Below are 56,198 nucleotides of genomic sequence, written 5' to 3' on the forward strand. Positions count from 1 at the left end.
TGGAAAGTGTTCTGTCCACGACCATCTTCTAACGAAACTCCTTTTTGAGACTTCTTAACCCAAACGAGCACCTGACATTTACTACGTATATTCAATTGCTTCGCTACTTCTCGAGAACTTACCCCTGACTCATAAAGTCGAATGGCTTCGTTTTTTAATTGTTCCGTGTATTGGATGAATACTTGTCCCTTTTTTGCCATGAAAAATCCCCTCCGGTTGCAGCTTTCAAGTCCATTGTACCAGTGGACTTTTCTTCACTGTCAACCATAAGGGGATAATATCAATGATTCGGCTTTTTTTGTGTTGGGTGATTAATATACATTTTTATTGGGGGGAATGCATGATTAATGTTAAAATGGGATTATATGGATTCGACTGAAACGGGGAGGTTTCATGATGACGATTGTATCCGATACGGTGAAAATAACTAAACATAACAAAAAAGTTATGATCCGATCCGCGATTCAAGAAGATGCAAAAAGTCAAAAGATGGGTTTTATAGAGGAAGGTAGACGTGTGAAACAAATAAAAATGCAAGAAAACGACTATTGCGATTTAGTGCCTATGAGTAAATTTGTGAAGAGTAACTAGATATAACACAATAGAAAGTGCGAATAAGGGGGATTACGATCATGACCTATCTATTTCAACCGATGATGAGAAAACATGCGGAAAGTATGATGAATTGGCGATATCAGGAGCCTTATGATTTTTATAATTTTGACAATAGCGAAGAAATGATGAGTGAACTCATGAATGGCGATTATTATAGCGTATTTAACGATAAGGATATTGAATCGCCAATAGGTTTCTTCTGTATCGGCAACTCAGCCAGGGTTCCAGCAGGGTACACCGCTGGGATCTATAACAGATCTGAACTCATGGACGTTGGGTTAGGACTTGAACCATCCCAGACAGGAAAGGGATTGGGAAGGATATTTGTTAAGGAAGGAATGGATTACCTTAGACAGCTCTTGAATCAAGAGATGTTTCGACTGGTTGTGGCAAGTTTTAATGAAAGAGCGATACATGTCTATCGGGAAAATGGTTTCGTAGAACATAGCAAAATCACGAGTAAAGTTCATGATCGAGAAGTAGAGTTTATATGCATGATCAGAGAAAATTAAAAACACAATTCTTACTAAAGGTCTATTGATTCGGAACTTGAACGATGAGGTGAATAATGCCGAGAATCATTACTTTAGCAGATGGGAGATCAATCGAAGTCGATTGTCTAAGCTGCGCTTTGACAAGTAGTCTCATACAACCAACAGGTGGAGTTATATACGAATCAAGCCGTTTTCATATCCACCAAGATGTTGCTTATCCAATAAGAGGGTTAGTGATATTAGCATCGAAGAGACATTTTTATGGCATGGATGAACTATCAGATGAGGAGCAAGTTGAGTACATATCATTAATTCATCGGATTCGAAGTGCACAACGAACGAAGTTGGGTATCGAGAAAGTCTATTATTTTTATAATGAGGATACAACTCATCATTTTTATTTATGGATGGTTCCTAGGTATGAGTGGATGAGCCAATTTGGAAAATCGGTTGAATCTCTAAGGCCCGTATTGTTGCACGCACGGAATAACCTGAATGATGAGGAGAATATGAGAAGCGTTATTGAAGGGATCAACATATTAAAGGATTTTTTCAAGAATGAACCATAAGGAAGTTAATCACGAGAACACTTGTGCGCATTGTGATAAAAAGGTAAAATATAGATATTGAGAGGGCGTTAGGATTCGATGGAAATGATATGGCATCGTCATCTTGGCATCTATGGTATTTGTATTGAGCATGAACAATTGCTAGTCATCCACAAGAATGGTGGACCTTATACTGGAAGATTTGATTTGCCAGGCGGGAGTATTGAACCGAATGAATCGATACTTAAGACAATTGTTCGAGAATTTTTAGAAGAAACGGGTATATCAATTCATGTATTAAGGAACATTGGAACGAAAGATTTTATTGTACCTTGGAGAAGAAGTAATTTCGATCATACACATTGTCATCATATCGCTGTATTTTATGAAGTGACGAGAATGAGTGGGAGCATTGAAGAGTCTCCTAACATAGGTGATTCATTAGGAGCAGCCTGGGTCTCTATCAATGATTTGAATGAACATAATTCTTCACCCTTAGTGATCGAAGCGATGCAATGGATTCAATATAAGCAGTTTAATATCGAGACGAAAGAGTACTTAGCAGAGCTATAACCATACATGAGGAGACAGCTATAATGAGAAGGATTAATGTTGTGTACTCACTAATTACGGATCCGTCAAAATCCAAAATACTTATGGTCAAGAATAGCGATAATGGGAGCTGGACACTTCCAGGTGGACTTGTAGAAGAGGAAGAGTATCTTGAAGCAGCTGCAATTCGAGAAGCGAAAGAAGAAACAGGATTGGACATTAAAGTCTTAGGAATCGTAGCTGTCAATGAAGCAATCCTCGAGAAACAGGGAGAACATGCTGTATTTATTACTTTTAAAGCTGAAATTATTGGAGGAAAACAAGAAATTGTAAGACCCGACGAGATTAATGATATTCAGTGGATTGCTGTAGAACAAGCTGATCAATTGATGCCTTACTATCTAGAAGGGCTTTGCGAGATTGTTCGTAAGGATGTTGAAGTCACATATTTTAATGAAGGAAGAGTATAGACACTTTCAAGGATGGTGGAATACGCGTGAAGCGAAATATTGAAGCTGTATTTATCGATCGAGACGGCACAATTGGTGGGACCGGTCATTTCATTCATCCGAATCATTTTGAGTTATTTCCCAATGCACAGTTAGCCATTGATTTACTGAAGTTGCATCGAATCAAGGTATTTGCTTTTACGAATCAATATCGGATTTCACGCGGAGAGGCAACATTAGAAGAATTTAAAGCACAATTTAAGGAATATGGATTTGATGATTCTTACATTTGTCCACATGAGGTGCATGATCATTGCGATTGTCGAAAACCCCAAGCGGGTATGTTAATTCAGGCTGCTCAGGACCATGAATTGAATTTATCTCGATGCGTGGTTATTGGTGATGTAGGTGATACGGATATGCTGGCTGCTCATTATGTTGGCGCGATGAAGATCCTGGTTAGAACAGGCTGGGGCGAAGGATCTCTAGGTTCATTTCGAGACAAATGGAATGAAACCGAACCAGACTATATAGCGAAGGATCTCTTAGAAGCAGTGGAATGGATATTGAGTACCGGATAAATTGAAGTTTTGGATACAGGAAAATAAGAACGTTATCTATATTGCTCCTATAAAAGTAAAGAGAGGGATCATATGAAACCATTCATTGGGGCCAAATTAATCGGAGTGATGCTGTATGCTAAAGATTTGAGAAGAGCAAGTGAATGGTATTGCGACAACCTAATGTTTCAACTAGCAGATTTTGATTTTGATGATTTTGTAGAACTAACGATTGACGGACAATATGTTATGCATCTATTCAAAGATCAAGATCATATTCCAGTATCACGAGCGGTATTCTCATTCCAAACAGATCGGATTGAAGAAGTGTATCAATCCTTGGTGGACAAAAAAACAGAGATATATCCTATAGAAACATATGGGGATCATCGAAGTTTTCGGGTTAAGGATAGTGAAGGAAATATGTTAATGATTACGCAATATCATATGGACTGATTCGCCCGAGATGAGGAGATTAGGCATAAAATCTGGATTTAGAGAGGGTCCCGTCTTTTATTGGATTATAATTCGAATTAAAGGATCTATAAATCTTACCGCGGAGGCTCAAAATGATTAGACGATGTACGAATTTCGATATCGATGCGATGTTTCAAATTATCAATGATGCAGCATTGGCCTACAAAGGTGTGATTCCTAATGATCGATATCATGAGCCTTATATGGCGTCTGAAGAGTTGAACAATGAAATATCTGATGGGGTCGTATTCTGGGGGTATGAAGAGGAAGATCAATTAATAGGTGTTATGGGCATCCAAGATAAAGGTGATGTTTCTTTAATTCGCCATGCTTATGTACGAACCAATCAGCGAAAAGGTGGTATTGGTACGAAGCTTCTGGCTCATCTGATATCATTAACAAATAAACCCATATTAATAGGAACGTGGGATTCAGCCACATGGGCGATAAGTTTTTATGAGAAGAACGGGTTCGATCTTGTATCTCCCTGTGAGAAGGAAGTACTTCTTAAGAAGTATTGGAATGTTCCGGAAAGACAGATAGAGACATCAGTTGTGTTACGCAATAGAATTTAATAAATCGAACAATGGAGGAGATAAGATGCAATTAGCGGGCAGTTATTTGTATATACCGGTAAGCCATTTGAATAATGCTGCAGCGTGGTATACGAAGCATTTTAGCTTTAGAGTTTATAAAGAAGACGCGCTGTTCATCGAACTTCGTTCAGAATCGGGTGTAAGAATCATGCTCATCCCTAACGAAGAGGGTATTTATTCGCACATGCATTATTCTACAGGCACACAGGCCGTCTATGGGTTCGTTGTTATGAATATCCATGAAGTCTATCAAGAATTAAAGGACGCAGGGATTCAAGTGACAGCCATAACGGACTATGAGGGTCTATCTTTTAAATTCTATGATCCTGACCAGAATATGATTGAACTCTGGGGCGACTATCCCCAGGTGGGATGGACTGTATTCGAATCTCTAAATAAAAATAACTCAAACAGGAGAAGTATCCAATGAACAATTTAGATAATATTTACCTGATTACCGACATTCCAGGGTTTACACCTCAAATTAGCCGCTTGATCTCAATGATGAATTATGCAAGATATACAACGATCGAGGCAACCCGAGGCTTAACCGTCGAACAATTGGATTTCCTACTAGATTCAGAGAGCAATTCAATTGGGGCGTTATTATTGCATTTTGCAGCGGTGGAGTATGCCTATCAAGTTCAGACATTCGAGGGCAGAGAATTATCGGAAGAAGAATGGCTTGAATGGGGGCCAGCATTACGATTAGGTGAAGAAGGCCGTGATTCAATAAAGGGGCAGGAGTTGAGTTTCTACATAGATCGTATGAATCAAGTCAGAATGAGAACATTAGACTTACTCGGAACGGTAGATGATGATTGGTTAAATACTGAAGAGTCGTTCTGGTATAACAAGCCGGCGAATTATTACTTTATGTGGTTTCACGTCTTTGAAGATGAGATCAACCATCGAGGCCAAATTCGAGTGATTCGTAAGAGACAGGGCGTCTAAATACGAGTTGATTATTGGGAGGAACAAATGAATAACGAGAGAATCATCACAAGTACGAGCGAAGAATCGAATGATGTTCGCAATAGACTGATAGAATTTAACTCATCCCACGTACCGAATGGGCGATATGAAGTAGTGAATTTATGCGTTAAAAATGATCAGGGAGAAATCATAGCTGGTCTTAATAGTGCAATAAAATGGAACTGGATGGAGATCGATATTTTATGGGTTCATCATGATTACCGCGGACAAGGGCTGGGAAAAAGCTTATTAGAGGAAGCGGAGCGTATTGCTAGAGATCATCAATGTACTTTTATGAAATTACACACCTTTAGTTTCCAAGCACCTGATTTTTACCCGAAATATGGGTTCCAGGTTATGGCAACAATCGAGAATGCGCCAACAGGTCATAGCCATTATTACTTCATGAAGGAGCTTTCTTAGTGTCGAACAACAGAGTGGAGAGTATCAGAGCGACAGAGGTGAATACCATGATGATGCCAACCCATATTGTAGCTGTAGGTGGTATTGTAGAGAGTGAACAAGGCGAGATTCTTCTGGTGAAGACGCGAGATGGAGGCTGGGTATTTCCTGGGGGCCAAGTGGAAGCTGGCGAAAATCTCATGGACGGTCTGACTCGAGAGGTCAAAGAAGAGAGCGGCATCGATATTGCCATATCACATATGATCGGCGTGTATTCGAATACTAGCACGTATAAGTGGCATGATGGGATAACTGATGTTCCAACGAAAGTTATGCTAGATTTTTACTGCACTCCAGTCGGCGGAGAGTTGACTACTTCAGAAGAAACGTCTGAGAGCAAGTGGGTAAGGAAGAGCGAAGTTCTGGACCTGATAACGGCTCCTGCGATTCGTACGCGTTACCAAGCCTATTTGGATTTCGATGGAAAAGTGAACTATATGGCGTATGTGACGAAGCCTGAATTCGAATTGAAGCTCACAAAGGAACTATAAAATAGAAAAGAAAGGGACGTATCATGTCCATCGCAATAGATCATTTCTTATTCCGAGTTGCTGGCGTATTCATCAAGGAGCGAAAGGTCCTCTTACATATGACGAAGAATGGGAGAGGCTGGGTATTGCCTGGTGGTAAAGCCGAAGTGAACGAACTAACAACGGATACCATCATTAGAGAATTTGAGGAAGAACTCGGATATACGGTGAAAGTTGATCGATTATTATGAATTATTGAGAATTTTAACGCTTATGGTGTGCCGGAATTGCATGAACATGGGATGTATTATGCCGTTGAAGCTCCAGGTGTTATTGTTCAAGATGATGCATTTACCGGTAAAGAAGAATTGGGAATCCGTTACCAATGGGTAAATATCGATGAATTAGATCATGTGAATATCTATCCCAAAGCGTTAGGAACCCTGATCCGTGAATTAGCACAGACGGACGGCATTAAACATGTGATGAACAATGACCTTGAATAGTTGGGTACTACAGCTAAGGGGGGAGCATCGTTGCAAGAAGAGCAGCTATTAGTAGAAGGATTAGAGATCGTAGCGACGTGTAAGGGAACGACCGGTGATCTATGGCATGCACATTACGGTGTTGCGGCCATTGCGTGTTATTTCTTTCTCCAAGACAATCTGCTGCCTGGCGACATTCGCAGTACGATACTGAATCAAGCGACAGCGATGCTGAATATGCATTCCTTAGGAGAAATGAAGGAAAGTGAATCTCGTAGTGCAACCTACCCATACGCTGAAGAGAGAATATCAGATGCATTGGAAGGGACGATCGATGAGCTGCACTGGGTGGGACATCATGTGATCTACTCTGCTTTGTCTCTTTTGGCTATAAAAGAACTCGGTTCTTGGGGGACAGAGAAACACATCGATGGCATTGTACAATTGATTCGTTCCTTCGAGAAGACGATTCCTGGCCGATCTTGGCTGGGCATATCTACGCCTGAAGTGAAACGTCTAGCTATCCCGGCAGATGATCCATTACTCCGAATTCAACACCCAAGTGACTTGTCAGTGCTAATCTTATCAGAGTTGTCTGCGTTCAATGCAATCTATAGGGCCGAAGCACATCACGATTTGATCGGTCATTTGCTTACCTTTTCACATGCACTGAATATTTTGTATGATTTAGGACATGAATCGTTGTTCCACAGAGGACTGCGACCTCTACTCAAAATGGTCAAAGTACTTCGATTGAGTCATGATCTGCAACTAGAATCCGAAATCCCATTGTATTCTCCCGTTGATCAACTGCCGTTAGAGAAGAAGCAACCGGTGGTAGACTTGCCGCTCGAGAAGGCATTTTGGTTACACGATCATCATGGCTCGGATTGGGATTTTGGTCATGTATTTAAGTTTACATACAGCTATTACAACCATATAAAGCGAGTGCCTCAACATATCGGAGAAACTTCACTGCATAATTTTCGGTATGTGTTAAGTTTATAGGAATTGATTGGTGAATTTGCGTTTTGAGAGGAGTGGTGTGGTATGAAAAATATGAATCGTCAACAGGTTATCGAACAAAGCAGGTATCTATCAACGTAGAGAACCCCATCGGATTCGGATTTCTCTACAACATTTAGGAGGATTTCAGAATGATCACATTTCAAGCCATTGATAAGACGAATTGGCAAGAATGCATTAATCTTAAGTTAAAGAAAGAACAAGAGCAATTTATTGCTTCGAATTTGTATTCTATTGCGCAGGTTCAATTTCTAGAGCGCTTCGAGGCGAAGGCCATATATGATGAGCAGCAAATGGTTGGATTCACATTATTTGGTCTAGATTCAGATGACGGCAACTATTGGATCTACCGTTTTATGATCGATGAACGATTCCAAGGGCGTGGATATGGAACGGCAGCTTTCAATTCGATCATCGATCATATAAGACAGCGAGAAGATCGGACCGATGTTCTTATGATTAGCTATGCGCCTACGAACGAGCAGGCGAGAAGACTCTATGCCAAAGCAGGCTTTACCGAATTGGGCATCATGCCGTGGTCCAATGGTGAAGTCGTTGCGAAGTATACATTTTGAGTGAAATGATGAATTGGTTAAGACCCTGCAGCTGCACGGTCTTTCAACACGATAGTTGAAAGTAATAACAACTTTGATCACAGAAATGAGGCTATACGTATGAGACGTGTTGATGTTGCATCAGTGTTAATCCACGATGAGCATGGATGTATTTTAGTCGTGAAGAATGGCGGTCCCTCTGCCTATTGGGGTCTGCCTGGGGGTGCCGTGGAACAGGGAGAGACGTTGGAACAAGGTGCCATTCGCGAGGCAAAAGAAGAAACGGGATACGATATTGCCATTACGGGACTGAGTTCGCTGCGGGAGATGTACTTTACGGAGCGGGAGTCTCATGCTCTAATCATCACATTTACCGCGAAAATTATAGGTGGATCGATCCAAGTACAGGACCCGGATAACGATATTGTAGACGTACGCTGGATCGATAAGGATACAGCGATGGAGCTCATGCCAGAATTGACCGAAATGCTTCGATTGAATTCCGATCACGATAAATCTTTAGCATTTTATGCATTTGAAGGGGTCAAACCTTAGACAGGCAGGAGGAACAGCAATGGAGAATGTTATCCGATTTTATGAAACGGTTGATGAAGAACAGCGGTTTAAACGAAATTCGAGACGTGTTGAATTTATTACAAGTATTCATGCGTTAGAGCCTCTCATTCACAAGTCATCTAAACTACTGGAGCTTGGGGCGGGTACGGGAAGCTATTCCTTTCATTATGCCGAGAAAGGGTTAGAGGTTACGGCGATCGATGTTACACCAGGTAATATTGAGAAGATCAATGCGAAGAAAGCAGACTTTCCACACATTCAACTGGACGCGGTTCTTGGTGATGCTACGGATTTGAGTGCTTACACCTCGGAATCATTCGATGTTGTACTCTGCCTCGGCCCATACTATCATATCGTGGATGAGGAAGCTCGTAAGTCCTTAATCCAAGAGTCGCTACGCGTGCTGCATCCCGGCGGTATCCTTGCTATTGCCTATATCAACAAATATTCAGTTGTCCCTATGCTCGTCAAGAAGATGCCTCAATTCATTCAAGAGGGCACAATCCGTAAAGTTATGCATGACGGTAGTATCAGTGGCGGTGATCCAGAAGCCTTCTGGACGGATTCTTATTATACAACGCCGGATGAGCTTGAAGCTTATATGTGTCAATTCCATATCAATACCTTAGATCATTTAGGGACAGATGGATTAAGCCATACCATTAGTGATGAAGTGGATGAACTGTCAGATGACCAGTTTCAGACATATATGAAATATCACTTAGAAACCTGTCGGGAGCCAAGTATCCTCGGGATAAGCACACATGGGCTTTATATTTGTCGGAAGAGCGCTGGAGGAACCCATGAAATAAATGATGAACATCAACCCTGATATGCCTGTGTCAAGGAGCGACGACTTGTGAAAATTAGAATCATAGGTGCCTGTGGAAGCGGGAAATCGACAGCTGCAAGAATGCTATCGAAGCATTTCACCATTCCTTATTTCGAAATTGATAACATCGTCTGGGATCGAAGTGAAGAGAGCTTAAGATTCCCCGTGGAAGTACGAGACCGGACATTTCGCGAGATACTAGCCAGAGAGGACTGGGTGCTTGAAGGCGTACAGCACCATTGGACGGGAGAGAGTTTCGAGCGAGCAGACGTTATCTTTATTCTTAATCCGCATGTGTTCGTGAGAGACTACCGTATCGTAAAGCGATTCATTCGCTCCCGAAGCGGCATCGAGCCATGGAATTACGAGCAATCAGTCAGCAACCTGTGGAAGATGATCACGAAATGGAATCACGGATATGATATGGACGAGGTTCTAACGGTGACGAATCAATTCATACATAAGAGATTTATCGTTAAAAACGTATCCGAGATGATTCAGCATCTCGAAGCATATGAGATCGAAGGTACAACGTACAAAGCAATAATGTAGCTATTCGGATAGCTATAGGGCTGTGTGCCCATATTAACTTACATGCAATTTCCAATCTGTGAAAGTATCCCTATGACAAATTATTCAAATTTGTCGAAATGATTGACCGTCACCATCCTGTCTACTAGACTTAGTTATGTTTTCCAGCAGTTGTAACTACAGGAGGTAAGACAGAAATGAACAAAAAATGGATGCTAACCGCAGGACTTACATTGACACTGGTAACGGGATTTTCACTGGGCGCTTATGCCGATGGACTCGTGAAGAAAATCTCCGCTTATCAGAATGGCAACATCAAAATTAAAGTAGACGGAAGTAGCGTGAACCTTGTTGATGGCGGCGACAGACTGATCCCAATCGTATATGATGGGCATACCTATGTACCTGCGAAGCCAGTAGCAGAAGCGCTAGGCGCGAAGATCAAATGGAATGGATCTACATCAACGATAGATGTCTTAACGGGTGCGAATGGAACAGATACAGGCACGACTCCGAATAAGGATAACGCAGCAACGGCAGTCAAAGGAGCGACGAATACATATTCATCGACAACGAAGTCTGCGGATCTATTCGAGAGCTTCAAGCCAACAGCCAAAGATGCGCTCAAACTCTATATGGATGCGATCAAGTCTGGCGATAAAACCAAGATGAATGCGTTTATTGAGAAGAGCGATCTATCGGTCGATGGATATGAGAACGAAGCAGCGAATGATGTGAAGAAGGCGGGCAAGAACGTTGACGGAATTCGTCTTAGCGATCAAGAGGTCATCGATGGGCTATATACTGGCATTATGGATCAGTTGAACAATGATCGTTGGTACAAGTACTCGCAGCACTCGCAAACCAATGGTAGAATGTATCTCGAATATGTTGTCAAAGCGGATGATTATTCCAAGCTTATCTCTGCGACATTTACGTTCGTCGTTGACAGCAAGAGCAATAAATACCACTTAAAATCAATTTATTTCTATTAAAAATAACGTTTAGAACGATATGAAAACCCCTGCACGTCAGTGTTCTTGAGAACAGCTGTGGTACAGGGGTTTTTTATGCCTAATTAGGCTTTAACGGGTTCAGCATCGACCGTGAACAGAACCGTATGTATCGAGATTTTGTTGCCAAGAATGATGGGCCCCTCTTCGGATCCATCCGCCGTATTTCCGCTCCGCTCTGCTTGCGCTTTCTTCCGGTCACCATGGGATTGCTTGAAGGAATCACTTTTCACCCAGCCATCAAAAGCTTCGCGACTTTCCCACGTGGTGTTTACTTTGATCTCATCACATTCTTCTAAGTTTTGTGTGAGCCACAGCTCCATGGAGATGAATCCTGGCATGTGATGAACACCTTTCGGGTTCTGAAAACGCTCCGCGATGGATTCGCCATGGCCTTTTCTAATTTGAATCGTATTCGTAACGACGATCATGGATGAACGCTCCTTTATATTCTCTTTTATTTTTGTTCCAGAAAAGCAACCACATCTCGCGCTGCTTCCCCGCCCATATAGGCGTGCCGCAGGAGTGGAATGCCATGTGGACCTTTGGCATGCTTCGCTTGAGGGTTGACCTGTACGATACTCTTCACGACATCCACGTATCCGAGCATGGCTGCAGCGAATAGATCAAGATGTGCGCCTTGCTCGAGCAGATAGCGCGCGATGTCTTGTCTGCCCACATGTGCGGCTGCACCTAAGGCTGTCTCCCAATCGCCGCCGCCCCAGTTCATAGCTGCATGGAGCAAACCTGGCTCTACATCGAGCATCGATTGAACCGTATCGAGCTCATGATGCGCACTTGCTACAAATTGCCGAACGAGCTCGCTCGGTAGAGTAGAGGGAATAGATTGTGGATCTAATTTTTGTTCCATGGACAACGCCTTCTTTCACTAGAAAATGGGTCGATCATAGACAAGATGGCTTATCGCATCGCAAGCATTGCATTAATCTCACATAAGGATAAGGGTCATCATAGTGAATGCGAACGGTAATCTCAAATACTTGCTCGAACATTTCGTGCGTAAGCACTTCAGAAGGCGTGCCTTGCGCGACCATGCGACCTTCTTTCATGACGATTAACCGGTCACTGTATTGGGCGGCTTGATTAATATCATGGAGGACGGATACGATCGTCATATTCATTTCTTTGTTTAATTGCGAGATGAGCTCCAGAATTTCGAACTGATGTGAGATATCTAGAAAAGTAGTTGGCTCATCTAATAGGAGAACCTTCGGCAGTTGAGCCAGTGACATGGCGATCCATGCACGCTGACGCTCGCCGCCAGATAAGGACTGAAGCTGTTGGTCCGCGAGGTGATCCATTCGTGTTGCATGAATCGCCCACTCCACGATTTCGCGATCTTCCTTGCTCATACCCGAGAACCAACGCTGATAGGGGTGTCGTCCATAGCGGACTAAATCTCTAACCGTTAGATCATGTTGACCCGATTGCATTTGTGGCAGCATCGCTAAGATTTTGGCAATCTCGTTTCCTTTCATCGCTCGAATATCATGTCCGTCGAGAACAACGGTACCTGTATTCGGTTGCAGCAATCTTGTGATTAGGCGCAGCATGGTCGACTTGCCCGATCCATTAGGACCAATGATTGCAATCCGTTCGCCTTGTTCTGCAGAAATATTCACATCATGGATGGAGAATCGTGGGGTAGGAGCATAGGATATTCGCTCCGCATTAAGAATTGCCAATACGACCACCTCCACGTCTTAATAGATACAGGAAGAACGGCCCGCCAAGTGCAGCTAACAATATCCCGACAGGTAACTCGATCGGATCGAACCAGCTGCGCGCTGCCGTATCTGCGAACACGACCAGTGCAGCACCGCAGATGGCTGACATCGGCAGCAAAAATTTATAATCGCTACCCACGAACATTCGTACAATATGCGGAACGACGAGTCCGACAAAGCCGATTAAACCGGATACACTGACTGCAATACCCGCGAGCAGTGTGCTTACGATGATGAGGAAGAAGCGACTTTTCTCTGTCGGATGACCTAATAATTTGGCAGCCTCATCCCCAAGTAATAGAATGTTCGCATGTCGGATCGCGAAGATCGAGAGTATGAGAGCGACGGCTACATAAGGTAAAATCATATCGAGATGATACCAGCTTACACCCGATAATCCTCCGGCCAGCCAAGGGAGAACCGCTTGCACCCGATCACTATAGAGCTGCATGATCCCCGAAGTAATCGCACCGACAAGTGAATTGACAGCCACACCCGCGAGAATAATCCGTACAGGCACAGCCCCTTGCTTCCAAGAAAGCGCATAAGTGATCATCACAGCAATCCATGCCCCGACAAAAGCAGCGACAGGAATAAGATAGTAGTACTCTGGGAAAATGATCATGATGAGCACAGCCATCAACCCAGCACCTGCAGAAACCCCGATGATGCCGGGATCTGCAAGCGGATTGCGCATCACTCCTTGCATGAATGCTCCGGACATTGCGAGTACCATGCCGACACATGCCCCAATGAGAACACGTGGAAGCCGGAAATTCCAGATGATTTGCTCTTCTGTGGATGGTTCATGATGTACGAGTACGTTCCATATTGTCTGTAGCGGGACATGAACGGATCCGATGATTAGACCGTATAGCATCGCAGCGATCAAAATAAACAAGGATACGACAAGGGCAATTTGCCTGGTCATCAATCGACGATCGACAGGAACTTCTGGCTTTGTGATCGCCGATTTCGCCAATGAAGACTGGGATGGGCGAGCCAAGCTCATTATTTATCCTCATCCTGAAGCTTTTTCGTTAAATATTGCAAAGAATCCGTTACTTTTGAACCTGGATTAACACCGAAGAGGTTGGAAGGCAGGACAATCACTTTTTTGTTCTTCACAGCTTTTAAGTTTTTCCATGCGGCATTTTTCTGGATTTCAGCCATGAAGGTTTTCTCAACCTCAGCAGGATCGCCATGTGTTATGAGCATCACATAATCAGGATCAGAAGTAATAATGCGCTCCGTGCTTAATTGGGCATAGCCGCTGTATTCTTTCATGGTAGGATAATCTTCGGCTACGTTTTTACCGCCAGCTTTCGAGAGTAGATCACCTGATAGAGAAGTGGGAAGTGCAGCGAGCAGAGCACCAGGAGCACCGTAGACGAGCAATACTTTTTTAGGGTTTTCTTTGTCGACTTTAACGCCTTTGAGAAGTTTGTTCATGGTTGTATTGATTTCTGCCGCGCGTTTGTCTTTGCCGGTTATTTGACCATATAACGTGATACTTTTTTGAATGTCGCTGATCGAACTCGCGTTGCCTAAGAACACTTTGGCACCCGTAGCTTCTAGTGATTTGACATCTTTGAGATTTGCGACATTGGCAATGATGAGATCAGGCTTCAAGGCTGTAACTTTTTCATAATCAACTTTGTGCGTCGAGCCTACTTCAACCGCTTTCATCACGGCTTGTGGGAAGGATGGGTCTTGGATCGCTGGTCTACCAACAACGGTAGCACCCAAATCAGACATGATTCGAGCATCTCCGGAACTCAGAACGACGACGCGGCTGACAGGTTTTGTGAATTTGATTTCTCGATTCGCAAAGTCTTTCAAGGTAAAAGCTTTAGTCACCGCTGCCTTCGCAGTCGGTGCAGATTTCGTTGGTGCTGCGTAGGCGGTAGAGCCAGCAGCGAGTGGGGTTGCGACTATGAGTGCAAGGGATAGAATGGCAATATTGAGTTTTGACATAGACCGTTTCATGCGAAAGTTCCTCCTAGAATCTTGTTCATTATGATGGAGTATCATCAACACACCGGGCCCTTGGTTATGAGAATGATATTCATTATCAGTAATACTAATTGAAAATCATTCTCAGTGTCAATATGTATTTTGAAAAAGGTGGAAATATTCTTAAGAAGCGAATGATAGGGAGAGGGAAGCAGGGGAAATAGAAAAACCTTATCATCTGTGGTAAAGTGTAAGGGTTGTTAATAATTACCACCATCGGTTCATGAACGCCTGGAGGATCAGATGAATGCGTTTGGGATGGAATAATGAGGTGAGAGAATGATAGATTCTATTGAGAGGTTGCTTCGCGAGACATTAACTAGGGAAGTATCTCCCACAATGATCCTTCATAATTTTGAAGAGCGGATGATTAGACCGGGGATGTCTGGCGCAGCACTTCGTAAATTTGAGTTGTTTGTATCGGATGCTTCAATATCTGAACGATTAAATTTGTCTTTAGTAGTAAAGGAAAGTTCATGGATTGAACGACGTGTACTCGATACTCTCTATAAACAGAAGATGAATGTTCCGTTTAATTTTACATTTAACTTGACCTCAGACGTTTCTGATTTCATATGCCTTCAGGATCTAAGTAGCAATCATATTCCGGATTCCTTGTCTATTTCGGATGACTGGTTGAGAAAAGAAGCCTATGAGCTCGCACGCATTCATGCAACTAATTTACATCAAGATACACAGTATGCTTGGCTACCTAGAATTGACCGTCGTTTTATTGAAACTTGGTTACAGGTCGGCTGGAAGGGCCCTTGGCAGGAAGTGTTACTAAACGAAGAGTTTGTAGATGTATTTCGCTCATACATTAGACAAATCGAGCAATCAGCACAACATATTGTCGAGGATATGAACTTGGTTATTCGGGATTCGGATTTTTTCAGTCTCATTCATACAGATCTTCATGGTGGTAACGTACTCGTTGATAACGACGAAGTTTATTTTATCGATTGGGCCGAAGCACACTATGGTTCGATCATACTTGATTTACCGCATAATTTTTGCACGAGGAGGCATGTTCAACATTATGTTGAGGCATTGAATGATTTAGGAGTGAGATTTCCAGAGACGACATTCTATGAACATTATCAGATATGCAGGCGTTACATCGGGCTACGCTACATGGGATGGTTGCTGCATATTTGGAAACATGACAAGGGTGCGACGAACTGGATCATTCATCAAATGAACATGGCTATCGAATAACAGACTATGATTATAGCTGTCGTGTGAAGTGGATCCCACTATAGGATTGATCAATTCATCGAATAGGAGACTTATATAAACATGACTCATCGTATCACACTTATACCTATCACACCCGATAATGAACTCGATTGCATCAAGCTCAGTCCTAAGGAAGATCAAATGAACCTGGTAGCGAGCAACGCAGACTCATTAATTCATGCAACCAGAGAGCTTACTTCTAAGCCTTATGGTATCTACTTTGACCAATCGATGGTTGGATTTATACTATTCGACCAGGAAATCTATCACGACGGGTACTATTGGATCCTTCGCTTCATGATCGATGCACGATATCAAGGGAAAGGCTACGGACAATTAGCGATTCTGGAAGTTATTAACCAGTTAAGAAATAGAGAAGATTGCCGACAGATTCGTGTGTCTCACATTCCTTGTAACACCGCAGCGAATCGATTGTATAAAAAGTGTGGTTTCGTAGAAACCGGCGAATTCGAAGACAATGGCGATATTATTCTTCGATACGACGCTCCAATTCCTTCATCAATGCGATAAAATGCTCAGCTGGCTTGGTCAAATAGCGATCCTTCAACCAGACCAAGCCTGTCGCGAAGGCGTTCTCGCTGTCTGTAATAGAGACTGCTTGTATATCATAACCTCGATATAATTGCAGGATCGATGCAGGAACGATGGTCGTTCCATTGCCCGTGGATACCCATTCGAGCAGCGTGACAATATCGGAGCATTCCCCAATAACATTCGCACGCAGGCCCCTCATTGTAAATTGTTCGAGTATATTCTGATAGAGTCCAAGCCCTTCTGTACTTGGCAGGATGAGCGGGTACTGTTCAATGTCCTCATATGTTATAGGCGCTCCGGCAAAAGGATGAGAGAGCGATCTGACAAAATAAAATGGCTCTGATCGTAAAGCCATCACCTCGAATTCACTGACATCCAGCGGAAGCCGCACAATGCCTAGCTCAATCGCGCGTTCATGAATTAATCGCAAGATCTGTGCCGATTCATTCTGCTGAATCCGGTACGTAATCTGCGGGTAACGCTCCTGGAAGATACGCAGCAGCTTCGGCAATGCAGCCGATGATAGTGTATTGACGCCTATCGTTAATTTGCCCCGTGTGCCATGTCCGATTTCTTGTACTTCGATTTGCGACTCTTCCAACATCTTCGTGAGTTGAAGCGCATGTCGATATAAGGCTTGTCCCGCGTCTGTCAGCTCCATGGATTTCCCCGTTCGCTTCACCAGTTGAACGCCGAGTTCTTGTTCCATTCCTTTTAATTGCTGCCCGAGCGGAGGTTGGGCCATATGCAGTCGATGAGCTGCAGCCGTAATTTGCTTTTCTTCTGCAATGGCAATGAAATACCGAAGTTGCCGAATATCCATGCTCTATGTCCTCCTCATGCGAACGATAAAAGTATGCAAATTGAACTTATTAAATATTTTTCGTTCGTTATAGGCTATGGTACCATAACATCAGCACTCGATGAAAGGGAGTGTTTCATCGTGTTACGAATCATTTTGATGTATTGTGGCTTCTTCATGTTGACGGCATGTCAGCAGCCCGACAATTCCATGACAAAGGATGTGGCAAGGATGAACAATCAGCTTATTCTAGCTGCCGAACAAGGAAATACGGAAGCTGTATTGCAATGGCTCGAACAGGGAGCGAATATTGATGCACGAGATTCTCAAGGTCGGACTGCGATCTTGGCAGCGACCCACAGGAATCATCCAGAGACGGTTCAAGCATTGATTGAAGCGGGAGCGAACATCCATATCCAAGATAATCAGCTGGATAATCCGTTCCTGTATGCTGGTGCGGAAGGATTGCTAGACATCGTGAAGCTGCTCATAGATGCAGGTGCGGACCCGGCGATCACGAATCGATATGGTGGTGTAGCACTAATTCCAGCTTCTGAGCACGGGTATGTCGAAGTGGTGCGTGAGCTGCTCACACGAACTTCGATCGATGTGAATCACGTGAATAATTTAGGATGGACGGCTCTGTTGGAAGCCATCATATTGAATAACGGCGGTCCGAAACAGCAGCAAGTGATTCAATTGCTTATTGAGCATGGTGCAGATGTTACGATACCGGATAAGAATGGCGTTACACCGCTAGATCATGCTAAGAATCGTCATTTTACAGAGATTGAACGACTTCTGGTTGAAGCGCAGAAATAATGGAATGAATATATTTCGAATAAAGGATGCGTGAAATATGTTGAAATCATCGTATTGGTTGTCCCGAGTATTACTAGAGCAATCTTACATCGTCGAAGATGAACGAGTAACAGGAACGAAAACAAAGAGTTGTCATTTGCATATCGAAAATGGTGTAATTACAGAAATTATTGATGCATCTTCACCAATCCATAGCGATCTGCCAATCTATGACGGTGGTAATCTACTCATGTTACCATCTTTCATCGAAGGACATATCCATCTGGACAAAACGTATTTCAGTGATGCTTGGCATGCGGTGAAGCCGATCTCGAGTATTTTTGACCGGATTGAAGAAGAGAAGGTGCTGCTGCCGCAAATCCTGCCGAAGTCCCAACAGCAAGCGGAGAATATATTAACGCTTATTCAAGGACTAGGAACGACACATGTTCGAACACATTGCAATATTGAGCATGTCAGTGGCCTGCATCGTCTAGAAGCGACCCAACGAGCATTAGCAACATTTACGAATAAAATGACGTCCGAAATCGTTGCATTCCCGCAGCATGGCTTATTGCATTCGGACTCCGTTGGTCTAGTGCGTGAAGCGATGCGCGAAGGTGCAACCCATGTGGGAGGGCTTGATCCCCATTCGGTAGATGGTGATATCGAGAAGTCGCTGCAGACAATGTTCGAACTCGCTATAGAAGCGGATGCGGGGATCGACATGCATTTGCATGAAAGCGGGGAACACGCGAAGCATACACTCCTCAGGTTAGCGGACTTAACTGAAGAAGCAGGTCTGATTGGGCGCGTCACGGTGAGTCATGCATTCTGGTTCGCGAGTGCAGAGGCCTCGGAAGCGGAGTTGATGGCTGATCGGTTCAGCGAACTCGGCATCTCCATAGCATCGACAGTACCGATTGGCCGAACGCACATGCCGCTTCCGATGCTGGGCAGCAAGGGTGTGAAAGTGAATCTCGGGACGGATAGCTTGACGGATCATTGGTCTCCTTTTGGCAATGGAGATATGCTCGAGAAAGCAGGACGATTCGCTGAACTCTATCATTACAATGATGAGTTCCGATTATCGCAATCCCTTCGTTACATTACAGGCGGGATCACACCACTCGATTCGAAAGGGAACCAAGTCTGGCCCAAAGTGGGGGATCATGCGAACTTCGTCCTTGTTCAGGCAAGCTGCTCCGCAGAAGCTGTTGCGAGAAGAGCACCACGTCAATCCGTATGGTATCAAGGCCAAAAGGTTAGCGAAACGATCTCATAAGATATCAGACCTTGAAGGAGGAACGACAAGATGCAACATCGGAATGATGAAGCGTATCGAAAGGCGATGATGGCTAAGGCCATCTCGCTCGCTTATACAAACACAGAGAAACATCAGGGAAAGCCTTTCGGTGCGATCATCGTCAAGGATGGACAGGTCATCGCGACAGGCGTAAATGAAGTTCTATCCACTTGTGATCCGACGATGCATGCGGAGATTCAAGCGATTCGTGAAGCATCCCGTAAGGAACGGACGGCTGATCTGTCAGGATATGAGTTGTATGCGAGCGGCCAGCCATGCCCGATGTGCCTCAGCGCCATGTATTTGGCGAATATTCAGGATGTCTATTATAGTTACGGAGAACCTGATGCTGCAGAGGTGGGTCTAAGTACGAGATACATCTATGAACAAGTTGCATTACCTATCGATCAGCGTGATACACAACTGAAACGAATCGATCCAAGCTGCTCTGATCTTAGGCCTTTAGCGTTGTGGAGAAACCTTTCGGAGAAATAATACCGTCGAGAAATATGTAAAATTATGAAACGTCCATTCCTGCGGGCTTGATGCCTCGTATGGAATGGACGTTTTTGTCACAATTGTGAAGCTAATTCAGCGATACGTTGATTGACATGATCTTCGAATAGGCCGCCGTGATAGGCAATAACTCGCGTGATATCATATGAAGTGAGCTTCTGGATCGAAGCGTTAGCTTGAGCTAGGTCGATTGAATATCTCGGATCTGGACCTAAGAGCTGCCCGTTCTCAACGACCATCGCATCACCTGCGATCAGTGTCTTACTCGCTTGATGATAGACGCTGAAATGTCCGGGTGTATGTCCAGGTGTATTAATGATGATTATTCCGCCACAATAAGGGAGTATCTCACCGTCTGCAACCAAGGTGTTCACGGGTGCAGCAGGAGGATTGGCGAGTAATCGTTTGAATGGGAGTGCACGTTCAGGCGGCCAAGAATCCATCGATGCGATGACCTCATCCGTAAATTTCATGATCCGACGTTCCCCTTGAATATAGGGCTTCTCAATCGCATTACTAATGACCTCGATCGGAGCTTCCGCGTGTGCAACGAAGCTAGGCAGCCCGCCAATATGGTCTAGATCATGATGTGTAATGATGATTTTACTAAGGGTTTGAAATGATTTGCCTGCCCGTTCGAAGGCTTCTTGAAATAAAGGGAGTTGACCTGGATAACCGGTGTCGATCAGAATTGTCTCATTCTCGTCCCAGATCAAGGTAGGGTAGATAATACGTTGTTCTCCCATGAGATGTGCTGAAATTTCGAGTGCTTCGATACCAATTCCTGTGTTCAAATGAATCCCTCCATTGTTCATATGACTGATGCTAGATTATAATAACGCTGCATACAAACAATGTCAAACATTAATTTTTAATCATAACACAAAAATAAAAATTTGTCAATATATAAATTCGGCTATTTTGTATATTATGATAATCATAGGACATAGAATCGCGAAAGGATGGGTTACCTTTGGAAAATAAGACAGCGTTGGTACTCGGGGCTTCAGGATTAGTCGGAGCGGCTCTGGTTGAAATCCTTGTTTCTAGAGACTATTATCAGCAGATTCATCTGCTTGTTCGAAAACCGCTACAGCTTGCTTCAGGGCGATGCATCCAGCATGTCATTGATATGGATGAACTACAGCGGTATAATCATCTTTTTGAGGTCAATGATGTATTCTGTTGTCTTGGGACGACGATTAAGAAAGCGAAGTCGAGAGAGGCATTCCTCAGAGTGGACTATGACTATCCTGTGGAAGCGGGTCAACTCGCTGCACAGCATCACGTTGAAGGGTACTATATCGTGACTGCCATGGGAGCTAGCTCTAGATCATCGATTTTCTACAGTCGAGTCAAAGGAGAAGTGGAGGATAAGCTCGCTTCGCTTCAGCTTCGTTCACTACATATCTTTAGGCCGTCATTGTTGACCGGAAATCGGGAAGAATATCGATTTGGGGAGCGAGTAGCAGAGAAGATCAGTCCATTCCTGAACCCGTTGTTAGTTGGACCGCTGAAGAACTATCGTTCCATCAAAGCGTCGACCGTTGCGTTATCCATGGCTTTGACAGCGGAGAAGCCGTTAAAGGGAACCTATGTACATTCTTCCCATCAAATGGCTGATCAAGCTGCACGTCACAGTTGAAAGAAAAGAAATAGAGGTGGATTATGAGAGGGAATCAGATTTACATAAGAGCATTAACGATCGAGGATGCTGAAGCTTTGCTGCAACTTCGGCAGCGTAATCATCAATTTCTACAACCATTTGAACCGTATCGCGGTGCGAATTATTTAACATTAGAATGGCAAATTCAAGATATCGAGAATAGCGAATTTGGTGCAAAGTCAGATCAGTCCCATACCTTTGGTATTTTTCACAATGAATCGGATGAATTAATCGGTAGAATCGCGATTACAGGCATCGTTCGAGGTCCAGCGCAGCATGCGAATATCGGGTACTTTCTAGATGAAGCCTATAATGGGAAGGGGTTGATGACAGAAGCGGTGGAACTATGCATCAAATTCGCCTTCGAACAGTTGAATGTGCATCGACTTCAGGCTGGTGTCATGCCTAGAAATCTTCGTTCCGCAAGGGTATTGGAGAAGGCGGGCTTTAGACGCGAAGGGCTGGCTGAACGATATATTCACATTAATGGTGTCTGGGAGGATCATGTTTTGTTCGCGATAACCGCTGAAGAATACCAAGCTTGATCGGACAAGATATACAAAATTATACAGCGCGATTCAGCTTATTTTAAGCTTCGGATGGTATGGTGACGACATGAGATTGTGTGCTCGAAGAGAAAGAGGGATTCAACATGAAAATAACTATGAAACATCTTCGAATGCTGGGTGTGACGGCCGCGGCCATCCTCGTGATTATCTTCTTGCCTTGGCAACATGGGCCTAAACATCCCTTGCGAGGCGGGTTGGTGATTCTGCGGCCAAACGCAGTTGGTCTCGGAGCCAGACCTATAATTTCCGGGAAGAAATCGAACATAGCTGTTGAGGTGCCGCAATCAGCGAAGCTATTTGACCACAAGGTCGCTGTGATCATGTACCACCACATCGATCCAAAGCTTCAAAATGAAGACACCATTACGCCTGAATTATTCGCATCACAGCTCGATGAACTGACTCAGAATCATATGCAGTTCATATCTTTAAATCAGTTCCGCTCTTTTATGAAAGGTGGGAGTGTGCCGGCGAATGCCGTACTTGTCACGTTCGATGATGGATATGAGAGCTTCTATAAATATGCGTATCCGATCATGAAGAAGCGTCATATTTCCGGCGTATGCTTCGTCATAACAGGTGATCTGACGCCGCGTGCATTGGTCTTTACACCGCACATGACGCCGGAAGAGATTCGGGATATGACGCAGCGTGATCCCGATATGGAAGTTCAAGCGCACACGGATGATCTGCATTTTAAGGTTAATCGCGGGCATGATGGCTTAACGGGGTTCCTCATCGTGAATGGGAAGAAGGAGACGAAGCAGCAGTATATCACTCGAATCAACCAAGATATTAAGGCTTGTGTACAGAAGCTATTGCCCTTAAATCGGCATGCGATTGATACGTTTGCCTATCCTTATGGACTGCACAATTCATCTTCGATCCGAGTTCTGCAAGCGAATGGTATCCATTACGCATTCACGACAAAGCCAGGACTCAGCACGACGGCGATGAATTTGATGTTATTGCCGCGGATTAATGGAGGTTCGCCTCATATTACGCCGCAAGCTTTATACCAATCGATTCGCAATGCTGCTACGCCGACGCTTACGTTCATGGGCTCCTTGTTAGAAATGCTGAAGCCCGCTTAATACGAAGAAGCCCAAGACAAATGTCTGGGCTTCTTTTGGTTCCACTAGCTTGATTTTAGATAATCCAAAAACAGTCGTTTGAGGATTTGCAGCTGTCTGATGGGGTCAATATCGGTCTCAAGCATCGGGATGCTGTTCTGCAGCGATAATTTCTTCGCGAATAAACCATAAGCATGAGTTACCGTTGCTATTGTCTCCTCTAGAGGTAGATCGGATCGTACGGATCCATCATGGATACCGTCTTTCACGATCTGGCTTAAGGAGTTCTTAATTCGCCCGATCGCTTCGGTATACAGCGGGAGATCCTCTAACGGCTCAGTGGATTGGGCGGCATAACTCTCGAATGCTTCGAGCAGCTTCGTATTCTGGCTATGTTCCGCGCCGATAAACCCGATGAACGTATCCAACATGAACTCTAGCTTCTCATAACAAGTGCCTGGAAGATTTGCGACTCGATCGAACGTCTCGATTTGCGATTCGACAATCCGCGTAGCGACGGCAACGATTAATTTATCTTTTTTCGGAAAATGCCGAAATACCGTGGCTACACCCATGTGAGATTCTGTCGCGATATCCTGCATCGTTGTTTTGTCCAGTCCTTTGCGATTGAAGATGCGCTCAGCGGCTTCAACAATCAGAACAATCCGTTGCTGTTTAGCATCCTCACGTTCTAGGTCCCATCTGGTCTTCGTATTCACGTGTTCCCACGTTCCTTCCCTTACGTACGTATTAATTGGTGATTGATCATAACAGAACGGAAGTTCATTGTCAAATGGAAGCGCTTATTCGAATAAGTTGTACTTCGGCATGAAAGGGCGTATAATAAGTTTTGGATATGATGATAGTCACACTATCATTATGATATTATAACTATCTTAACCGAAATTAATCATTTATAAGGAGTCGATGGACATGTCGGAAACAAATCAAGTTGTTGTTATTACGGGAGCGGGTAGTGGTATTGGCCGTGCTTCAAGCTTGAAATTTGCTGCAAATGGCGACAAGGTCGTATTGGTTGACTTCAACCCACAAACAGGTGAAGAGACTTTGAAGCTTGTGAAGGAACAAGGCGGCGAAGGGATTTTCGTGCAAGCGAACGTTGCGAACAGTGAAGATGTGCAGAAATATGTGAACAAAGCGGTTGAGACCTATGGACGTATTGATGTTTTCTTCAACAATGCAGGTGTGCTCCAGAAGATGTCTATGTTCGCGGATATAGAAGAAACCGAGCTTGATCGTATTCTATCCGTTAACGTCAAAGGTGTATTCCTTGGTATGAAATATGTGCTTAAAGTAATGGAGAACCAAGGCAGCGGCGTTATTATCAACACCGCTTCGACAGCGGGAATTCGCAGTGAGCATAGCTTAGCGGTATATTCGGCGAGCAAACATGCCGTTGTCGGCTTGACGAAATCGGCTGCACTTGAGTATGTGAAGAAAGGGATCCGTGTGAATGCAATCTGCCCAGGTGGGGTGGATACAACCCTTACGCAAGCTGTTCCAGTAATGATGCAGACGTCGGGTTATATTCCAGAAGAGCTGCCTAATATGAGACTTGGACGCTTCGCGCAGCCTGAAGAGCTTGCGGAAGTGGTCACGTTCCTCGCATCGCCGAAGAATAGCTACATGACTGGATCGATCGTAGCAGTCGATGGTGGATTAACACTGTAATAAATAAGGGACTTCATCATTTAGAATAAAGACGGATCTCATGAAGAGGTCCGTCTTTATTTTGCTCGAATTAGGGATGGGAAGAGTCGATATCCTCCTTCAGGCGTGCAATGAAATTACGATAAATACCAGAGAAGTGCTTCCCTTCAGCGCGTACCCAACCCAGGTAAACAGGCTGCTGATCAATGGACTCGAGCTCGAGTGTAATGATTTTTGAGGCGAATAGATCTGGTCCGTGAAGGAATGAGAAATCCATTCCTAGGGTTACCGCTTGATGATTGATGACGGATGTGCGAATCGCATCGGTATTGTTCGAGGTATACAGCAGATTGACGGAACCGTATTTTTCTTGGAAATATTGAACGAACCACGTGACATAATCATCTTGATAAATCGCTAATGTCTCATTTCGAAGCTGCTCAGCTGTGACAGTGTTCCGCAACGCGAGTGGGGATTGCCGACTGACTCCGGCAACGATCCGTCCTTGCAGCAACGGTTCGAAAGTGAGCCCCGTTAGATTTTGATGGATATGCTCGGATTTGATAATGAGGCCGATGTCCAGCTTATTATGCCGAATATCATCGAGGATTTCCTGTGAGCCCTTCTCCGTGATTTCCATACGGATATTCGGATAGGCGCGTTTGAATCCCATCAGCGAATCTACCCATAACGACATCGGACCTGGGATCGAAGCGACGCGGAGTTCACCGCTGACATGGTTCGAATAACCTTCGGCTTCATCGCGCAAATCCTGAACTTTATGAAGAATATCATAGGCTCTCTGAATGATTAATTTTCCTTCGGGTGTCAGAGCTGCTCCCAATCGGGAACGTGTGAATAAGTGAACTCCTAATTCCGTCTCTAAATGACTGATGGATTGGCTGATTGCGGATAGGGTGACATGTTTGTTCTGTGCGGCACTGGTTAGAGAGCCTGTCTTTGCAACTTCCACGATATATTCTAATTGTTCGAGATTCAAATTGCTGCACCTCTATTACTTAAGTAATACTTAACTAATAGTAACTATAATTAATTATTATTAAATGATCAACAGTGCTACAATGAATCCATTAAGATCAACCATTTGCAATGAAATATATCACATACTGAGAGGTGTTGGGCGATGAGACTACAAGGGAAAGTTGCACTCATTACAGGCGGCGGCACAGGGATTGGGAGAGCGACTGCGCTCCGGTTCGCACAAGAAGGTGCCAAAGTGATTGTCACAGATATTCAGTTACAGAGCGCTCAGGATACTGTTCAAGACATCATTCGGTTAGGTGGAGAGGGATTGGCCATTCGGCATGATGTCTCCCAAGAAACCGATTGGATTCAAGTGGTGGAACAAGCGAAAGAAGCCTATGCGAATATTGATATTTTGTTCAATAATGCAGGAATTTATATTATTAAGCCGCTTGTAGAGATCACGATCGAAGACTGGAATCGCCTGATGGGAATCAATGTAACGGGTGTATTCTTAGGGATGAAACATGTGATGCCAATCATGGCTGCACAGCGGAAAGGTTCCGTTATCAATGCCTCTTCGATTGCAGGGATCAAAGGCGCTTCAGGCCACGTGCTATATGGTGCAAGTAAAGGTGCGGTTCGATTGATGTCTAAAGATGCTGCCATCGAGTACGCTGCCGCTGGTATTCGAGTGAATTCCATTCATCCTGGTTACATTGATACAGGGATGGTTGACTATGCGGCTGCAACAACCAAGGCTTCTAAAGACGCATTAGCGGATCTATCGCCGAACGGTCGTCTTGGTACGGTTCAAGATATTGCGAACATGGTGCTGTTCCTTGCTTCAGATGAAGCATCTCATGTGACAGGCGGCGAGTTCGTCGTCGATGGTGGGGCAACAGCGAAGTAAGTTAGAGACGAATAGGGGGTATTAGCCATGAAATTACTTAATAAAGTAGCGATTGTAACCGGTGGAGCTAGTGGGATTGGTGAAGCGACTGTCAAATTATTTGCAAATGAAGGAGCGAAAGTAGTCATTGCGGACTTCTCTGATCGCGGTCAACAATTGTCAGATACATTGAATGCAGAGGGCAAGGATACACTCTACATTAAGACCGATGTAACGAATGAAGAGCAAGTAAAACATATGATTGAGGCTACGGTAGAGAAATACGGCCAATTGGATATACTATATGCAAATGCAGGGATTGCCAAAGACGGACCAGCCCATGTGCTGAATATGGAGGCATGGCAGCGTACGATTGACATTAACTTAACAGGTGTGTTCCTCTGTGATAAATATGCAATTGAGCAAATGCTCAAGCAGGGTACAGGTGGCGCGATCGTGAACTGTGGATCCATTCATAGTCATGTTGGTAAACATGGTGTTACAGCTTACGCATCGGCGAAGGGTGGCGTGAAGTTATTGACGCAGACACTGGGTATTACTTATGCCCAAGAAGGAATTCGAGTCAACGCCATTTGCCCAGGTTATATTGATACTCCATTGATTGAAGGACGCAATGAAGCGCTTAATGAACATCTTGTGAGTCTTCATCCGATGGGGCGGCTAGGCAAGCCTGAAGAGGTAGCCAAAGCTGTTCTCTTCCTGGCAAGCGATGATGCATCTTTTGTTACAGGTACAAGCTTGCTTGTCGACGGAGGATATACCGCTCAATAATTCAGCCGAATAGGTCAAAGACGTCGGTTACCGATAGAAATATGGGTAGCAGTCGTCTTTTTTTGTATGCAAAGATTGTATGAAATCTTGTTGATGATATGCTTTTTGCTTGTTAGAGTCCCAAATATCACTAGCAATGTTGGTTGCTTTACTATAAAATGGAATTATATATAATGAAACTGGGTTTCATATGGTGAGACAAAGAGAGGGTGACTTTCATTGGCATACGAATTTGTTGGTCTGGACCATGTTCAACTTGCAGCACCTGAGGGTTGTGAAAGTGAAGCTAGGAATTTCTATCATCATCTCTTGGGTTGGCCAGAAATTCCGAAGCCTGAACCGCTCAAGCAACGAGGTGGTGTGTGGTTCCGATGTGGAAGGCATGAAGTGCATATCGGTGTGCACAAGGACTTTGTGCCTGCAACCAAGGCCCATCCAGCATTTCAAGTGCATCAAATTGATGCATTACGGGCTTACTTTCTCCAGAACCTTATTCAAGTGATGGATGATACGGCACGGGCGGACGAGGGCGTGAAGCGTTTCTATGTACAGGACCCTTTTGGCAATCGGATTGAATTTTTAGAGTGGATGTAATTGACAAATCATAAGTGTGGCATTACGATTATGGTAGGAATTTACTTTTTATAGGAGAGGGTGAGTGTTCAATGTTGAAGCTGTTTGAATTCAAGGATCACAGAATGATGAACGTGCGTTGTAATCTCATTGTACCACCCTTACTCGATACGTATATTTTGTATGCGTAATTAATTCATGAGTAATTGGGATAGGACCATGGTGATGTACGCCATGGTCTTTTTTGTTGTTCAGAATGAATGAGGGGGGGAATGCCAATGAATACAATTAGAAATTTGTATCCAAACGAAGTCGAGGAATTAAAAGTGATTCTACGGACTGTGTATCAAGAAATACTAAGTTATCAAGAAGATCGTATCCAGAATAATGAAATCAAGATGCGTAAAGCGGTGAAGTCCACATTACCTTATTTAAATCTTTTCAAAACACATATTCCTAAATACAAGCAGCGTTACATTGAATTATTGGAAAAACAAGAAGAACTGAAGGCATACGATTTGATCATTTGTTTTGATCGTGCGATATATGAACTACATGCTCGTGTCGAAGCTGGAATTTTCGCGGATCTGCCATGGAGTAAAGAATTAAGAGATCTCTTGAACGAGAGACAGAACACGTCGGGTGTAGAGATGACTCGAAATGAATCCGTTGTCGAGTACATCACGAGTGGAATGAGTGTAAGCCGTGGTGTTGTGGAAGGTATCGCTCGTGTCATTCTGGATGAAACCAATATATCGAAACTCAACCAAGGAGATATTCTTGTTACTTCAATGACAGCTCCGAACTTCGTACCTTATGCAAGTCTTGTCACGGGTCTAGTAACGGACAAAGGCGGGTTAGTATGTCATGCAGCCATTTTAGCTAGAGAGTTCAACTTACCTTGTGTTGTTGGCTGTAAAGATGCAACGAAGACAATTCAAGATGGAGAGCGGATCAGACTCGATGCAGATACAGGGATTGTGGTGAGGTTAACAAGATGAGTATTCTACCACTTATGAACGTATCCGATGAAATTTCTTATGGCGGGAAGGCTGTACAATTAGGATTTGCAATGCGAGCTGGATTGCCTGTACCCATGGGCTTTGGCGTATCGTATCAGTCTGTTCAGGAGATTGTAAACAATGAAAATGAGCATTTATTAAATGGGTTAGATGAAATTATATCTCTACTAGGAGATTCCTGTACGGTTAGATCTTCCGCTGTCGGTGAAGATGGGGTGCAGGCAAGTTATGCAGGAATATTTAGGACTGAACTTCATTTGACGAATCGATCCCAAATTTTGAATGCAATTCGGCGGGTTGCATCCTCTATTCATTCCGATCAAGCTAATCAATATCGTAACAAAATGGGGGTGACATCGACCCCGAAGATGGCTGTTATTATACAGCAAACGGTCAGAGCTAATTGTTCAGGTGTGATGTTTACAAGGCATCCGATTACGCATATTGATGAACGGATCATTGAATCATGCTGGGGGCTAGGGGAGAGTGTTGTATCAGGTAGAATTATTCCTGATCAATACAGGGTTAATAGAGGAGTAACGAGTAGTCAATTGGTTAGAGGAATGCAAGATACAGCGATTTATACCTCATTGAACGGAGGCACGGTTGAAGTTGAACTTGAAGACCATCTGAAAGACCAGGCTAGTCTCAACGATAATCAAGTTAGACAACTTGATCGCTTAGCCCAAACCAGTGAAGAGCATTTCGGAGCAGGACTTGATTTGGAATGGGCCTTTGCGAGCAATTCGTTGTATCTACTGCAGTGCCGGAAAATGACGACTTAGCTATTTTACATGAAAATACCGCAATACTGTCTTCATCTTGGAAGGTTCTGTCTTCGTATTATCCGTCAAGTAAATTTCGCGATGGGTACGTGTGCTAAGCTCTAAGTTATGCTCTTGCATGAATTGCTTCATTCTCGTGAAGCTATGTACTTCATCGGCAAAAGGTCCCACATGCAGCATTTGGACGGACTTGCCATCCTCAATGGAATCGAACACAACCTCATCAAGAGCAAGGGTCGGTTTCTTCTTCCTCGTTGTCTCTAACGCGCGGCTGACAACATCTTCGGTGACGAAATCAGGTTGGCGAATCATGATCGTGTAGATCAAGTCGTCTAGGTTCAATGTCTCAATAGAGCGGCTTTCCTCGGCTAGATCCCACACACCTTCTAGCGGATACACCGTATATTCGAAGTAACCAGGTGGCGTATACCCTTGCTTAGGCATCATTCGAATGGCGTAAGATAGAGCATAGAGGACCTCGACTTTTGCAGAAAATGCTGTAGAGTTCGGGTTTCCTCTGCCTCGAATCATTAGAAATTGCTGCTTGGGTACGGTGATGAGCACGGGTTCGTTTTTCGGAAGATAGAGATCTTTTTCTTTTTTTCTCCATTCATATTTCATCGCATTCACTCCCATTCATCTATGAATCCATTTGGCTAGCCTCGAGGATATCTTAAATGAAATGGATCGATTATTCAAATGTGACTGGTTGTTAATCTAGCCGTTGTGTGAATCATTTTAAGTGTTTACCGGAGAAAGAAAATGCTTAGTCAACTCGCAAAATAATACTTAGTGTATCACTGTGCCTAACCGTTCGAGCACCGTATCCAAATTCTGTCCAGGAACTCGCATGATCAAATCTCCTAGCTTCTTTAATCGTTCTTCAATGTTATGTAGATTAAACTCTTTTGCATCGGGGCGAAGAGCCACTTCGGACCAGAGCAGCGGCGTAGAGAGTGTCGCATGCGGTCTTGCGCGTGGTGTGTAGGGGGCAGAGAGCGTTCTTCCATAGCCATGCTGAAGATAATCAATATAGATTAAGTCCCCGCGATTTTTCTTGAACCGTTCAATCGTGAATAGCTTTGGGTACTTCTGTACCGCGAAAGAGGCAATGAAATGCCCAAGCTGGCGCAATTGATCGAACGAATACCGCTCGTCGGTCGGAAGAGGAACGTAGATCTGTACACCGGTAGCACCAGAGGTTTTGGGCACGGAGGTAATGCGCAGCGAATCGAGAATTTCACCAATCGCTTGCGCTGCTTCCATGATGCGTGGTTCCGGGTCGCGACTCGGATCGAGGTCGATGATCCACTCGACGGGTGCCGTATGGCCTATATAATGAAGTGATGGGTGAAATTCCAGGCAGGCGAGATTGCCAAGCCACATGAGGGTGGATAACGAATTGAGGTTCACGTAATCAATATCTTCTAATGGGGCAGTTTGCACGAAATCTGGTTTTCCTGTTGGACAATTTTTCTGGTAGAACGATTTAGCCTGAACGCCATTCGGATACCGAATGGTCGTCAGATGGCGATTGGCACAATATCGGAGCAGATATGGAGCAAGAAACACGAGCTTGTTCAAGTAATCCAGCTTCGTCACTTGAGCTTCCGGCCAGAGAAGCTTATGGGGATTCGAAATGGTGAGTTCGTTGCCGTCTATCCTGATTTTCTCTTTCTGGACAACGCTCATGTGTTTGCTCCTTATCGAATCATATTTTGGGTTTGCGGCTAATTTTCGGATGCCGAAGCACACCTTGATGCGTTATCTCAAGACCTGTGACTTCACAGCTTAGCGGCTTAGATAGCCACAGGACGTGTTCTTTTTTTAGATCCATAGGAAGTGGAGAGAAGGGTGCGCTCGAAGCCGGATGAGTTGCCGCGTAGTTCATTAATTGCTCCTTGTCTGCACCATTCAGTCCTAACGAAACACGGCCGAAGTAAGCCCCGTCGCTCACCATGACCATACTTGCCACACGGCCTTCGCGAATGGTAATACCATAGATGTCGACTTCACGCAGGATGGATGTTTTACGTTTCCACCAATCTTGATGTTTCTTGCCTTCATGGTATCGGCTTGTTAAGCGTTTACTAACAACACCTTCCCACTGACGCTCTTCCACCCAGTTCCAGAGCAGGTCCCCATTCAAGAATAGATCGGTCACGAAAAGCTGCGGCAGCTTCTCCGGCAATAATTCATTCAGACGCTGATGACGCGACCGAAAAGGCTTGAGTGCCCAATCTAAACCGTTTTCATGGAGAATATCGAAGACGACGTACATCGGTTGATGATCTGGATATTGTGACTCGGTTGACACGACACGTTTGCTGCGAACACGCTGTTGGATACGTTTGAAATCGGGCCGCTGCAATACGGTATCGAACATGACGAGCTCCCCGTCAAGCAGGAGGTTGCCACTTGGGAATTGCTTCTGCAGCAGCGCTACGATTTCAGGGAAAGCAGCATTTTGCGTAAGCATGTTCTTAGAATAGAGCGTGACATTCCCTTCCGATAAAACAGCGAGAGAGCGAACGCCGTCCCACTTTAATTGATACCCAATATCGGATCCCGTCGGAAGTTGATCTTGATAGATGGGGGACATCGGCTTAATCGGAAGGGTCATACCATAAACATGCAGTCCGGTGAATCCCATCTTAAGAAGCCGTTTCCTTCGCCTTTTTGCGGCTTCGAGGCTTCGGTTTGGTAGGTGCTGGTCCACCCGTGTCTGCTGCGACAACTGGCTTCACGACATCAAGGCTCGCCTGCAATGCCGACATCAGATCTATGACATTCGTCTTCTGTGCTGCTGGTGCTACATTAATTTCTTCTCCGGCGATTTTATGTTCGATGGCTTCCAGTAATGCTACGCGGTACGTATCTTTATACTTCTCAGGCTCAAAAGGAGTCGTTAGTTGGTCGATCAACATTTTCGCCATATCCAGTTCTTTCTCATTCACGGTTACAGGCGTCTGCGGCAAGTTCGGCACTTGGCTGACGGGTCGAATCTCATCAGGGTAGAAGATCGTCTCCATCGCAATACAATTGTCGATCACGCGAATGGCGGCGAGACTGCTCTTGGAGCGAATAGATACTTGAGAAATACCAATTTTCTGCGTTTGCTTCATCGATTCGAGCAGTAGATTATACGCATGCGCTCCAGTTTCAATCGGGGAGAGATAATACGTTTTCTGGAAAAAGATCGGATCGATATCGTTCAAATGGACGAAGTCCAGAATCTTGATCTCCTTAGTGATCTCTCCGGACAATTTCTCCAGTTCATCCTTCTCGAAAATAACGAATTTTCCAGGTTCATACTCATAACCCTTCGAAATTTCTTCCCACTCCACTTCGGTATCGCATGTTTTGCATTTTCTTACATAGGATAAGGGCGTATTGCATTTCTTATGAATGTAACGCATCGAGATATCTTTATCTTCCGTTGCCGAGAACATTTTCACAGGAACGTTGACTAACCCAAAACTGATGGCGCCTTTCCAGACTGTATGCATGACTCATCAACCTCCATGAACGTTTTTCGTACAGGCTTGTCATTAGTATGGTCCAGATAACTGCGATTTATAATGGGAAAAGGGAGCAGGGATTGCGAATGCTGGTCTTATTCGACTTGGATGGAACACTGATTAGTTCATATATGGATAATCCGGATCGGAATTATGATCTCTGGACAATTTTGCCCAATCGAAAAGAGATTCTGCATGCCTTGTTAGCACAAGGGCATTCCATTGGCATTGTCACGAATCAGGCCGGTGTTGCGTTTGGACATATTACAGAGAAGAAGGCGATGCAGAGGATTCATGCCCTGTTCGATGCCCTTGAGCTCGTGCCATATCCTGCTGTCCAAGTGAGCTATGGCCATCCGAAAGCACGTATTCCTCGTTATCGGAAGCGCGAAGCTGTTGCCCGTCGGAAGCCTTCCGGCCTGATGCTTCGGGAGCATATCGCTATGAACCCTGAAGCGGCTTCGGAGGGTGTTATTTATATAGGTGATCGTCCTGAAGATGAAGCAGCTGCGAAGGATGCAGGTGTTGATTTCGTATGGACAGATGCGTTCTTCCGACTTGATAGCGTAGGGCATAAATGATTTATAACGATTTTTTATCTATACATTATTTCTGGCTCCTTTAGAATGAAAGTACTGACATAAAGGAGAGAATTGAAATAATCATGAATACAACACGGATATTAGAAAGTTCAAAGCAGGATATGGATTTTATCGAGAAAGGAATTTGCGATTACAATGAATCACACGTGCCTTTTGAACTACCTATTCCAGTTGAGGCTATCAATAGGCATATAAAAGATGAAAACGGCGACATTATTGCTGGGATAAACTGTATTCATTATGCGTGGAAATGCATTGCGATCGACGCATTGTGGGTACGTGAGGACTATCGGAAAACGGGTCTAGGGTCCCGGTTATTAACAGAGATCGAGAACGCGGCAAAAGCGCATGGATGTCATCTGATTCATGTCGATACCTTTGATTTTCAAGCCAAAGATTTTTATTTGAAACACGGTTATATGATTTTCGGCGTTTTAGAAAATTGTCCCTTAGGTCATCAACGCTATTATCTGCAAAAGTCTATTTCATAGCGTTCCGAATCCCATCAAGTAGATTTGATGGGATTTTATTTATTAATATGATGAAAATGTAAACAAATGTATATGAAAGTAAGAACTTATCTATTTTTCTATGACGAACACGTCTCATAGTATTAACTGTGAGGAGGCCTCTTGGTAAGGAATGGGCGCCCGGGAACCGCCTATGACGAGTACTCAAGTTAGCAGTACGAAAAACACAATATATCATTTCATACGAGGAAATGAGGATGAGGAATGAAGCCAAGCCAAAGGTATCGACAGTGGTGTTCGTTGTTGTTATCGGTTATCTTGTTTTTTTCGATTGTTTTTTCCGTAAATCCGCAGGTGATGTTCGCAGAAGGAGCAGGAGGTACGGACGAGATTGTGCAGCCGGCACCGGAGATTCCGGTACCGGGGACAGAGCCAGACTTACCGACGGCACCACCTCCGGAAGATATGCCGGATGCGATTGTCTCACCTGACATGCCTAACGCGCAAGAAATTGTATCGGCAACAGCGCCGAGCGGCGCAAGGGAAAATTACGCGCTACATAAGCAGGTTAGGGTGTCGGGCAATGAAGTTGATTATGCGCATTTTCCTAAAAACGCCGTCGATGGCGATCTAACGAGTCGCTGGTCTTCCGACAAATTCGATGATCAGTGGTTCGAAGTTGATCTGGGAGAGAAAAAAGATGTTGGCCAAGTCATTATCCGCTGGCAGACGCCAGCCACGTCCTACCGCGTGCTGACTTCGGTCTATGGTGATAATTGGGAGGACATTACACTTGAGAATGATGGCATTATTAATTGCCAAGGCGGAACGGAAGTCCTAAATTTCCCTTCAAGAGAAGCAAGATACGTCAAGTTTGTAGGGGTTGAGCGGAAACCGGTAGATGGCATTCTATATGGGTACTCATTCTATGAGTTCGAGGTCTACAGTGAAGACCCGCTAGCGAAAATCATCAAAGGGATTCGCGGTATTGAACCGATCAGCCAAGGACAGACCGAGTTCCCATTCCCGTCTGTACCGGAAGGTTATCAAATCTCTATCTATGGATCGGATGCGCTGCCTGTCATTGACAAGGAAGGCGTCATTCACCCCCCATTGGTGGATAAACAAGTTCATGTGATGCTGCAAGTGCAGAGCGTGGAGGACCCAACGCAGAAAGCGATAACGCCGTCTTTCGAAGTTACGGTTACAGGATTAAATCAGCAGATCGAAGGATTGAATGAGGAACCGAAAGTCATTCCATCCCTGCAAGAATGGATTGGGAGAACAGGTCAATATACCTTATCGCCTTCAGCGAAGATTGTCTATAATGACCAGTCGTTAGCCAAATCAGCAGCGATCGTTCAAGAAGACATGAAAGCGATTACGGGATTAGAATTGCAAGTTACCCAAGGGTCTCCATCGAGCGGAGATCTGTACTTGTCCTTAAATCCGTCGGATAAGGTCTTAGGTCAAGAAGGTTACATACTCGATATCGCTGATTATGTGTCCATTACGGCACCGACGGTCAAGGGGGTATTCAGCGGGACGCGATCTGTACTCCAAATCCTGAAGCAGGATGAAGGTCATGATCAGATTCCGAAGGGGTTGTCACGCGACTATCCGAAATACGAGACACGCGGATTTATGATCGACGTGTCTCGTAAATTCTATACGATTGATTTCCTTCGGGATTACGTGAAGATGATGGCCTGGTATAAGATGACTGACCTGCAAATTCATTTAAATGACGATGTTGGGACACCATTTCCGGATAATAATCAGCGTGCAGCGTTCAGACTTGAAAGTGAGCTCTATCCAGGGCTGGCGAGCTCGAATGGCCATTACACGAAGGAAGAGTTCCGCAATTTGCAGCGACTAGGTCAGGATTATGGCATTAACATCATTCCGGAGATCGATACGCCAGGACACTCTCGCGTGTTCACGACGTATTACAAGGAAAAGTATAACAAGGATCTTGGCAACGATTCACATCTGGATATCTCCAAACCGGAAACGGTCGAGTTCGTGAAGAATCTCTTCTCCGAATATATCGACGGCTACAACGGCGGGGAACCGACCTTCTTAGGTCCTGATGTTCAGATCGGAACCGATGAATATTCGGGCAACACGGAAGATTTCCGAAAGTACATGGACACGATGATCAACTTCATCAACAGTAAAGGCAAGCATCCAATTTTATGGGGCGGCATGCAAGCCTATGCCGGCAAGACGCCGGTCAGCAATCAAGCGACGATGGCGATCTGGCATTTGCCGTATGGCGGGCCGAGTCAGGCGATTGAACTTGGATATGACATCATTAATACGAACAACAGTTATTTGTACCTCGTACCGCGGCTTTATGCAGATTATTTAAATGCCTCACTGCTCTATAACGAATGGGAACCTGTGAAATGGTACGGCGAGACAGTGCCATTCGGTCATCCGAAATTAAAGGGCGGCATGTTCGCACTCTGGAATGATATTTCGTATGAAGCGGGTCTGTCCTCAGACGATACGCATGTACGCTTGGTTCCTGCCATCCAGGTATTGTCCGAGAAAATGTGGCATGGCGCGAGAAGCGATGTGGACTACGACACATTTGTGAAGACGGCAGCGGGGATGGGAGATGCGCCGAATACTCACCTTTCTTATGACGTGAAAGTCAACAATACGGAAGGAAGCGTCCTTAATTATTCGTTCGAAAACAATTTCAACGACGCATCCGGTAACGGATACAATGCAAGAGGCAATAACGTCGATTTTGTCAAAGGAAAATATGGGCAAGGCGCCCACTTCAACGGTGGTACTAGCTATTTGGAGACACCGCTCAACAGCTTAAACTTCGGTTGGACCGTCTCCATGTGGATTAACCCGGATGCGGACAATCCGGACGATGCCGTATTAATGGAATCGCCTGCGGGAACGGTAAAATTAAAGCAACACGGCACCGAGGGTAAATTAGGATTCTCTAAAGAAGGATATGATAGCGCATTCAATTACAAAGTGCCGGCAGGGCAATGGACGCATATTCTCCTCACAGGGGATAGCAACGGCGTCTCGCTCTATGTGAATGGGAATGAATACGTCGAGAACCTGGCACAGCCGGTGCATCGCATTCAGACGCTCGTCCTGCCTGTCGCGAAAATCGGCAGTGCAACCAACGCGTTCAAAGGAACGATCGATAATCTGCAAGTCTACAATCGATTCGTTCCGCTGCTCGATGTGAACAACTATGCGCTGCATCAGGCAACAGATGCCTCTGGAATGGAGGCGGCATGGGTACCTTCGAGCCAAGCCGTCGATGGCAATATGAACACGCGCTGGGCGAGTACGTACAAAGCAGATTCGTGGTTCACTGTTGACTTGGGCAAAACGCAAAATATCAGCAAGGTCGTCATCGGATGGGAGACGGCAGCGAAAAAATTCAAAATTCTCGCATCCAATGACAAAGAAACGTGGTTCAATGTAATGAATGACGATAAAATCCTTGAATTTGATGGGAAACTTGGTACGAGTACGATTAAATTCGATCCAAAGCAAGCAAGATACGTCAAATTCCAAGGGATTGAAAGAACGCCGGTAGATGGCGCATACTACGGTTATTCCATCTATGAGTTTGAAGTTTATGGTGATGATCTGATGGTTCCATATAAAGCGTTAATTGATGCAGCCGAGAAATTGATCGATATGAACAAAGGGAACCAAGAACTTCGCAATCAATTGATGAAGCTCTTGGATCGATACCCGTATCATTTCGAGACCTTAGTGGATACGCTGCGCGATCTGAACGATCGATTGGAGAAGTCATTCAATGAAACGGAGAATCCAAGGCCAAAACCTGAAAATCCTGGACCTGGCTCATCAACGTCCGGCACCGTCCAACCACCAGCCGCGAAGGAAGGCGAAGCGACGATCAAAGCTGGCGAAGCCGGCACAGTCAGCTTAGGCAAGCAGATCACCGTTTCTGTTCCGGCAGGAGCAGCGAAAGAAACGACAAAGCTGCAGCTTAAGAAAATCGACAATTCCGCTGACATGCTCAAGCAGCAGCCGAATGCATTAAGCGCGGTGTTCGAATTGTCGAAGGATGTGAAAGGCAGCTTCGACAAGCCGATTCAGATCAGCTTGACGTTTGATGCCAGCAAGCTAGGCAAAGATCAACAAGCATCCGTGTTCCAATACGATAAAGCAACAGCGCGTTGGGTGGAACTTGGAGGCACGGTAACGGGGAGTGCGATTCAAGTGGAGACACGCGATGTCGGCATATTCGCAGTCTTTGCGATCGATCGCAAGCCTTCTGAACCGAAGCCTGCATTCCAAGATATCGCAGGCCACTGGGCTGCGAAGGAGATTCAAGCTGCCGTGCAACGCGACATGACGAACGGATATCCGGACGGAACATTCAGGCCGGATCAGTCCGTGACGCGGGCAGAGTTCACGGTATGGCTCGCGAAAGCGATGCAGCTAAGCGACGAAGGCCGTACGAAGGCGTTCACGGATCAATCCTCGATCCCGGCATGGGCGAGTGAGGCCGTGGCGCAAGCTGTAGAGCTCGGACTCATTCAAGGCTATGCGGACCAACGGTTCATGCCGAATCAGCCGATCAGCCGCGCAGAGATGGTGACGATGGTCGCGAGAGCATTGAAGCTGTCTACCAACGCAAGCGCAAGAACGAGCTTCGCCGATGACAAGCTGATCCCAGCATGGGCGATCGGAGCCATTGATACTGCTGTGCAGCAAGGCTGGATTCAAGGGCGCGGCAGCAATCAATTCGCGCCGAGTGCCTCGACGACGCGTGCGGAGTCGATGACGGTCTTGTTGAAGGCATTCCCAGTCAACTAAACGCAGGCAAGTAAAAAAGACGCTCAGCATCACCGGTCATGGTGATGCGAGCGTCTTTTGGTGCATGGATGATATAAGGCATTAAAGCGGACGAAGAGCAACCTCCGCCGTCTCCTTCAACTGCTCGATCATATCAAGCCATGCTTGTGGTTTGTTCGGAAGCACCGAATAGTACCAAGATAGGAAGTCAACGATCAATTGACCAGGCAGGGATGCCATCTGATCATCTTTTGGCATGAAACAGAAGTCAAGACCGTCCACTGCTTCGCCGTCATTGCCCCATGATGGATGCACGTAAGGGAAATCAAGTCGTTGGTAGCCAATATGTGAGAGCACTTCACGCCGTACGATCGGATTCATCGGCGCAACACCGCCGAATTCTAGTTCATTGGATTGATACGGGTCATAGATTTCTGCGAACATGCCGAGCATTTGAACGCCTGCTTCGGCAGCTAGCTGGTCAAGATCGCGCTCGCGGTTTTTGTACAGGAACCGTCCAATGCCAAGGCCCGGCTTGCCAATAATCGTGAAATCGGTCATGGCAACGTTCAATGCTGTGACATAGCGGTATTCTGTTGAACCGACAACTTGTCCTTCATGGACAGCAACAAATACGCGAATATCCGGATCTTGTAACGGTTCTTTCCAGAGATCGAAGGCAAGCACTTCTTCTGGTGGGAAAATAGATTTCATTAAGTTATGCATTTGGGTGAACAATGGATCTTCAATCGATGTAATGCGGATATATTCCATAGTCATCGTTGCTCCTCTCAGTTTATGTGGATTCATGTCTATCGTTTATTGGAATGGGTTCTTCCACTCCATCAATAGCGCATGGTTACAGGATTCTTCGTCCTCAAGATAATTGTGGGCTACAGCGACCGGCGTACGGCCGCAGCGCAGCAGGAATGTAATGACAGGGTCGCGTAGATCACCCTTCATCACGGCACTTGCATATTGTTCAGGCGTCATCTGGTCTGCATAGCGATGATAGCCCGGCATCCGTCCTCCGCCTAGTAGGCGCTCCAATCGAAGCTGTACGACCGTCTCATACATGGACTGCATCAACCATTTGCCGATGCCGCATTTGCGATAGGCAGGTCGGACACCGATGTCCACCACATATAAGGAATTTCCGTTCGGATTATGGTTGCGAATATAGCCATGATCCGTGACTTCCTCCCAAGTATGCTCAGGATGCTTCGGATCGAATTGCGTAATTAGACCTGTCATCGACCCAATGAGATGCCCATCACTCTCCGCGCACAATGCACCTTCAGGGAACATCTCCATATGACTGCGCAGCTGTTCAGTGTTCCACCATAACTCGGAAGGATAGGGCGGCGGGAAGCTCTCTCGTTGAATGTCAATCATTTCAGCAATATCTTGTTCTTGATAATTGCGTATGGTGACAGGCAATGGCGTCTCGTCTAGAAATACGTAGAATGATTTGTTGTAAGTCATTAACGGCATCCTACCAATCTGGATAGAGGTCCGTACGGCGATCACGCCAAGTCGTAACGGATCCACTCTCACGGACTTGATGCAGAAGCGAGAGATCGAGGTCTGCTGTAATAATCATGTCGTTATTGATCTCGCCCTCTGCGATAATGCCACGCGGCGGAAACGGTACATCGTTCGGCGACAAGACTGCAGCTTGTCCGAAATTCCCGCGCATGAAATCGACGGTCGGCAGGGAACCGATGGTTCCAGTCGTCACGACATAGATCTGATTCTCAATCGTACGTGCATGGCAGCTATAGCGAACACGGTGGAAGCCGTGTCGGTCATCGGTACAGGAAGGACAGAAGATGACATCTGCACCTTTCGCACGCACCATCCGAACGATCTCAGGGAACTCGATATCATAACATGTCAAAAGGCCGATCTTGCCTTTATCCGTCTCGAACACTTCAACGCCATCGCCAGCGGACATGTTCCATTCGGTGACTTCGGTTGGCGTAATATGAATTTTGGCTTGCTCTGCTACCTGACCATCCGGATAGAAGAGATGCGCAACATTATACAATTTGTTGTTCCTGCGGATGACATGGGTTCCACCGATAATGTGCATCCCGTATTTTTTTGCGAGTCCTGTGAAGAGACTTAAGTAGGCATCCGTATAATCTGGCAGTTCTTGAATAGTTAGAGCTGCGGCTTTGTCGTTCCCGATAGACATGAGCTGAGTAGTCAGAAATTCGGGAAAGAGGACAAAATCCGTATTAAACTCATCCGCGGTTCTTACATAATGCTCGACTTGATCCGCGAATTCTTGAAATTTCGAAATGGTGTGTAAATGATATTGTACGGCAGATACCCGCAATTTCATTTCATCGCCTCCCTTAATTTACCTTGTTCCAAATAACATTCCTATTATGAAGCACAAGGAGCAATAGAACAAGTATAAAAATAGGACCTTCACCCGTCTTATGAACAAGGTGAAGGTCCTTCTTTTTATGCAAGCTTATTCACTGCCTGTTGCTGCTTCTTACGATCCTGAAGTCGGATGGTTCCTGCTGTCATCAACAGCAGCAATCCGTTAATGACGAAGACGTATGGGATTGGCAGCCATCCACCTAGCGCGCCGCCAATCATCGGGCCTGCCATCGTGCCAAGCTGGTTCGCTGATTGATTCAAGCTGAATGCGCGGCCCCGGAAGTCTGGTGTAGTCGCCTTCACGATCAGGGCATTCAATGCAGGGTAGACGGCGGCGAAGAAGAGTCCATAGACGAACCGTAGAATACCGAATCCAACAATGTGATGGAAGAAGATTTGAAGAAGATTCCCAATTCCACCTCCAATTAAGCCAATCATCAAGATTTTGCGATAGCCGTATTTGGCTCCGAGCTTGCCCCATTGTGGTGCGGCAATTACGGTCGCAATCCCAACAGCGGAGAAAATGATACCCGAGCTGAAGGACGCATCGCCATGCGTGATGCCCATATCCAGCACATATAGCGTAAGCAGTGGTTCAAGAATCATGACCGATCCGCTGACGATCAATACAGTAACGAATTGATTCATGAGAGGCCTGTTGCTTGCCGCTTGCTTGAGATCATCGATCACATGCGAACGGGCACGGTTGCGATCGAATTTCTCTTCTTTAATACCGATTAGTGCGATCAATGCAGCGATGAGCACGACCACAGCGGAGAGGAAGAACGTCTCCCGATAACCGAAGAATCGGCTCATGGTACCGCCGATCATCGGACCAATAATACTTCCTGCCGCGCTTGCTGTCGCCATAATGCCTAAGGCGTGACCGACATGTTTCTCCGGTGTATTCGTACCGACGAGCGCGATGGCAGCGGGGACATAGCCTGCAAGAAGCCCTGAGAGTATTCGCACAGCGATTAGTTGATAAGGGTTCTGTACGAGCGCTGTCAAGACGTAAATCCCGGCAAGTGCGAATCCAGAGCGGAGCAGCATGGGCTTCCGACCGTATTTGTCCGCGAGTGATCCCCAGTATGGGGCGATCATGGCACTCGCTAGAAACGTAATGCCGAACGCAATGCCGGACCATAATGATAAATTCGTCGTTACATGCAGATCACTGCTGATAAAGAGGGAAAGAAAGGGGACTGACATGGAGAAAGCAGTACTGCAGAAGAAAACGCCAGCCCAGAGTACATAGAGATTTTTTTTCCAAGATTCCACGGGGTTCACATCCTATTCTGCCTATTCACGGTCCTATTTTGAAATTTAATTGTATCATGAATATAAACGTAGAGGCCTTACTTCAACTCCGAAATAAGCTCATATCTGAGCATAATAGGGAACAAGAGAGGACTAGGTGGTGCTAACCAAGCTTTTTCGGAAAATTAAGGCAGAAAAGTGATCGATACGCCATAACGTTTATTTTTGGGCAGCGGTCGTTTATACTGGAGGAATGAGTGTTTAGGGTTGTTCTTCGATATTCGAATAAGAAAGGAGAGGAAATTGATGTTCGTAGAAGAAAGGCATCAAGCCATATTACATAAGCTGCAGCAAGAGAAATCGATTAGAGCTTCGGATTTGATTCAGATCTTTCAGGTATCATTTGAGACGATTCGCAGAGATTTAGAATTCCTAGAAAGTGAAGGGGTCCTAAAACGGGTACATGGTGGTGCGATCCTGACAGAAATGGATTACAGCCGTGAAATTCCTCGGACGCTGCGTGAGAATACCTATCTGGAAGAGAAGAATGAACTCGCGGAGATTGCGGCGTCCTTCGTCGAAGAAGGCCAATCCATCGCACTGGACGTGAGCACGACGAATAATCATTTCGCCCAAGTGCTGAAGCACAAATTCGATCGATTAACGATTATTACGAACTCCCTTCCAATTGCGAATGATCTGATGTCGAAGCCAAACTATACGATCATTCTGATCGGCGGGGTTATTCGGAATTCAGAGCAGGGAACAATTGGTGATTTGGCTGAGGAGTTCGCTAGCCGGTTCCATGCGGACTTATTCTTCATGAGTATGAGCGGGGTGACCTTAACCGAAGGGATTACGGATTATGGCCTGGCGGAAATGCAGATTAAGAAGATTATGCACAAGAACGCGAAGCGTACGATCGCCCTGGCGGATAGCAGCAAGTTTGACGCGATCTCCCTTATCAAAATCTGCGGTGCCACTGAGGTTGAACGGTTTGTCACGGACTCTCATGTCTCTGAAAACATCGTGCAGAAGTACAAAGAACACGGAATCGAAATTACGTATTCATTATAAATACGAAGAACCCTGACCCGAATGGTGTTAGGGTTTTTTTGCGCACACGAGAATGCAAATTTAATATTGTGTTTATGTGTGTTTGTGTGGTATTGTGTACAAAATACATAAGAAAGTGAAGGTGGCACAGGTGGTCGTTATCTCCCTAATACTCGTCCTTTGCTCGGGTATGGCGCACGCCGTATGGAATTTATTCACGAAGCAAAGCGAGAATAAGAGTGTGTTCTTATGGTTGATATTCATTCCTGTAACGGTCGTTCTACTTCCCACGCTCTTTATGGAGCTGGCGTCAAAATCTTTCCCTGTCGTTGCTTTTGTGTGGATGGGTCTTTCGATGGCCATGCAGGCCATTTACGCAACCTTATTATCTCGAACCTATCAAATGGGGGATTTATCCCAAGTGTATCCTGTGATGCGTGGTACGGCGACATTGCTCATTCCGCTGCTCGGGGTCCTCGTATTCGGTGAATCGTTAGCGGCTTGGGGCTGGATTGGAATTACGTGTATGTTAATAGGGTTCTTCTTAATGAGTGGATGGACGTGGAAGAAGAACCAATTCACCACTTCCTACAAACCATGGCTTTACGCTCTATCTGTGGGATTGTGTGTGACGTGTTACACCTTGATTGATAAGCAGAATCTATTGTATTTATCCCCATTAAGTTTATTGGCTCTGACGAATATTGGTTTTATTATCGGATTAACACCAAGTGTGATCAAGTCCAGACGTGTGAAGTCCGTAATTCGATCCAATTGGCCAACTTTTATGATTGGTTCCGTTCTTTCACCGGGATCTTATTTATTATTCTTATTTGCGATGCAGCATGTGCAAGTATCCTACATCTCGCCGCTTCGGGAAGTGGGAATTGTCTTCGGTACTGTGCTCGGTATTCTCGTGTTGAAAGAGAAGAGCGGTATGCGTAGAATTGCTGCAGCATGCAGTGTCGTGGCGGGGATATTGCTCATTGCTTTCTCGGGATTTTAGCAGCACAACCTATCACACATAAAAGGAAGCCTCCAATGTCGCAAAATGGAGAGCTTCCTTTTTATTGTCACCGGTCAGACTTATTTCTCAGCAATTTGCTTCGTCTGTGGATCTGCTTCATGATCATCTTCTTCAACCATACCTCGGGTTGAGTTGCGAAATTCCCGTAAAGTATCGCCAAAGGCTCTTCCTAGCTGTGGCAGCTTAGATGGGCCGAAGAGAATGAGCGCGATCGCCAGAATTATTATCAATCCGGATACACCGATATTATTGAACATGTGCCTTCATCCTTTCTAATTCCATTTCATGATTCAGTACGTGTCTGCATCCGACGCCATTGTCTACTCGAAATATAGATGCTTATCTCGAACAGCAGGATTAAAGGAATCGTAACAGATAGATGGGAGACGAAATCTGGCGGTGAGATGCAAGAGCCGAATATTGCAAGTCCCAAATAAGCATATTTTCGCGTCATTTTGAGGCGTTCCGGTGTCAATAATCCAATTCGGGTAAGGAACAAGATGATCACTGGGAGCTCAAAGGCTGCAGCTAAGGGAATGACCAAATCGAATAGAAAGGAGAAGTATCGGTCAATACCATAGGTTTCAATCGCGCCAATGGTGTGATTCATTCGTTTCATGAATCGCAGCATCATCGGGAAGACCACGAAATAACTGAAGGACATCCCGGTCAAGAACAACAGGAACGCTACCGGAATATAAGGGAAGGCGCTCGATGCCTCCTCCTCGGTAAGTCCCGGTCTTGCGAATGCCCATAACTGATAGAGCATGACAGGAACGGTGAACAATAATGCGAATAATAAGGCGCATTTCATATAGATCAACAGCCCGTCAGTGAACGAAAACACATTCCAAGCGATCGGTTCTGCAAGAGGCTGCGACTTCAAATACAGCAAGATCGCCGGGGATACATAGAGTCCCGCACTGAAGGTCATAATGAACCAAATGGCCACGATAATCAATCGTTTGCGCACTTCCGCAAAGTGAAATATCAAGTTGTCCTGTTCCATATCAACCCTCCGCTTCTATCGATGGTGTTGTTTTCTCATACGACCATACCGCCATTTTTCAAATATTTGGCGATACCGTCTACAGCACGGTAAGCTAATGCACCGACGGTACCAGTCGGATTGTATCCGCTGTTGTGCGGGAAGGCCGATGCGCCGACGACAAATACATTTTCTGCATCCCACATTTGTAGATAGGAATTCACGACGGATGTTGAAGGATCAGCGCCCATAATGGCGCCGCCCGTATTATGCGTGGATTGATACGGTACGATATTGTACGGACCTAGCTTATTCGATACGCCGATGGATGTCGGATTCATTTCCTTCATAATCTCTTCTGACTTCGAAGCCACGTACTTGATCATTTCACGATCTTGATCTTCGAAATCGAAGGTGATTCGCATGAGCGGTAATCCATAAGCATCCTTGAACGTAGGATCGAGATCCAAATAATGATGCTGCCAAGGTAGACTGCTTCCTTGCGGCGAGACAGTCAAGGTGCTGTTGGCATACTTCAAGGATTGCTTCTTGAATTCGGCCCCCCATGTCGGCGTTCCCTTCGGAACAGGATTCGTCGCAATAGGACGTTGGCCTGTCTGAGAAATACGAATCCCGGCACCATGCAGGAAGTTCAAGTCTGTATGGTCGAAGTTATCTCCATTGAAATCGGGGATTTCCATTCCCAGCGACCCTGCGCCCGCGTAGAGGTTGAATTCCTTATCATCGAAGAAGCCTGTTGCGGAGCCGCCGTTTGTCTGGTAGCAATAGTTCTTGCCCACGACACCTTTTCCTGTCTTCGGATCATAAGGTTTACCCAATTTGGATGTAAGTAAGAGCCTCACATTATTGAATACATAGCTCGCGAGGATGACAACATCAGCAGGTTGTTCAAATCGTTCACCCGTTACCGTGTTTACATAGACCACGCCGGTAGCTTTTTTGCCGTCATGTTGAACTTCAACCACATTGGAGTAAGTTCTGAGCTCGAAGTTCCCGGTTTTATTCGCCACAGGGAGCACAGTCACGACGGGATCCGCCTTAGCGCCATATTCACAACCGAATCGCTCACAGTATCCGCAATATTGACACGCTGCGCGAGTAATCCCGTCTGAATTCGTATATTGTTCTGATAAGTTGGCCGATGGCATCATGTAGGGGTGGTATCCGAGTTTTTTCGTTGCATCTTCGAACATTTTGAGAATAGGTGTCTTCATCATCGGCTTGGTCGGGAAAGGCTTAGACCGCTTTCCGACGAGCGGTGTCTGTTCTTGCTCGCCTGAGATGCCTGCCACCTCTTCGAACTTATAGAAATACGGCTCTAGCTCGTCGTATGTAATCCCCCAGTCCTGGATCATCATGCCATCTGGAATTTTCTTCTTGCCATACCGCTCAACGGTCTTGCTATAGATCTCGAAGTCATAGGGCAGGAAGCGGTAGGTTTGTCCATTCCAGTGGATACCCGCACCGCCTAGACCTTCGCCGATGAGGAAGGATCCATAGGAACGCATCGGCAGTGCTGTCATTTTACTGGTATTGCGAAAGGTTATGGTCTCCTTGGAGAGATCTTGCATGAGGTCGTAACGCTGCGCATAACGCAGCTCATCATGCACCATGTAGTAATCTTCCGTAGCACGCGGTTTGCCGCGTTCGAGCCCGACAACTTTGACGCCTTGTTTCGATAATTCGGCGGCTATAATCCCTCCGAGCCAACCCATCCCGACGATGACGACAGGGACTTTTGGCATTTTTGTTGCCATGAAAGGCACCTTCTTTCTAGCTTAATAGGGTCTAGTGTGCGATATGGTCGCGTAAACTCATCGGTTTCATCGCCACAAATTCTGCTTTCTCCATAATGTTGGCGTAGCTCATCTGATTGCCTGGGTATTTGCGCATTTTCCAACCCTGCATATTCTTGTTCCCACCATAGAGCGGATCGGCATAGGCGCCTTCAAGTGTCAAAGTCCGTAACAGATTGAAGAAGCTCGTGCCCGTAATGCCATTGATCACTTCGATGTCGCCTTTTTCCAACAGGGTCAGAATGGCATCTTTTTGCTCATCTGTTAAATCAGGAAACTTATTATTGTATTTCTTCATACTGGCTTGTTGAATGGCGATGAGACCCAGATTGAACACTTCGGTGCGATTGATGCTTTGATAGTCTCCTTGCGTAGCCTCACCTTTCACGTAGGGTCCGATCCGATATTCACGTCCATTGATCCCCCAAGGGCTCGCAAGCTGATGATCAATATAGTAAGCGACGCCAAGCTCGGCAGCGCCAGGTCCAAGATCGTCTTTTGGGAATATCCGCTCCACAGCAGCCTGTGTAATTTGAAGTTGACTTTGTGTAAAGTACATCGTCGCTTGATTGTAGTCAGCTGCTGCAGCCTGTCCACCCGGTGTTGTTGGCGTGGGTGTTGGAACAGGGGCTTTTTTCTTGAAACCGCCTGCGATCGCTCCGCCAATGACACCGCCAATGACAGCACCACTAATGGCTGCGCCTGAATATTTAAGGAATTGACGTCTCGACTTATCTGGTGGCTGATAGTTGTGTTGTTCTGCCAAATGTTGTACCTCCTCTGGGGAATCTGGACAATTTATGCAATTGTATTTTGTTCCATTTGGAAGTTCTTATACATGAAATGTGAAAATAGGGGCATTGTAACCGTAGAACAGTCATTTTTGAGCATGATTGAAGGGAAGGTCATCAATTTGAAAAGAACAGCAGCATTACTTTTTTCTTGGTTGATCGTTATCGCGTTGTCTGCTTGCGGTGGTGGTACGAGCACCAAGACACCAGTGCCTCCCAAAGAAGGGGCAGGGACTGGAGCAACAACAACTAAGGTTGATGCACAAGCGGTGTTTAAGGCGAATTGCGTAAGCTGTCACGGAAACAATCTAGAGGGGGCTGTAGGTCCCAACCTGCAGAAAGTCGGCGGCAAATTATCCAAAGGCGATATTGATACGGTTGTAACGAACGGACGAGGCGGAATGCCGAGCTTCAAAGGGCAACTGTCTAGTGAGGAAATTGCTGGGATCGCGGATTGGTTATCGGCAAAGAAATAAATATCCAAACATCAAAAAATGCAGTCAGTTCTTGGATGAACGGCTGCATTTTTGTGTTGCTTCCATAACCCTTAGAGGCATCTATCTTACAGGAAGATGCCTCTTTCTTATGAAGTCTTACAACAATGTAAGATACATGTAATCTGAATCGATGTGTGTTTGAACGAAAGTTCGGTAAATTCTAGGAAAGAAAACAAAACATCGTCTCATATGAGGTCGGTACGGCTTCATATCACGTATAGGAGGATCTAGATGAAAACACCAGTTGTTGAAGTGAGTAATGTGAAGAAAGTATATGGGAAAGCCGGAGAGAATCAATCGTATGCACTAAATGGTGTATCGTTCACAATTCATGAAGGTGAGTTCGTCGGAATTATGGGACCGTCTGGTTCGGGGAAAACAACGTTATTGAATGTGATCTCCACGCTGGATCAAGCGACGGAAGGCATGGTCCGCATTGCAGGCAGCGATATTACGAAGATGAAGCAAGGGGCGCTATCCGATTTTCGCTCACAGAAACTCGGGTTTATATTTCAAGATTTCAATCTATTAGAGAACTTAACAATCTATGAAAATATTGCATTACCGCTATCCCTGCAAGGTGTGACATCGCGCCAAATTGGACCGAAAGTGCAGAAGGTAGCCGAGACACTGGGGATTACCGCGATTCTACATAAGAATCCAGCTGAAGTATCAGGAGGACAGAAGCAGCGGTGCGCAGCTGCTCGGGCACTCGTTCATGAACCAGCGATTATCCTCGGAGACGAACCGACAGGAGCACTAGATTCCAAGAATGCCACGAGCCTATTAACGGCGATGACGAACCTGAATCAAGAGCATGGCGTATCCATCATGTTGGTCACCCATGATGCCTATAGCGCGAGCTATTGCGAACGAATTCTATTCATTCAGGACGGGGAGATGTACAAAGAAATTCATCGTCAATCCTCACGTGAAGATTTCTATCGGGAAATACTTGATGTGCTCGCAGATTTAGGGACGACGAAGGCGTAGAAGGGAGGTTATTCAGTCATGTTATTCAAATTATCGATGTCAGGACTGCGCAGCAAGTATAAAGATTATATTGTTCTGCTTGCGGGTCTTGTGATGTCTATATCCATCTTTTATATGTTCCAGACGCTCGCAATGAATAAAGCATTTATTGAAGCAAACGCGATGATTGGGCCGATCCAATTCGTCTTCTATGCGGGTTCGGTGCTGCTCTCGATCGTAACGTTCTTCTATATTCTCTATGCGAATTCATTCTTACTCTCTCTAAGGCAGAAAGAATTCGGGATGTATATGACCCTCGGGGCTCGAAAGAACAAAATTACACGGCTCATGTTCATGGAGACAGTTGTCATTGGTCTAATTTCACTCGTCATTGGTATTGCTGTGGGAGTCGGTCTAGCACAAGTTATAGGTTCAATGTTGATGAAAGAACTAGAATTTAATTCCGACGGATACCATGCACTTTATCTTCCATCCTTGATCGTAACAGCTATTTTCTTCACTGCGCTATTCCTGATCTCAGCGATCATGAATACGATCAAAATGCTGCGTGTTACCGTATTGCAGCTAGTTCATGCGGATGTCCAGACGGACAAAATTGCGAAGCGTGGGAAGAAGACGGTCTTTGCAGCCATTCTATCAATCATTCTATTGCTCATCGGTTATGCATCCATGATTTTCATGACTTACCTACAGCAATTAGGTGTTATTATCGCGCTAATTACGATCACATCAGGGACGTATTTGCTCTTCATGACCTTCCTGCCGCTCATCATTCTTGCGATGAAACGGAATAAGAAACGTATAGAGAAAGGGCTAAATGCATTTACCTATGCGCAGCTCAACTTCCGCATCAATTCCCTTACGAAAGTATTGGCAACAGTAACCATGCTGATTGCGTTATCTGCAGGATCGATTACCGCGGGAATGTCGTTCAAGAATAACATCATGATTATGGTTGACGGCGCTGATTATTATGATGTAACGCTTCATAATCCGACGAAGGCGGAGAAAGAATTGCTCGCCAGCATTCCATTCACCGAACAGAAGGAATACCGGTATAAAGTGAGTGACAAAGGGATTTATTATCTGAAAGATGATTTGATGAATCACCCACCACGTATCATGATAAGAGCAAGTAAAGAGGATTTCGGCAAAACGAAGGTTCCAGATGCAGAGCTCCCGACAGGAGCTGAAATTCGTGGTGAGAAGAATGATAAGCATGGTCCTCAGATGCCAAATGATTGGTACGAGGCGATGGAGATGATCCAACCGTATTATGTCTATAAAGGTGAAAGAGTTATAATTGCGGATCAGCAAATGTATGATCGTGTTCAGGGGAAAGAGGGCGTAGCGCTTCTCGGCAAATCGGATCAGTTCGATGCCCATTTGTCTACTTGGAAACAGATCGATGCGATGCAGAAGAGCAAACTCAAGCTTACTTCTGATCAATATATCAACACCAAATATAGTAATTATACGAGCTTCAGAGCTTTTTCGGCAGGTACCGTATACATGGGCTTTTTCTTAGGAATTGCGTTCCTCGCGATGATGGCTAGCTGTCTCATGTTCAAGATACTTACTGGCGCATCGAAAGATATCCATCGTTATGAGATGCTCCGTAAAATTGGGGTTCGTCGTGAGTTGTTGATGAAATCGATGTACAAAGAGCTATTCTATGTGTTCCTATTCCCGGCAATCATCGGAATTATCCATGTACTCATCGGGATGGAGATGTTCTCGTTTATCCTTGTGCACCCTTACTTCCGAGTTTGGCTGCCGATTCTGATATTCCTTGTGATCTATGCGGTATACTATTTCATTACCGTACAACTCTATCGTGGTATAGTTATGCCGCGTAAGAAATAGATCAAGGATTCCTACAAGAGCGACAAAAGTCGCTCTTTTTTTATGTGATTAAAAAGCAACAACTCAGAAGGAATAGATGGTATAATATAACAAAATTTTCAACGCTAGGCTGTTGTTCGCATGCGATCGAATGGAGGTGATGTCTATGACAAGTGAATTTGGCAATGTGTCAGATGATTATGCAAAATATCGGGATGCGCTCCCACAGGTCTTGTTCAATCAGCTCATTGACCAAGGTGTCTGTTTCGCGGGGAACCAGATTATTGAACTGGGAGCAGGGACGGGCATCATTAGTCGCGATTTAGCTATGTTAGGTGCACACGTCATTGGGATCGAACCATCGCCACAGATGATCGAGCAAGCTGAGAGATCGGTACTTGGCACCTCAGCAGGCTCGGTACGATACATCTGTGCGGCGGCGGAGTCATTTGAAGTGGATCATCGGGTTCCGATCATGATTGCGGTACGTGCTTGGCATTGGTTCGACCGAACGAAGACACTTCAGAATATTGACAAACATCTAACGGAAGACGGGATATTGATCATCATCAATTCGATCTTCCGATCGGATTCGGACATCGCACAGTTAACATTCGGCGTACTGCAGGATCATGGAATAGAGATGAAGCCCGCAGGAAGCCATTCGAGTACATCACTTCGAAGAAATGGATTTCCCGTGGATTGGTTCGGAGAGTGGGAACAGCATCAATTCCAGGTCGTTGCGGAATGGCAGTATGAATATGCATTACCGTATTCCCATGACGCTTGGTGTGGCAAAATTCGATCGGTGTCTTGGCTAACGGATATTGAGGAAGATGTACGCATGCTCGTGACGGCGGATTTGATGGGAAGATTGAAGGGACATGCAGCACTACTTCATATTTCTCATCAGGCATCCGTGGTTGTATTACGTAAAAGGTGACAGCATGTGTAGGGGGGGGGCAAGATGAAGAAATTTTGGATCATTTTATTTGTTATTTTCGTAAGCGCCGGGGTATTTATTTATCTCCAGGATGAGTCCACAGCTACACCAGATGAAGCGATCGCTCATAGGATTGGTACAGGTCAGATTTACGAGGAGATCGATGTGCCGAAAGGGAGACTGATATTCTATAGCCGGGGCTCTTCAATCTATGCTGACTTTGTGAAAGAGTCTTGGAAAGGATGGAAATGGGGATATGGCGGAGGACATACGATCCCTGTTTATAAGCAGCAGGCAGGGAAGTACGAGCATGTGGATTTTTCTTCGCAATATTTTCCGAGCATAAGGGGGATGGGGCTGTATATGCCTTATCCTATGCTATTCGGTGTGATTACGAATCCGGACGTAGCATACATCAGCGTACTTAGTAAACAGACGGGGGATAATTTCAGAACGGCAATCTTATCGAATGGACGTGATCCTTATCGCATCTGGTTTTTACTGCTGGATGAGGTACAAGGACAAGGCAAACAGTTTGAGATTACGGCTTTATCAACGAAGAATCAAATCATTGATGTCGTTGAGATGGATGAAGATATCTCGACGTACACCAATACGATCCAGACAGAGTAAATCCAATAGAAAGAGGCGTATGTCATGCAGATTGAAACAGAAAGATTAATCCTACGTGATTTTGTACGTGAAGACTGGGAACAGGTGCATCGGTATGCATCAGATCCAGGTGTGACGGCCTTCATGATCTGGGGACCGAATTCGATCGATGAGACGAAGGCTTACATGGAACATGTGATTAGCATGCAAGAGCAGCAGGAGCGTACCGGATTTGAGCTGGCTGTTGTGCTGCGAGACACGAATCAATTGATTGGCGGATGCGGCATTCATATTGAAGGTCGTAATGCAGAGATGGGGTATTGCTTCAATCCAGAATATTGGGGTCATGGTTATGCGACAGAAGCAGCGCAAGCGCTCGTAACGTTCGGGTTCAAGGAGAAAGGAGTTCATCGGATCTACGCGACCTGCCGTCCGGGGAATTCCTCTTCTGCGAATGTGATGCGTCGACTAGGGATGCAGCAAGAAGGGCATTTGCGGGAGCATATGTATCATAAAGGGCAATATCACGACTCCTACCTGTTCTCGATCTTAGCGACTGAGGCGGAAGAACAACAGCAGTGAAAAGAAACATGCAGACAGGTTAGACCGGCATAGAGTGGATAGAAGGAAAGGTGTTGGTAAGGATGCGCAGATGCGAGAGATGCAATTAATGATGAAAGAGCAGAATGAACTTTTAAGGGATCTTGTCTACAGAGAACGACCTTGATTTCGATTGCGAGGGATCCAAAAGCTGGTGCGTGCAGGGAGGGGGAGTTCATGGTAACGATCCGAATGGAGATAGTGATTCATGCACCAGTAGCATTATGTTTTGATATGGCTCGGGATATGGATCTGCACCCTCGAACGGTCTGGCCTCGTACGAAGGAACGTCTCGTGAAGGGCAAGGTGCGAGGAAAGGTAGAGTATGGTGACCAAGTTACATTTGAAGCAACGCACTTTGGGATTAGGCAGCGATTGACTTCCTGTGTTGTGGAATATGAGCGACCGCGGTATTTTGTTGATGAAATGGTATCTGGTGCCTTTCAGTTTATGCGTCATAAGCACGTTTTCTTGGAGCGTGAGGAACTGACGATTATGCGGGATGAACTTAAGTTCGCTGCACCATTCGGTGCTATGGGTCGGTGGGCTGATCGATACATCCTTAAAAGTTATATGACCAAATTTCTTACATACCGAAATGAACAGTTGAAGCGATTGATTGAGGAAGAATGGCGGAAGAAGCGAGAGAGATGAGGGTGAAAAGATTGCAATGGAACGAATGACTGCATATATCAAAGAGCATTATGTTGCCAGCGCGATACTGCTCGCACTGGTTTTTCTCACGGTTATCTTGTTAGGCGCTGTTGACTTATTTACATTTCGGATGACCCCAAAGTCGCATATGTCGGGGAATGGAAACCCAGCACTTATTTTTGTATTCATTCTGGTTCCTTTGTATGTGATGTTATTCGGGATAATCACGATGATCTCTGGGGTGATATTCAGAGATAGATTCCGAGATGGCTTAGATAGTATAGGAATGTTCATTGTCTTAATTGTCTTTAGTGTGATATTCGCGGTTGGAGCGCGTACCTATGCGGATATGATCTTTAATAGCTTAGGAGGATGGCCAGAAGATCCTTATTCCGCAATATATGGCTGGGGAGTCGTCAATCAGTATACGAATACGGCTTTTATCAATGTATTTACCTATAGTCTTGGGTTGAAGTTAGCGGTCATGCTGGGTTATCTATGGGCTGCGATAATGCATGTTCGTAGGGTGAACAAGAAAAAGCCGAGGCATTAGTACCTACGGCTTAGGGTAGAGGCTACAACGCTATGCGTTGGATTCGTTCTTAATCTCCGCTTGAAGGCCTTGAATGCTGTGTTTCAAGTGGATGTTCTTCTCGCGGACACGCCTAGCGTTCTCCGGAGTCATTTCGTCAGCATGCTCGTCTAAGAAGTCCTCTACGACTTGATAATGCTGTACGGAGCTATCCACGGCATCTTGCAAAATTTTCGTGCTCTTGGAATTTTCGTTGGATGTAGTCACGGTTGTTAACGCTCCTTGTCATATGTAGAATGCAGAACAGATTCATCCTTAAGATGACAATGATGGAAGGAAATTATACATGGAACGAGGGACAACGCCTGGAAAGGAGAGGGATGGAATGAACAAAAGAGTCTTTGTAGAATCACTCATTGTAGGTATTCTGCTGATTCTAGGTTATTACGGATGGCAAGTCCTGAATGGGATGCTTCTGACATTGAATTATAAACCCGATGTGATTGATACTTACACAACCGTTGAAACGTTAGATGAGAAAGTATCATTC

The 56,198-nt window shown here is 45.2% G+C and carries 71 protein-coding genes (1 of these 71 running past the window's edge); 48 read left to right on the forward strand and 23 right to left on the reverse strand.

All coding sequences use genetic code 11. From position 1 onward, the window contains the following. Window positions 1-200, reverse strand: a 200-nt coding sequence (locus tag C558_RS0120040; RefSeq protein WP_018758079.1) for a transposase, incomplete at its 3' end; no start/stop codon positions are given. Window positions 201-393: 193 nt separating this feature from the next. Between C558_RS0120040 and C558_RS0120045 the strand changes: the two genes are divergently transcribed. From C558_RS0120045 to C558_RS32710, 20 genes are all read left to right on the forward strand, one after another. Then, entirely contained in the window at window positions 394-591 is a 198-nt protein-coding gene (locus tag C558_RS0120045) for a hypothetical protein (RefSeq protein ID WP_156826208.1), read from the forward strand. A gap of 41 nt (window positions 592-632) precedes the next feature. Beyond that, complete coding sequence (locus C558_RS0120050; protein ID WP_018758081.1) at window positions 633-1,127, forward strand: GNAT family N-acetyltransferase; 495 nt, start codon at window positions 633-635, stop codon at window positions 1,125-1,127. Window positions 1,128-1,183: 56 nt separating this feature from the next. Further along, window positions 1,184-1,678: an HIT family protein gene (locus C558_RS0120055; protein ID WP_018758082.1), complete on the forward strand. Its 495-nt coding sequence runs from the start codon at window positions 1,184-1,186 to the stop codon at window positions 1,676-1,678. A gap of 78 nt (window positions 1,679-1,756) precedes the next feature. After that, window positions 1,757-2,230, forward strand: coding sequence for an NUDIX hydrolase (locus C558_RS0120060; protein ID WP_018758083.1), 474 nt, complete (start codon window positions 1,757-1,759; stop codon window positions 2,228-2,230). A gap of 23 nt (window positions 2,231-2,253) precedes the next feature. After that, on the forward strand, window positions 2,254-2,679 hold the full coding sequence (locus tag C558_RS0120065) for an NUDIX hydrolase (protein ID WP_018758084.1): 426 nt from the start codon (window positions 2,254-2,256) through the stop codon (window positions 2,677-2,679). Between the two features lie 26 nt (window positions 2,680-2,705). Further along, window positions 2,706-3,239, forward strand: coding sequence for an HAD-IIIA family hydrolase (locus tag C558_RS0120070; RefSeq protein WP_018758085.1), 534 nt, complete (start codon window positions 2,706-2,708; stop codon window positions 3,237-3,239). A gap of 72 nt (window positions 3,240-3,311) precedes the next feature. Beyond that, window positions 3,312-3,674, forward strand: a complete 363-nt coding sequence (locus tag C558_RS0120075; RefSeq protein ID WP_018758086.1) for a VOC family protein — start codon at window positions 3,312-3,314, stop codon at window positions 3,672-3,674. A 113-nt stretch (window positions 3,675-3,787) separates the two neighbouring features. Continuing rightward, on the forward strand, window positions 3,788-4,270 hold the full coding sequence (locus C558_RS0120080; RefSeq protein ID WP_018758087.1) for a GNAT family N-acetyltransferase: 483 nt from the start codon (window positions 3,788-3,790) through the stop codon (window positions 4,268-4,270). 25 nt (window positions 4,271-4,295) lie between these two features. After that, window positions 4,296-4,721, forward strand: a complete 426-nt coding sequence (locus C558_RS0120085) for a VOC family protein (protein ID WP_018758088.1) — start codon at window positions 4,296-4,298, stop codon at window positions 4,719-4,721. Further along, the gene (locus C558_RS0120090) at window positions 4,718-5,245 is read left to right on the forward strand and encodes a DinB family protein (protein ID WP_018758089.1); all 528 of its coding nucleotides are present in this window, start codon (window positions 4,718-4,720) and stop codon (window positions 5,243-5,245) included. The genes C558_RS0120085 and C558_RS0120090 overlap by 4 nt, the downstream gene beginning before the upstream one ends. Before the next feature lie 27 nt (window positions 5,246-5,272). After that, on the forward strand, window positions 5,273-5,689 hold the full coding sequence (locus tag C558_RS0120095) for a GNAT family N-acetyltransferase (RefSeq protein ID WP_018758090.1): 417 nt from the start codon (window positions 5,273-5,275) through the stop codon (window positions 5,687-5,689). 47 nt (window positions 5,690-5,736) lie between these two features. Next, window positions 5,737-6,219: an NUDIX hydrolase gene (locus C558_RS0120100; RefSeq protein WP_026264030.1), complete on the forward strand. Its 483-nt coding sequence runs from the start codon at window positions 5,737-5,739 to the stop codon at window positions 6,217-6,219. Between the two features lie 23 nt (window positions 6,220-6,242). Then, window positions 6,243-6,449, forward strand: coding sequence for an NUDIX domain-containing protein (locus C558_RS31490; protein ID WP_018758092.1), 207 nt, complete (start codon window positions 6,243-6,245; stop codon window positions 6,447-6,449). 27 nt (window positions 6,450-6,476) lie between these two features. Continuing rightward, entirely contained in the window at window positions 6,477-6,704 is a 228-nt protein-coding gene (locus tag C558_RS32705) for an NUDIX hydrolase (RefSeq protein ID WP_156826210.1), read from the forward strand. Between the two features lie 30 nt (window positions 6,705-6,734). After that, on the forward strand, window positions 6,735-7,691 hold the full coding sequence (locus C558_RS0120110) for a hypothetical protein (protein WP_018758094.1): 957 nt from the start codon (window positions 6,735-6,737) through the stop codon (window positions 7,689-7,691). Between the two features lie 149 nt (window positions 7,692-7,840). Further along, a complete protein-coding gene (locus C558_RS0120115; protein WP_018758095.1) occupies window positions 7,841-8,284 on the forward strand; it encodes a GNAT family N-acetyltransferase in 444 nt (147 codons plus the stop codon). Window positions 8,285-8,383: 99 nt separating this feature from the next. Next, window positions 8,384-8,818, forward strand: a complete 435-nt coding sequence (locus C558_RS0120120) for an NUDIX domain-containing protein (protein ID WP_018758096.1) — start codon at window positions 8,384-8,386, stop codon at window positions 8,816-8,818. A 19-nt stretch (window positions 8,819-8,837) separates the two neighbouring features. Further along, the gene (locus C558_RS31495; RefSeq protein WP_018758097.1) at window positions 8,838-9,671 is read left to right on the forward strand and encodes a class I SAM-dependent methyltransferase; all 834 of its coding nucleotides are present in this window, start codon (window positions 8,838-8,840) and stop codon (window positions 9,669-9,671) included. 27 nt (window positions 9,672-9,698) lie between these two features. After that, on the forward strand, window positions 9,699-10,223 hold the full coding sequence (locus C558_RS0120130) for a P-loop NTPase family protein (protein ID WP_018758098.1): 525 nt from the start codon (window positions 9,699-9,701) through the stop codon (window positions 10,221-10,223). 176 nt (window positions 10,224-10,399) lie between these two features. Continuing rightward, window positions 10,400-11,197, forward strand: coding sequence for a stalk domain-containing protein (locus C558_RS32710; RefSeq protein ID WP_018758099.1), 798 nt, complete (start codon window positions 10,400-10,402; stop codon window positions 11,195-11,197). 83 nt (window positions 11,198-11,280) lie between these two features. Here C558_RS32710 and C558_RS0120140 read toward each other — a convergent pair whose 3' ends face one another. The 5 genes from C558_RS0120140 to C558_RS0120160 all read right to left on the reverse strand — a co-directional run bounded on the left by C558_RS0120140 (window position 11,281) and on the right by C558_RS0120160 (window position 14,952). Further along, window positions 11,281-11,646 (reverse strand): antibiotic biosynthesis monooxygenase, encoded by a 366-nt coding sequence (locus tag C558_RS0120140; protein WP_018758100.1) that lies wholly within the window; start codon window positions 11,644-11,646, stop codon window positions 11,281-11,283. Between the two features lie 26 nt (window positions 11,647-11,672). Beyond that, the gene (locus C558_RS0120145) at window positions 11,673-12,086 is read right to left on the reverse strand and encodes an ankyrin repeat domain-containing protein (protein ID WP_018758101.1); all 414 of its coding nucleotides are present in this window, start codon (window positions 12,084-12,086) and stop codon (window positions 11,673-11,675) included. 34 nt (window positions 12,087-12,120) lie between these two features. Further along, window positions 12,121-12,921: an ABC transporter ATP-binding protein gene (locus C558_RS31505; protein ID WP_018758102.1), complete on the reverse strand. Its 801-nt coding sequence runs from the start codon at window positions 12,919-12,921 to the stop codon at window positions 12,121-12,123. Next, on the reverse strand, window positions 12,908-13,894 hold the full coding sequence (locus C558_RS0120155; protein ID WP_051106901.1) for a FecCD family ABC transporter permease: 987 nt from the start codon (window positions 13,892-13,894) through the stop codon (window positions 12,908-12,910). Before C558_RS0120155 ends, C558_RS31505 begins: the two co-directional genes overlap by 14 nt. Window positions 13,895-13,974: 80 nt before the next feature. Further along, a complete protein-coding gene (locus C558_RS0120160) occupies window positions 13,975-14,952 on the reverse strand; it encodes an ABC transporter substrate-binding protein (protein WP_018758104.1) in 978 nt (325 codons plus the stop codon). A 306-nt stretch (window positions 14,953-15,258) separates the two neighbouring features. Between C558_RS0120160 and C558_RS0120165 the strand changes: the two genes are divergently transcribed. After that, entirely contained in the window at window positions 15,259-16,197 is a 939-nt protein-coding gene (locus tag C558_RS0120165) for a phosphotransferase (protein ID WP_083927223.1), read from the forward strand. A gap of 81 nt (window positions 16,198-16,278) precedes the next feature. Continuing rightward, complete coding sequence (locus C558_RS0120170) at window positions 16,279-16,749, forward strand: GNAT family N-acetyltransferase (protein ID WP_026264033.1); 471 nt, start codon at window positions 16,279-16,281, stop codon at window positions 16,747-16,749. On the opposite strand, the gene C558_RS0120175 is transcribed toward C558_RS0120170, so the two are convergent. Further along, complete coding sequence (locus tag C558_RS0120175) at window positions 16,706-17,596, reverse strand: LysR family transcriptional regulator (RefSeq protein ID WP_018758106.1); 891 nt, start codon at window positions 17,594-17,596, stop codon at window positions 16,706-16,708. The genes C558_RS0120170 and C558_RS0120175 overlap by 44 nt on opposite strands. A gap of 117 nt (window positions 17,597-17,713) precedes the next feature. On the opposite strand from C558_RS0120175, the gene C558_RS0120180 reads away from it, so the two are divergent. From C558_RS0120180 to C558_RS0120190, 3 genes are read left to right on the forward strand one after another with little or no spacing between them, the layout of a single operon-like run. Further along, on the forward strand, window positions 17,714-18,397 hold the full coding sequence (locus C558_RS0120180) for an ankyrin repeat domain-containing protein (RefSeq protein WP_425413956.1): 684 nt from the start codon (window positions 17,714-17,716) through the stop codon (window positions 18,395-18,397). Window positions 18,398-18,434: 37 nt separating this feature from the next. Further along, on the forward strand, window positions 18,435-19,661 hold the full coding sequence (locus C558_RS0120185; RefSeq protein ID WP_018758108.1) for an amidohydrolase: 1,227 nt from the start codon (window positions 18,435-18,437) through the stop codon (window positions 19,659-19,661). Between the two features lie 30 nt (window positions 19,662-19,691). Further along, complete coding sequence (locus C558_RS0120190; RefSeq protein WP_018758109.1) at window positions 19,692-20,177, forward strand: nucleoside deaminase; 486 nt, start codon at window positions 19,692-19,694, stop codon at window positions 20,175-20,177. A 77-nt stretch (window positions 20,178-20,254) separates the two neighbouring features. On the opposite strand, the gene C558_RS0120195 is transcribed toward C558_RS0120190, so the two are convergent. Continuing rightward, entirely contained in the window at window positions 20,255-20,992 is a 738-nt protein-coding gene (locus tag C558_RS0120195) for an MBL fold metallo-hydrolase (protein ID WP_018758110.1), read from the reverse strand. Window positions 20,993-21,171: 179 nt separating this feature from the next. On the opposite strand from C558_RS0120195, the gene C558_RS0120200 reads away from it, so the two are divergent. The 3 genes from C558_RS0120200 to C558_RS31510 all read left to right on the forward strand — a co-directional run bounded on the left by C558_RS0120200 (window position 21,172) and on the right by C558_RS31510 (window position 23,527). Then, the gene (locus C558_RS0120200; RefSeq protein ID WP_018758111.1) at window positions 21,172-21,843 is read left to right on the forward strand and encodes a Rossmann-fold NAD(P)-binding domain-containing protein; all 672 of its coding nucleotides are present in this window, start codon (window positions 21,172-21,174) and stop codon (window positions 21,841-21,843) included. Window positions 21,844-21,866: 23 nt separating this feature from the next. Then, complete coding sequence (locus tag C558_RS0120205; protein ID WP_018758112.1) at window positions 21,867-22,409, forward strand: GNAT family N-acetyltransferase; 543 nt, start codon at window positions 21,867-21,869, stop codon at window positions 22,407-22,409. A 107-nt stretch (window positions 22,410-22,516) separates the two neighbouring features. Further along, window positions 22,517-23,527, forward strand: a complete 1,011-nt coding sequence (locus C558_RS31510) for a polysaccharide deacetylase family protein (RefSeq protein WP_018758113.1) — start codon at window positions 22,517-22,519, stop codon at window positions 23,525-23,527. A gap of 44 nt (window positions 23,528-23,571) precedes the next feature. Here C558_RS31510 and C558_RS0120215 read toward each other — a convergent pair whose 3' ends face one another. Further along, window positions 23,572-24,225: a TetR/AcrR family transcriptional regulator gene (locus C558_RS0120215; RefSeq protein ID WP_018758114.1), complete on the reverse strand. Its 654-nt coding sequence runs from the start codon at window positions 24,223-24,225 to the stop codon at window positions 23,572-23,574. A gap of 214 nt (window positions 24,226-24,439) precedes the next feature. Here C558_RS0120215 and C558_RS0120220 point away from each other — a divergent pair, with 214 nt between their 5' ends. Then, entirely contained in the window at window positions 24,440-25,198 is a 759-nt protein-coding gene (locus C558_RS0120220; protein ID WP_018758115.1) for an SDR family NAD(P)-dependent oxidoreductase, read from the forward strand. Window positions 25,199-25,268: 70 nt separating this feature from the next. On the opposite strand, the gene C558_RS0120225 is transcribed toward C558_RS0120220, so the two are convergent. Then, window positions 25,269-26,177 (reverse strand): LysR family transcriptional regulator, encoded by a 909-nt coding sequence (locus tag C558_RS0120225; protein WP_018758116.1) that lies wholly within the window; start codon window positions 26,175-26,177, stop codon window positions 25,269-25,271. 144 nt (window positions 26,178-26,321) lie between these two features. On the opposite strand from C558_RS0120225, the gene C558_RS0120230 reads away from it, so the two are divergent. From C558_RS0120230 to C558_RS0120255, 5 genes are all read left to right on the forward strand, one after another. Beyond that, window positions 26,322-27,074 carry an SDR family NAD(P)-dependent oxidoreductase gene (locus tag C558_RS0120230; RefSeq protein WP_018758117.1) on the forward strand — a complete coding sequence of 251 codons (753 nt, stop codon included), beginning with the start codon at window positions 26,322-26,324 and terminating at the stop codon, window positions 27,072-27,074. 27 nt (window positions 27,075-27,101) lie between these two features. Further along, window positions 27,102-27,845, forward strand: a complete 744-nt coding sequence (locus tag C558_RS0120235; protein WP_018758118.1) for an SDR family NAD(P)-dependent oxidoreductase — start codon at window positions 27,102-27,104, stop codon at window positions 27,843-27,845. Window positions 27,846-28,064: 219 nt separating this feature from the next. Beyond that, window positions 28,065-28,439: a VOC family protein gene (locus tag C558_RS0120240; RefSeq protein WP_018758119.1), complete on the forward strand. Its 375-nt coding sequence runs from the start codon at window positions 28,065-28,067 to the stop codon at window positions 28,437-28,439. 257 nt (window positions 28,440-28,696) lie between these two features. Then, complete coding sequence (locus C558_RS0120250) at window positions 28,697-29,419, forward strand: PEP-utilizing enzyme (protein WP_018758121.1); 723 nt, start codon at window positions 28,697-28,699, stop codon at window positions 29,417-29,419. Next, complete coding sequence (locus C558_RS0120255) at window positions 29,416-30,225, forward strand: PEP/pyruvate-binding domain-containing protein (RefSeq protein ID WP_018758122.1); 810 nt, start codon at window positions 29,416-29,418, stop codon at window positions 30,223-30,225. Before C558_RS0120250 ends, C558_RS0120255 begins: the two co-directional genes overlap by 4 nt. Here the strand turns inward: C558_RS0120255 and C558_RS0120260 are convergent, their stop codons facing one another. From C558_RS0120260 to ku, 4 genes are all read right to left on the reverse strand, one after another. Then, on the reverse strand, window positions 30,226-30,846 hold the full coding sequence (locus tag C558_RS0120260) for a GyrI-like domain-containing protein (RefSeq protein ID WP_018758123.1): 621 nt from the start codon (window positions 30,844-30,846) through the stop codon (window positions 30,226-30,228). Between the two features lie 168 nt (window positions 30,847-31,014). Continuing rightward, a complete protein-coding gene (gene ligD, locus C558_RS0120265) occupies window positions 31,015-31,917 on the reverse strand; it encodes a non-homologous end-joining DNA ligase (RefSeq protein WP_018758124.1) in 903 nt (300 codons plus the stop codon). A gap of 19 nt (window positions 31,918-31,936) precedes the next feature. Then, complete coding sequence (locus C558_RS0120270; RefSeq protein ID WP_018758125.1) at window positions 31,937-32,878, reverse strand: ATP-dependent DNA ligase; 942 nt, start codon at window positions 32,876-32,878, stop codon at window positions 31,937-31,939. A gap of 1 nt (window position 32,879) precedes the next feature. Then, window positions 32,880-33,734: a non-homologous end joining protein Ku gene (gene ku, locus C558_RS0120275; protein WP_018758126.1), complete on the reverse strand. Its 855-nt coding sequence runs from the start codon at window positions 33,732-33,734 to the stop codon at window positions 32,880-32,882. A 98-nt stretch (window positions 33,735-33,832) separates the two neighbouring features. On the opposite strand from ku, the gene C558_RS0120280 reads away from it, so the two are divergent. The 3 genes from C558_RS0120280 (at window position 33,833) to C558_RS0120295 (ending at window position 39,657) form a co-directional block, all read left to right on the forward strand. Continuing rightward, window positions 33,833-34,327: an HAD-IIIA family hydrolase gene (locus C558_RS0120280; protein ID WP_018758127.1), complete on the forward strand. Its 495-nt coding sequence runs from the start codon at window positions 33,833-33,835 to the stop codon at window positions 34,325-34,327. 83 nt (window positions 34,328-34,410) lie between these two features. Next, complete coding sequence (locus C558_RS0120285) at window positions 34,411-34,839, forward strand: GNAT family N-acetyltransferase (protein WP_018758128.1); 429 nt, start codon at window positions 34,411-34,413, stop codon at window positions 34,837-34,839. Window positions 34,840-35,082: 243 nt separating this feature from the next. Further along, entirely contained in the window at window positions 35,083-39,657 is a 4,575-nt protein-coding gene (locus C558_RS0120295) for a discoidin domain-containing protein (RefSeq protein WP_018758130.1), read from the forward strand. 81 nt (window positions 39,658-39,738) lie between these two features. Here the strand turns inward: C558_RS0120295 and C558_RS0120305 are convergent, their stop codons facing one another. From C558_RS0120305 to C558_RS0120320, 4 genes are all read right to left on the reverse strand, one after another. Beyond that, the gene (locus tag C558_RS0120305; RefSeq protein WP_018758132.1) at window positions 39,739-40,410 is read right to left on the reverse strand and encodes a hypothetical protein; all 672 of its coding nucleotides are present in this window, start codon (window positions 40,408-40,410) and stop codon (window positions 39,739-39,741) included. Between the two features lie 45 nt (window positions 40,411-40,455). Beyond that, on the reverse strand, window positions 40,456-41,121 hold the full coding sequence (locus C558_RS0120310) for a GNAT family N-acetyltransferase (protein ID WP_018758133.1): 666 nt from the start codon (window positions 41,119-41,121) through the stop codon (window positions 40,456-40,458). 10 nt (window positions 41,122-41,131) lie between these two features. Then, window positions 41,132-41,986, reverse strand: a complete 855-nt coding sequence (locus C558_RS0120315; RefSeq protein ID WP_018758134.1) for a carbon-nitrogen hydrolase family protein — start codon at window positions 41,984-41,986, stop codon at window positions 41,132-41,134. Window positions 41,987-42,111: 125 nt separating this feature from the next. Then, window positions 42,112-43,314: an MFS transporter gene (locus tag C558_RS0120320; RefSeq protein ID WP_018758135.1), complete on the reverse strand. Its 1,203-nt coding sequence runs from the start codon at window positions 43,312-43,314 to the stop codon at window positions 42,112-42,114. Window positions 43,315-43,599: 285 nt separating this feature from the next. On the opposite strand from C558_RS0120320, the gene C558_RS0120325 reads away from it, so the two are divergent. Both C558_RS0120325 and C558_RS0120330 read left to right on the forward strand, forming a co-directional pair. Further along, on the forward strand, window positions 43,600-44,370 hold the full coding sequence (locus tag C558_RS0120325; RefSeq protein WP_018758136.1) for a DeoR/GlpR family DNA-binding transcription regulator: 771 nt from the start codon (window positions 43,600-43,602) through the stop codon (window positions 44,368-44,370). A gap of 82 nt (window positions 44,371-44,452) precedes the next feature. Further along, window positions 44,453-45,355 carry a DMT family transporter gene (locus C558_RS0120330; RefSeq protein WP_245583845.1) on the forward strand — a complete coding sequence of 301 codons (903 nt, stop codon included), beginning with the start codon at window positions 44,453-44,455 and terminating at the stop codon, window positions 45,353-45,355. An 80-nt stretch (window positions 45,356-45,435) separates the two neighbouring features. Here the strand turns inward: C558_RS0120330 and C558_RS0120335 are convergent, their stop codons facing one another. From C558_RS0120335 to C558_RS0120350, 4 genes are read right to left on the reverse strand one after another with little or no spacing between them, the layout of a single operon-like run. After that, window positions 45,436-45,633 (reverse strand): twin-arginine translocase TatA/TatE family subunit, encoded by a 198-nt coding sequence (locus tag C558_RS0120335; protein ID WP_018758138.1) that lies wholly within the window; start codon window positions 45,631-45,633, stop codon window positions 45,436-45,438. Window positions 45,634-45,659: 26 nt separating this feature from the next. Next, window positions 45,660-46,385 (reverse strand): twin-arginine translocase subunit TatC, encoded by a 726-nt coding sequence (gene tatC, locus C558_RS0120340; protein WP_018758139.1) that lies wholly within the window; start codon window positions 46,383-46,385, stop codon window positions 45,660-45,662. A 35-nt stretch (window positions 46,386-46,420) separates the two neighbouring features. Further along, window positions 46,421-48,142 carry a GMC family oxidoreductase gene (locus C558_RS0120345; RefSeq protein WP_018758140.1) on the reverse strand — a complete coding sequence of 574 codons (1,722 nt, stop codon included), beginning with the start codon at window positions 48,140-48,142 and terminating at the stop codon, window positions 46,421-46,423. A 31-nt stretch (window positions 48,143-48,173) separates the two neighbouring features. Then, a complete protein-coding gene (locus tag C558_RS0120350; protein ID WP_018758141.1) occupies window positions 48,174-48,947 on the reverse strand; it encodes a gluconate 2-dehydrogenase subunit 3 family protein in 774 nt (257 codons plus the stop codon). A 123-nt stretch (window positions 48,948-49,070) separates the two neighbouring features. Between C558_RS0120350 and C558_RS0120355 the strand changes: the two genes are divergently transcribed. The 8 genes from C558_RS0120355 to C558_RS0120390 all read left to right on the forward strand — a co-directional run bounded on the left by C558_RS0120355 (window position 49,071) and on the right by C558_RS0120390 (window position 55,669). Then, the gene (locus C558_RS0120355; RefSeq protein WP_083927242.1) at window positions 49,071-49,448 is read left to right on the forward strand and encodes a c-type cytochrome; all 378 of its coding nucleotides are present in this window, start codon (window positions 49,071-49,073) and stop codon (window positions 49,446-49,448) included. Between the two features lie 252 nt (window positions 49,449-49,700). Beyond that, a complete protein-coding gene (locus tag C558_RS0120360) occupies window positions 49,701-50,462 on the forward strand; it encodes an ABC transporter ATP-binding protein (RefSeq protein WP_018758143.1) in 762 nt (253 codons plus the stop codon). Between the two features lie 18 nt (window positions 50,463-50,480). After that, on the forward strand, window positions 50,481-52,328 hold the full coding sequence (locus C558_RS0120365) for an FtsX-like permease family protein (protein WP_018758144.1): 1,848 nt from the start codon (window positions 50,481-50,483) through the stop codon (window positions 52,326-52,328). A gap of 145 nt (window positions 52,329-52,473) precedes the next feature. Continuing rightward, window positions 52,474-53,250, forward strand: a complete 777-nt coding sequence (locus C558_RS0120370) for a class I SAM-dependent methyltransferase (RefSeq protein ID WP_018758145.1) — start codon at window positions 52,474-52,476, stop codon at window positions 53,248-53,250. 24 nt (window positions 53,251-53,274) lie between these two features. After that, window positions 53,275-53,883, forward strand: a complete 609-nt coding sequence (locus C558_RS0120375; RefSeq protein WP_018758146.1) for a hypothetical protein — start codon at window positions 53,275-53,277, stop codon at window positions 53,881-53,883. 24 nt (window positions 53,884-53,907) lie between these two features. Continuing rightward, window positions 53,908-54,444: a GNAT family N-acetyltransferase gene (locus C558_RS0120380; protein ID WP_018758147.1), complete on the forward strand. Its 537-nt coding sequence runs from the start codon at window positions 53,908-53,910 to the stop codon at window positions 54,442-54,444. A gap of 195 nt (window positions 54,445-54,639) precedes the next feature. Continuing rightward, window positions 54,640-55,116, forward strand: coding sequence for an SRPBCC family protein (locus C558_RS0120385; protein ID WP_018758148.1), 477 nt, complete (start codon window positions 54,640-54,642; stop codon window positions 55,114-55,116). A 16-nt stretch (window positions 55,117-55,132) separates the two neighbouring features. Beyond that, window positions 55,133-55,669, forward strand: coding sequence for a hypothetical protein (locus tag C558_RS0120390; protein WP_018758149.1), 537 nt, complete (start codon window positions 55,133-55,135; stop codon window positions 55,667-55,669). Between the two features lie 30 nt (window positions 55,670-55,699). Here the strand turns inward: C558_RS0120390 and C558_RS0120395 are convergent, their stop codons facing one another. Beyond that, a complete protein-coding gene (locus C558_RS0120395) occupies window positions 55,700-55,915 on the reverse strand; it encodes a hypothetical protein (RefSeq protein WP_018758150.1) in 216 nt (71 codons plus the stop codon). Window positions 55,916-56,033: 118 nt separating this feature from the next. Between C558_RS0120395 and C558_RS0120400 the strand changes: the two genes are divergently transcribed. Continuing rightward, window positions 56,034-56,198 carry the 5' portion of a hypothetical protein gene (locus C558_RS0120400; protein WP_018758151.1) on the forward strand. It continues 111 nt past the right edge of the window, so the window shows 165 of its 276 coding nt (coding positions 1-165); it begins with the start codon at window positions 56,034-56,036; its stop codon lies off the right edge, out of view.

The sequence above is a fragment of the Paenibacillus terrigena DSM 21567 genome (assembly GCF_000374845.1).
In the GTDB taxonomy this organism is placed as follows: Bacteria; Bacillota; Bacilli; order Paenibacillales; family Paenibacillaceae; genus Paenibacillus_K; species Paenibacillus_K terrigena.

Bases quoted from the DNA above. Each gene is read 5' to 3' on its own strand.
- C558_RS0120045 (WP_156826208.1), top strand. From the start codon at position 394: ATGATGACGATTGTATCCGATACGGTGAAAATAACTAAACATAACAAA.
- C558_RS0120050 (WP_018758081.1), top strand. From the start codon at position 633: ATGACCTATCTATTTCAACCGATGATGAGAAAACATGCGGAAAGTATG.
- C558_RS0120055 (WP_018758082.1), top strand. From the start codon at position 1,184: ATGCCGAGAATCATTACTTTAGCAGATGGGAGATCAATCGAAGTCGAT.
- C558_RS0120060 (WP_018758083.1), top strand. From the start codon at position 1,757: ATGGAAATGATATGGCATCGTCATCTTGGCATCTATGGTATTTGTATT.
- C558_RS0120065 (WP_018758084.1), top strand. From the start codon at position 2,254: ATGAGAAGGATTAATGTTGTGTACTCACTAATTACGGATCCGTCAAAA.
- C558_RS0120075 (WP_018758086.1), top strand. From the start codon at position 3,312: ATGAAACCATTCATTGGGGCCAAATTAATCGGAGTGATGCTGTATGCT.
- C558_RS0120080 (WP_018758087.1), top strand. From the start codon at position 3,788: ATGATTAGACGATGTACGAATTTCGATATCGATGCGATGTTTCAAATT.
- C558_RS0120085 (WP_018758088.1), top strand. From the start codon at position 4,296: ATGCAATTAGCGGGCAGTTATTTGTATATACCGGTAAGCCATTTGAAT.
- C558_RS0120090 (WP_018758089.1), top strand. From the start codon at position 4,718: ATGAACAATTTAGATAATATTTACCTGATTACCGACATTCCAGGGTTT.
- C558_RS0120095 (WP_018758090.1), top strand. From the start codon at position 5,273: ATGAATAACGAGAGAATCATCACAAGTACGAGCGAAGAATCGAATGAT.
- C558_RS0120100 (WP_026264030.1), top strand. From the start codon at position 5,737: ATGATGATGCCAACCCATATTGTAGCTGTAGGTGGTATTGTAGAGAGT.
- C558_RS31490 (WP_018758092.1), top strand. From the start codon at position 6,243: ATGTCCATCGCAATAGATCATTTCTTATTCCGAGTTGCTGGCGTATTC.
- C558_RS0120115 (WP_018758095.1), top strand. From the start codon at position 7,841: ATGATCACATTTCAAGCCATTGATAAGACGAATTGGCAAGAATGCATT.
- C558_RS0120120 (WP_018758096.1), top strand. From the start codon at position 8,384: ATGAGACGTGTTGATGTTGCATCAGTGTTAATCCACGATGAGCATGGA.
- C558_RS31495 (WP_018758097.1), top strand. From the start codon at position 8,838: ATGGAGAATGTTATCCGATTTTATGAAACGGTTGATGAAGAACAGCGG.
- C558_RS32710 (WP_018758099.1), top strand. From the start codon at position 10,400: ATGAACAAAAAATGGATGCTAACCGCAGGACTTACATTGACACTGGTA.
- C558_RS0120140 (WP_018758100.1), bottom strand. From the start codon at position 11,646: ATGATCGTCGTTACGAATACGATTCAAATTAGAAAAGGCCATGGCGAA.
- C558_RS0120145 (WP_018758101.1), bottom strand. From the start codon at position 12,086: ATGGAACAAAAATTAGATCCACAATCTATTCCCTCTACTCTACCGAGC.
- C558_RS0120155 (WP_051106901.1), bottom strand. From the start codon at position 13,894: ATGACCAGGCAAATTGCCCTTGTCGTATCCTTGTTTATTTTGATCGCT.
- C558_RS0120160 (WP_018758104.1), bottom strand. From the start codon at position 14,952: ATGAAACGGTCTATGTCAAAACTCAATATTGCCATTCTATCCCTTGCA.
- C558_RS0120165 (WP_083927223.1), top strand. From the start codon at position 15,259: ATGATAGATTCTATTGAGAGGTTGCTTCGCGAGACATTAACTAGGGAA.
- C558_RS0120170 (WP_026264033.1), top strand. From the start codon at position 16,279: ATGACTCATCGTATCACACTTATACCTATCACACCCGATAATGAACTC.
- C558_RS0120175 (WP_018758106.1), bottom strand. From the start codon at position 17,596: ATGGATATTCGGCAACTTCGGTATTTCATTGCCATTGCAGAAGAAAAG.
- C558_RS0120185 (WP_018758108.1), top strand. From the start codon at position 18,435: ATGTTGAAATCATCGTATTGGTTGTCCCGAGTATTACTAGAGCAATCT.
- C558_RS0120190 (WP_018758109.1), top strand. From the start codon at position 19,692: ATGCAACATCGGAATGATGAAGCGTATCGAAAGGCGATGATGGCTAAG.
- C558_RS0120205 (WP_018758112.1), top strand. From the start codon at position 21,867: ATGAGAGGGAATCAGATTTACATAAGAGCATTAACGATCGAGGATGCT.
- C558_RS31510 (WP_018758113.1), top strand. From the start codon at position 22,517: ATGAAAATAACTATGAAACATCTTCGAATGCTGGGTGTGACGGCCGCG.
- C558_RS0120220 (WP_018758115.1), top strand. From the start codon at position 24,440: ATGTCGGAAACAAATCAAGTTGTTGTTATTACGGGAGCGGGTAGTGGT.
- C558_RS0120230 (WP_018758117.1), top strand. From the start codon at position 26,322: ATGAGACTACAAGGGAAAGTTGCACTCATTACAGGCGGCGGCACAGGG.
- C558_RS0120235 (WP_018758118.1), top strand. From the start codon at position 27,102: ATGAAATTACTTAATAAAGTAGCGATTGTAACCGGTGGAGCTAGTGGG.
- C558_RS0120250 (WP_018758121.1), top strand. From the start codon at position 28,697: ATGAATACAATTAGAAATTTGTATCCAAACGAAGTCGAGGAATTAAAA.
- C558_RS0120255 (WP_018758122.1), top strand. From the start codon at position 29,416: ATGAGTATTCTACCACTTATGAACGTATCCGATGAAATTTCTTATGGC.
- C558_RS0120260 (WP_018758123.1), bottom strand. From the start codon at position 30,846: ATGAAATATGAATGGAGAAAAAAAGAAAAAGATCTCTATCTTCCGAAA.
- ligD (WP_018758124.1), bottom strand. From the start codon at position 31,917: ATGAGCGTTGTCCAGAAAGAGAAAATCAGGATAGACGGCAACGAACTC.
- C558_RS0120270 (WP_018758125.1), bottom strand. From the start codon at position 32,878: ATGGGATTCACCGGACTGCATGTTTATGGTATGACCCTTCCGATTAAG.
- ku (WP_018758126.1), bottom strand. From the start codon at position 33,734: ATGCATACAGTCTGGAAAGGCGCCATCAGTTTTGGGTTAGTCAACGTT.
- C558_RS0120280 (WP_018758127.1), top strand. From the start codon at position 33,833: ATGCTGGTCTTATTCGACTTGGATGGAACACTGATTAGTTCATATATG.
- C558_RS0120285 (WP_018758128.1), top strand. From the start codon at position 34,411: ATGAATACAACACGGATATTAGAAAGTTCAAAGCAGGATATGGATTTT.
- C558_RS0120295 (WP_018758130.1), top strand. From the start codon at position 35,083: ATGAAGCCAAGCCAAAGGTATCGACAGTGGTGTTCGTTGTTGTTATCG.
- C558_RS0120305 (WP_018758132.1), bottom strand. From the start codon at position 40,410: ATGGAATATATCCGCATTACATCGATTGAAGATCCATTGTTCACCCAA.
- C558_RS0120310 (WP_018758133.1), bottom strand. From the start codon at position 41,121: ATGACTTACAACAAATCATTCTACGTATTTCTAGACGAGACGCCATTG.
- C558_RS0120315 (WP_018758134.1), bottom strand. From the start codon at position 41,986: ATGAAATTGCGGGTATCTGCCGTACAATATCATTTACACACCATTTCG.
- C558_RS0120325 (WP_018758136.1), top strand. From the start codon at position 43,600: ATGTTCGTAGAAGAAAGGCATCAAGCCATATTACATAAGCTGCAGCAA.
- C558_RS0120335 (WP_018758138.1), bottom strand. From the start codon at position 45,633: ATGTTCAATAATATCGGTGTATCCGGATTGATAATAATTCTGGCGATC.
- tatC (WP_018758139.1), bottom strand. From the start codon at position 46,385: ATGGAACAGGACAACTTGATATTTCACTTTGCGGAAGTGCGCAAACGA.
- C558_RS0120345 (WP_018758140.1), bottom strand. From the start codon at position 48,142: ATGGCAACAAAAATGCCAAAAGTCCCTGTCGTCATCGTCGGGATGGGT.
- C558_RS0120355 (WP_083927242.1), top strand. From the start codon at position 49,071: ATGATTGAAGGGAAGGTCATCAATTTGAAAAGAACAGCAGCATTACTT.
- C558_RS0120360 (WP_018758143.1), top strand. From the start codon at position 49,701: ATGAAAACACCAGTTGTTGAAGTGAGTAATGTGAAGAAAGTATATGGG.
- C558_RS0120365 (WP_018758144.1), top strand. From the start codon at position 50,481: ATGTTATTCAAATTATCGATGTCAGGACTGCGCAGCAAGTATAAAGAT.
- C558_RS0120370 (WP_018758145.1), top strand. From the start codon at position 52,474: ATGACAAGTGAATTTGGCAATGTGTCAGATGATTATGCAAAATATCGG.
- C558_RS0120375 (WP_018758146.1), top strand. From the start codon at position 53,275: ATGAAGAAATTTTGGATCATTTTATTTGTTATTTTCGTAAGCGCCGGG.
- C558_RS0120380 (WP_018758147.1), top strand. From the start codon at position 53,908: ATGCAGATTGAAACAGAAAGATTAATCCTACGTGATTTTGTACGTGAA.
- C558_RS0120385 (WP_018758148.1), top strand. From the start codon at position 54,640: ATGGTAACGATCCGAATGGAGATAGTGATTCATGCACCAGTAGCATTA.
- C558_RS0120390 (WP_018758149.1), top strand. From the start codon at position 55,133: ATGGAACGAATGACTGCATATATCAAAGAGCATTATGTTGCCAGCGCG.